Here is a 50718-nt window from a genome sequence, read left to right as displayed (position 1 = left end):
ATGGAGTGTCAGCTACCTTGGCGTCGACTGACCCACCATCGCGAGCAAGCTCGCTCCTACAGAGGCAGAGGCATTGTCGGGTTCAGATTCCCATGTTGGCCAAGGCCTGCCCGATGTTGCGCAGGGTGCCGGCAAGGGTCGGGTGTTCGAGCTCGAAGCGTTCCACGGCCAGGTTGACGCCGTCGGCAAGGCTGGAGTCCTGGGTTTTGGTTTCCAGCTCAAGCTTCAATTCGATCTGCTGCATGAGTTCGTGCAGTTCGGCGCGTTCTGCTTCAGACAATGGAGGATTCTGTTCCAATTGCTCGCGCAGGGCATTGAGCTGTTCTTGCAGTTCGCGGGCAGGCATGGCGTTCTTCCTTCTCTCGATTGGCACTGGCATAGACCGCAGCGGTCCGCCAAAGGTCTATGGCTGACCTTTAGATTAATCCACTCCTGCCTAACCTGCATGATCTCGATCAGGGCTTTTCGCCTTTGAACCGGCGCAACTGGATGTCTGCCAGGCAGGTGTCGAGTTCACCGAGGTGATCGATCACCGAATGCACGCCCAGGCCGAACAGTTGCATCGTGGCCTTGCCGCGCTTGATGTCGCGCTCCTGCTGGGTCAACGCTTGCCATTGCCGGGGCGCCAACCCGCACAGCGAACCGCAGGACGCCAGGCCGATGGTCCACAGCCCGGCATTAAGCCCCGCTTGCAGCAGGCGCGGTTCACCACTCACCAGTACACAGCCGTCGAGTCGGTCAACGTTCAGGTTCATCAAGGCTTGCCAGCAGGCATCCGGGGCGGGCCATGGGCTAATTGTTGCGGGATGTTGCGATGGTTTGATCCATTCCGGCAGCGCAGCGGCCAGGGACTGACTGAGGTCCGGGGGCAGTTCATCAAGCCAGGCACAGGGGATTTGCTGGCGCTGCAAACTGAGCAGGCTGTCCAGTGCGCCAGGTGTGGACTCTGCGTGCTCGGCCGAGTGGCTGCCGTGGCGACGGGTGTGCGCGCCGAAATCCACAAGGCAGCCACTGAGGCCGAACAGGACGGCGGTCAGGCGGGGTGCGGTTTGGGGCAAGGCTTCGGCGAGCGGCATATGGACGTCCCTGAAATAGCTTGAAGGCTAGCGGGCGACGGTGACAGTTGAGTGACATGGATGTGAATCGCTCACAGTTGGCACGATTCCTCCGGCGCGGGATGAGTGCAAAGTGCCTTAAACGGCGTTTACGTCTTATACTTGCCCACTTATTGCCCGGGCCAGGCGCCCGAGCCGGTACAAACCAAGGAGTTTTTTTTCTATGCGCTGGAGCAACCATCTAGCCAGGATTTGTGTATGCGCCAGTGTGATACTGGTTCCGTTCGTTGCCCAGGCAGCCTCGGAAGATGATCCTTGGGAAAGCGTCAACCGCCCGATCTACAAGTTCAACGACGTGATCGACACCTATGCGCTGAAGCCATTGGCCCAGGGCTACCAGTACATAACGCCGCAGTTTGTCGAGGACGGCGTTCACAACTTTTTCCGCAACATCGGCGATGTGCGCAACCTCGCCAACGATATCCTGCAGGCCAAGCCTCATGCCGCGGGCGTTGATACCGCACGCATCATTTTCAACACCACCTTCGGCTTGCTGGGCGTGATTGATGTCGGCACCAAAATGGGCCTGCAGCGCAATGACGAAGATTTTGGCCAGACGCTGGGTTACTGGGGTGTCGGCAGCGGCCCTTATCTGATGCTGCCACTGCTGGGCCCAAGCACCTTGCGCGATGCACCGTCCAAGTACGTCGACAGCTACACGGGCGCCTATCGCTATGTAGACGACGTTCCTGTGCGTAACTCGTTCCGCGCCCTGGACATCATCGATACGCGTGCCAACCTGCTGTCGAGCGAGAAGCTGATCACTGGCGACAAGTACACCTTCATCCGTAATGCGTACTTGCAGAACCGGGAATTCAAGGTGAAAGACGGTCAGGTCGAAGACGATTTCTGATCTCGACCGGTAAACTGAAAAAAAAGGCGGCCATCAATCAAGGTCGCCTTTTTTGTTTGCGAAGACCCGCATGCGGGTAAATCGGGCTTTTTACTGTAGTCCCGACCGGTTTGACTCGCGGGTTCGAACCTTCCATTGGGTTACGGATTTCACTGTTCTTATAACTCTCGGTGATTTGACAAACAAAGACGTCAAGCGACCATCGGCGTGAGCTTGAAACGCCCCGCGGATGGGAGTACCGTCTGCGCCTTAGAAGGGCACCTCTGGTGTACACGTGTGTAGGGCAAATGCCCGAAAGCGGTGCGACAGAGAGGCTAGAAAGCGAATCCAGTAGTGAGTGCCGGGTCAAGTTCCCCGCCTGCTACGCCAACCTAATTCTGGCGCCGTTTGCCCACATGCCAAAAACCAGTGCCACGCTGCTGATAATCGATGATGACGAAGTAGTGCGCGCGAGCCTCGCCGCCTATTTGGAAGACAGTGGTTTCAGCGTCTTGCAGGCCAGCAATGGCCAGCAGGGTCTTCAGGTATTCGAGCAAGACAAGCCCGACTTGGTCATCTGCGATCTGCGCATGCCGCAGATGGGCGGACTCGAACTCATCCGTCAGGTCACCGAGCTGTCGCCGCAAACACCAGTGATCGTGGTGTCGGGTGCCGGCGTGATGAACGACGCGGTCGAGGCCCTGCGCCTGGGCGCGGCGGACTACCTGATCAAGCCTCTCGAAGATCTGGCGGTGCTCGAGCACTCTGTGCGCCGGGCCCTGGATCGCGCGCGCCTGCTGCTGGAAAACCAGCGCTACCGCGAGAAGCTGGAGAAGGCCAACCGCGAGCTCGAAGCCAGCCTGAACCTGCTCCAGGAAGACCAGAATGCCGGTCGCCAGGTGCAGATGAACATGCTGCCGGTCAGCCCATGGACCATCAACGAGTTCAAATTTGCTCACCAGATCATCCCGTCGCTGTACCTGTCGGGTGATTTCGTCGACTACTTTCGCGTCGACGAGCGTCGGGTAGCGTTTTACCTGGCGGACGTTTCCGGGCATGGCGCCTCTTCAGCCTTCGTCACCGTGCTGTTGAAGTTCATGACCACGCGCCTGCTGTTCGAGTCCAAGCGCAGCGGCACCTTGCCGGAATTCAAGCCTTCAGAGGTTCTTGGTCATATCAACCGGGGCCTGATCAGTTGTAAGCTGGGCAAACACGTCACAATGGTCGGTGGAGTCATCGACGAGGAGACCGGTTTGTTGACCTATAGCATCGGCGGTCATTTGCCGTTGCCGGTGTTGTACACGCCAGACAGTGTTCGTTATCTGGAAGGGCGTGGTCTGCCGGTGGGCCTCTTCAACGAAGCCACCTATGAAGACCACGTGCTGGAATTGCCACCGACGTTCAGCCTGACGCTGATGTCTGATGGCATTCTGGACCTTTTGCCAGAACCCACACTCAAAGAAAAAGAAGCGGCATTGCCCCAAAGGGTCAAGGCGGCGGGCGGCACCCTGGATGGGCTGCGGCAGGTTTTTGGATTGGCCACGCTAGGGGAGATGCCGGATGATATCGCCCTGTTGGTGTTGAGCAGGAATCTTTGATGAGTACCGGTAGAATCCAGTTCGCCGAGCAGGACGGCACCTTCGTCCTGAAGTTCGTCGGTGAAGTTCGCCTGACCCTGTGTTCGGCGTTGGATGCGACTATTGAGCGGATCTTCAGCGCATTGAATTTCAACGCGATCGTGATCGATCTGACCGAAACCCGCAGTATCGACAGCACCACGCTTGGCCTGCTGGCCAAGCTGTCGATCCTGTCGCGGCAGAAAGTCGGCCTGCTGCCGACCGTCGTCACCACCCACGAAGACATCACGCGACTGTTGCAGTCCATGGGCTTCGAGCAGGTTTTCAACATCGTCGACAAGCCGGTGCCCTGCCCGGAATGCCTGGATGACCTGCCAGACCAGGATCAGTCCGAAGAAGTGGTGCGGATCAAGGTGCTTGAAGCGCACAAGATCCTCATGGGGCTGAACGACACCAATCGTGAAGCCTTCCATGACCTGGTGAATGCGCTGGAGCGGCACTGATCCCTTGAGGTGATGCGGTCTTGTCTGGCTAAACACAGATTCGCCATTCACCACAATCCACTGTGGGAGCGGGCTTGCTCGCGAAGGCGTCAGTCCGTTCACTGCGATGTTGAATGCGAGGCCTCCTTCGCGAGCAAGTCCGCTCCCACATTGGTTTTGCACTCAGCGCACGATTCGGTTTCAACCCACAATCCCTGTGAGTGCGAGATTGCTGACAAAAAAAGGGCGAACCCACCAGGGTTCACCCTTTTTTTGCATGACACCCGCTCAGATCACAGCTTGGCCTGCAGCAGCGCCTCAAGCTTCTCCTGATCCCGTGCGAACTGACGAATACCTTCAGCCAGCTTCTCGGTCGCCATCGCATCTTCGTTGGACAACCAGCGGAACTGCGATTCGTTGAGGCTCAGGCGCGCTTCACCGGCATGGCCAGGCGTGAGCTTGCGTTCCAGCTTGCCGGTGTCCGCTGCCAGCTTGTCGATCAGGTCCGGGCTGATGGTCAGGCGGTCGCAGCCGGCCAGTTGTTCGATCTGGCCCAGATTGCGGAAGCTCGCCCCCATGACCACGGTCTTGTAGTCGTTGGCCTTGTAGTAGTTGTAGATGCGCGTCACCGACTGCACGCCCGGATCATCCGCGCCGGTGTAATCGTTGCCGTTGGCTTTCTTGTACCAGTCGTAGATACGGCCCACGAACGGCGAAATCAGGAACACCCCGGCATCGGCACAGGCGGCGGCCTGGGCGAAGGAGAACAGCAGGGTCAGGTTGGTCTGGATGCCTTCCTTTTCCAGGATCTCGGCGGCGCGGATGCCTTCCCAGGTGGAGGCGATCTTGATCAGTACGCGGTCGCGGCCAATGCCGGCCTTGTCGTACAGCTCGATCAGGCGATGGGCGCGCTTGAGCATGGCATCGGTATCGAACGAGAGGCGCGCATCCACTTCGGTGGAAATGCGGCCCGGGATCACTTTCAGGATTTCCTGACCCACGGCCACGCCGAAACGGTCGCTGGCCAGGCCCACATCGCCCTTGCAGTCGTTGACGCTGGCGTTCAGCAGCTCGGCATACGCAGGAATGGCCGCGGCCTTGAGCAGCAGGGAAGGGTTGGTGGTGGCGTCCACCGGTTTAACGCGAGCGATCGCTTCGAAGTCGCCGGTGTCGGCAACCACGGTGGTCATTTGTTTGAGTTGTTCCAGCTTGGAAGTCATGGGCGTGCTCTGTCCTATGGGTCTGATGACATTACCCGAGCGCTGACAGCCACTCAAGGGCGTGTACGTGTATAGACGGCCCCTGCGGCAACAACCTGAAAACAATTGTTTGAAGGGCGGGGCGTGGTATCGATGAATACGATGCCCAAACGCCCCACAGGTTCAACGAAACCGACCGTTAACGCCCTTCGAGCAACGCCGCCGCCTGATCCAGCAGCGCCAACGGATCTTTCGCCTTGTGAATATCCACCGACAACAGCTGCCGGAACTTGCGCGCTCCCGGAAACCCGGTGCCCAGGCCCAGCACATGCCGGGTGATGTGGTGCATCGAACCACCGGCATCGATATGCGCCGCAATATAGGGCCGCAGCTGCGCCAGCGCCTCGGCGCGGCTGATCACCGGCGCCGTACTGCCGAACAGCTGCTGATCCACCTCGGCCATCACATAAGGGTTGTGATACGCCTCGCGGCCCAGCATCACGCCGTCGAACGTCTGCAAATGCTCGTGGCAGGCCTCCAGCGTCTTGATCCCGCCGTTGAGAATGATCTCCAGCTCCGGAAAATCCGCCTTCAACCGCGCCGCCACGTCATAACGCAGGGGCGGAATGTCACGATTCTCCTTCGGCGACAACCCCTCCAGAATCGCAATCCGCGCGTGCACGGTAAAACTGGTGCACCCGGCATCCCGCACCGTGCCGACGAAATCACACAGCTCCTCGTAACTGTCCCGGCCATTGATCCCGATACGATGCTTGACCGTCACCGGAATCGACACCGCATCACGCATCGCCTTCACACAATCGGCCACCAACTGCGGATGCCCCATCAGGCACGCGCCGATCATATTGTTCTGCACCCGATCGCTCGGACAGCCGACATTCAGGTTCACCTCGTCGTAACCATGCTCCTGCGCCATGCGCGCGCACGCCGCCAGGTCCAGCGGCACACTGCCGCCAAGCTGCAGGGCCAGCGGATGCTCGGCCTCGTTGTGCCGCAGGAAACGCTCGTGATCGCCGTTGAGCAGGGCACCGGTGGTGACCATTTCGGTGTAGAGCAGGGCGTTTTTCGACATCAGGCGCAGGAAGAAGCGGCAGTGGCGGTCAGTCCAATCCATCATGGGTGCGACGGAGAAACGGCGGGAGAGCGGGGCGGGTGAAGCGTTGGCTGCGGACATTGGGAATCTGGAATCGGTGAGGCTGGGAGGTGGGGGAGTTTATCAGGAATGGGATGACGAGGCTCAGGAGTCCGAATACCGGAAACCAGGCTTGTTTAATTCAGCACGAAAATGTCGGATGTTTCCCTTGTCAACGCGTGGCCTGCTACCGGTGCGAGAGCAGTTTCAAGTGTGTAACGAGATTTAATAAGCCATGACCAGGCACCTTGGCACGCCGTTATTTGCCCTCAGGCACCGCCAGCCACTGCCGTCGAATTTTCTGATAAATGCCCATTGCCTTGGCCAGGTGCAGCCACTGATCGACGTACAGCTTCCAGGTAATGTCGTCACGGGGCAGCAGGTAGGCTTTTTCGCCGTATTGCAGGTAGTGCGTCGGGTTGACGGCGCACAGGCCCGGTTTGAGCTTCTGCTGGTACAGCGCCTCCGACGCATCGGTGATCATCACGTCAGCCTTTTTATCCAGCAGTTCCTGGAAGATGCTCAGGTTATCGCGCAGCTGCAATTGCGCCTGGGGCAGGTAGGTGTGGACGAACGCTTCGTTGGTGCCGCCGGCGGGTTCGACCAGGCGAACCGAGGGTCGGTTGATCTGTTCGACAGTCTGGTACAGCGCCTGGTCTTCGCAACGCACCAGCGGGATTTTGCCGTCGACGTCCAGGATGTTGCTGAAGAAGGCTTTTTTCTGCCGTTCCAGGGTGACCGAGATGCCGCCCATGGCGATGTCGCACTTGCCGGCGAGCATGTCAGGCATCAGGGTTTTCCAGGTGGTGGGCACCCACTCGACCTTGGCGCCCAGGCTGTCGGCCAGGGCGTGGGCCATGGCGATGTCGATGCCGGAATACGCGCCGTCCTCGGCTTTAAGGGTGTAGGGTTTGTAGTCGCCGGTGGTACAAACGCGCAGTTGTCCCCGTTGCATGACGCTGTCCAGATGCGAAGGTTCTGCCTGGGCGCCAAGGGAGAGTGCGAGCAAGCCGCCGAGCATCATTGCTCTATTGATTTTCGTCATTGTTATCGGGCTTTTGTGCTGGAGTGGTTTTGAAAGGGGAGTGTAGTGAAACTTTCACCGGTGTGAAAAATCAACGCCCTGAAGATGGCTCATTCCACTTCCGGGCTCAACGTCCCCAGCCACGCCACCAACCCCACAATCAAAACCGCCGCGGCCATTTCCACCACAACACTGCGCCGAAGTGCATGGGCTGCCACGCGATATTGGCCTTCCCGCAACGACCGCTCCAGCAAGGGGCCAAGATGAAAGCGATTCAGCGCCGCCAAAGCCAGCATTCCGGCAAACAGCAGCACTTTGATCGCCAGCAAAATTCCGTAGTGGCTGAGTAAAACCTCATCCAGTTTCGGCCCGACGATGAACAGGTAGTTCACCACGCCCGTCACGGTGATGATCACGACGACCAGCGCACCGACAAGTTCGAATCGCCTGACGGCGTGAACCAACAACCGTATGTGTGCTTCGGTTTGCACGGCCCGGGGTTGCGCCATCAATGCAAACGCCAGCAATGCGCCGAGCCAGGCGCCCGCTACCAGCAGGTGCAGGATGTCTGTGGTGAAGTGCCAGTAACGACGGCTGCCTTCGTCCATGGCGCCATGCCCGCTCCAGGCCAGGCTGGCGAGGGCGATGCCGCCGGCAGTGCTGGCGATCACCAGGCTGAGGCCGGGGGCGCGTGGGTTGAGCATCACCGCCAGGCCTGCGACCGCCAACGCAATCATCCGCACGGCACAGGCCATCCCGACGTCTGTCTCGAACAGCATCATCTCGAGGTGGGGGCGTAGCTCGGCAACGTCTGACTCGCCGCTCATGGCGCGGACCATCAGCACCATGCCGGCGATGGACAGCAGCGCACCGAGCCCGGCAGTTCCCGTCAGCAATCGGCGAAAGGGCAGCACCGTCCCGGATCGCCGTTCCTGTCCTTTAAAGCTGTAGAGCCCGAACAGCGCCACGCCAAACAACAGCATCAAATCCACATACAACACAAACCGCAGAACGACGTTGGCCGAGTCGCTCATTGATCATTTCACTTTGAACGTGACGCTGCCGGTGATCGGGTGGGTGTCCGAGGACACCGCGCGCCATTCGATCTTGTAGGTGCCGGCAACCAGAGGGGCTGTCGGGGTGATGAGCATGGTTTTCGGATCACTGCCGCCGCTGACCCTGGCCTTGACCGGCATCGGGGCGTGGGCCATGCCGGCCATTTCGGTCATCAGCAGTTTCGCGCCGGAAAACTGGGTGACGAGGTTTTCTGAGAAGTGCAGTTCGATCTTGTCGGGCGGCGCACCTTCTGCGCCTTCCACTGGGGTGGAGGCGAGCAGTTTGGGGTGCGCTTGAGCGAGGGTGCTCATGAGCAGAGCGCTGAGTAACGCGATAACGACGGCGGTGGGTTTGATGATGCGCATGCAAGGTCCTTTACCGCTCGAAGCGGTTGTTGTTGGTTTTGGGTGAGTCTGTTCAGAACCACATCCGAACACCGAGCACGAGGCGGGCTTCGCTGCGGTCCTCGCCTTCGTCGTTGGCGTAGTCGGCGGTGTTGCCGTAGGTGCGGTTCCAGGTCACGCCGAGGTAAGGCGCGAATTCCCGGCGGATTTCGTAGCGCAGGCGCAGGCCGGCTTCGGTGTTGGACAGCCCCGCGCCGATGCCCCGTTGCGGATCGTTTTTGCCGTAGGCGTTGAGTTCGACGGTCGGCTGCAGGATCAGCCGGTTGGTCAGCAGGATGTCGTAGTCGCCCTCCAGCCGCACGGCGCTCTGGCCGCCTTCGCCGATGAAGGCCGTGGCTTGGGCCTCGAAGTTGTACAGCGCCATGCCTTGCACGCCGAAGGCGGCCCAGGTTTGCGGGGCGCCGGGTTTGAAGTCCTGGCGCACGCCGCTGACCACGTCCCACCACGGGGATATGGCGTGGCCCCACAGGGCCTGGATTTCCGCATCCTCGGTCACGCCGTTGGTGCGCTCGCCTTCGGAGCGCAGCCACAGGCGATCGATATCGCCGCCGACCCAGCCGGACAAATCCCAGGCCAGGGTGCTGCCGTCATCGGCGTCCTGCCATTCCAGTTTGTCGGCGAGGAAAAACGAATTGAGTGTGTTGTCGTGCACATGGTGGCCGGCGGGATCGACATACACCGCCGCGCGATCGGCATCGGTCAGCACCGGGATCGGCGTACGGCTTTCGCTGGGGGCGGCGGGCTGCATCTGGCCGTCGTCCATGCTTTGCATCTGACTGTGGTCCATCTGGCTGTGATCCATGCCTTGCATGTCGTCGCTGGCGGCCATCGCTGTCGAGGTCACGAGTGCGAGAAAAACCGGGGTGAATCGAGTCATGGGGTGCGCCTCATTCTTCCACGTGAACTTCACGGAACATGCCCATTTCCATGTGGTACAGGAGATGGCAGTGATAGGCCCAGCGGCCGAGTGCGTCGGCAGTGACCCGATAGCTGCGCCGGGAGCCCGGTGGCATGTCGATGGTGTGCTTGCGCACCATGAACTCGCCGTTCTCGTCTTCGAGGTCGCTCCACATGCCGTGCAGGTGGATGGGGTGCATCATCATCGTGTCGTTGACCAGCACGATCCGCAGCCGTTCGCCGTACTTGAGGCGCAAGGGCTCTGCATCAGAAAACTTCACGCCGTTGAACGACCAGGCGAACTTTTCCATGTGTCCGGTCAGGTGCAGCTCAAGGGTGCGACCAGGCTCGCGGCCGTCCGGGTCTTCGAAGGTGCTGCGCAGGTCGGAGTAGGTGAGCACGCGGCGCCCGTTGTTGCGCAGGCCCATGCCGGGGTCGTCGAGTTTCGGTGAGGTGGACATGGCTTGCATGTCCACCAGCGGGTTGTCGGTTTCCGAGGCGGGATGGGACTGCATGCCGGGCATGTTGCTGTGATCCATGCCCGCCATGCTGCCGTGGTCCATGCCGGCCATGCCCATGTCATCCATGGTCACCAGGGGGCGTGGGTCCAGTGCCGGCAGCGGCGCTACCCGTCCCGCCTGCACCGCCAGGGTGCCGCGTGCGTAGCCAGTGCGATCCATCGCCTGGGCGAACAGGGTGTAGGCCGCTTCGGTCGGTTCGACGATTACGTCGAAGGTTTCCGCCACGGCAATGCGAAACTCGTCGACGGTCACCGGTTTGACATGGAGGCCATCGGCGGCGACCACGGTCATTTTCAGGCCGGGGATGCGCACGTCGAAGTAACTCATGGCCGAGCCGTTGATGAAGCGCAGCCGCAGCTTTTCCCCCGGGCGGAACACCCCGGTCCAGTTCATGTCCGGCGCCTGGCCGTTCAACAGGTAGGTGTAAGTGGCGCCGCCGACGTCCGCGAGGTCAGTGGGGTTCATCTTCATCTCGGCCCACATCTTGCGGTCGGCGACGGTCGACCCCCAGCCTTTTTCGCTGACGTCGTGGATGAAGTCGCCCACGGTGCGCTTGTTGAAGTTGTAGTAATCGGACTGTTTTTTCAGCGCCTTCATCAGGTCGACCGGGTCTTCGTCGGTCCAGTCGCTGAGCATCACCACGTAGTCGCGGTCGTACTGGAACGGCTCCGGGTCCTTGGCGTCGATCACCAGCGGGCCGTAGACGCCGGACTGTTCCTGAAACCCCGAATGGCTGTGATACCAGTAGGTGCCGTTCTGCCGCACGGTGAACTGGTAGACGTACACACCGCCCGGCTCGATGCCCTTGAAACTCAGGCCCGGCACGCCGTCCATGTTGGCCGGCAGCAAGATGCCGTGCCAGTGAATGGAGGTGCTGTCCTTGAGTCTGTTGCGTACCCGCAGCGTCACCGTATCGCCTTCACGCCAACGCAGCAGCGGGCCGGGAATGCCACCGTTGATGGTCAGTGCAGTGCGCGGGGTGCCGCTGAAGTTGACCGGGGATTCGCCGATGAACAGGTCGAAATCATTGCCGGCCAACACCTGCGGTTCGCCGGGACTGCTGATCGCCCAGACCGGCGTGCGCCATAACCCGAGGCCGCCGAAGAGCCCGCCGATGGCCAGCCCTTTGACGAAGGTGCGTCTTGAAGTGTGGGAGTGCATGCCGTGTGTTCCGCTCGTCAGCCTGTTGAACTTGTCGATGAGGCTAGCAGGCGGTGCCTTTCAGCAGGCTGAGGCGAAGATTACAGTTTTGACAGGTTGGACGTCGCTTTCTGGCTTGAAGTGGACTTTTCCCTTGAGGCCACGGTGTCGCCGCAGTTGATGTAGGAGGACGACTTCAACCAGCGCTGGTCCGGGTAGTAGGAAAACAACAACTGGCCGTCCTTCATCGAATCAATCAGCCGATGGGCAATTGCCGGTCTGACAGCCGGGCAACCCAGGCTGCGGCCGATGCGGCCATTGGCGCGGGCCAGCACCGGACTGACGTAGGGAGCGCCGTGAATGACGATGGCCCGGTCAAAGGCGTTGTCGTTGAAACCGGGCTCCAGGCCTTCCATGCGCAGCGAGTATCCGTTCTGGCCGAGATAGCTTTGCCGGGTGCGGAACAGGCCGAGGCTGGTGGCGTGGCTTTCGTTGCGGTTGGAGAACAGCGTGGCCATGTTTTCGCCGCTGTTGCGGCCATGGGCGACCAGTTCGTGAAACAGCAACTTGCGCCGTTTAAGGTCGAAGACCCACAGGCGTTGTTCAGTCGAAGGCAGGGAGTAATCGATCACCGCCAGTCTTTGGGCCGGGGCGACGCCTTGGGCACGGCTGCATTGGGTGGCGCGAACGGCCAGGGCAATCACTTTGGCGTCGGCACCTGGTGCTGCTTTGACCAGCGCGTTTTCAAGCGAATCGGCGTAGGCTGACGTTACTGAAAGGCACGTCAGTAAAATGGCAAATAAAAGGCCAAAGCGGTTTAGCGCCATAGTCGGGTCTCATCATGATAATTTCGAGTCTAGCAGCGAGCGCAAAGCTGGCGCCGTTGAATCAGGGGGATTAAGGATTATCCATGGTGCAATTAACAAGGTCATTCGTCATAAGCCGCATGTTTTTTATGGGCTTTCTGATCAGCGGTGCGGCCTTTGCGCAAACCTCGCCGATTGAGCCGGTATCTGCAGCGAGCAGCACAAGCGATGCCGCGGCGCCTGACGATGCGGTCGGCCAGGCGATTCAGGCAACGCTGGAACCGTTGCGCTCGGCCTTTCCGCCGTTGCTCACTTCAAGGCGCAATCAGCGTGCGGACGTCAGCCGGGTGGTGCTGGATTTCTATATGCATCGCAACTATCGCGCCGCGTGGACGGATGATCGTGATGTGCTGCAGTTGCTCAAGAGCCTCGAAGACACCCGGATCGACGGCCTGACCCCGGCGGATTTCCGTATCACCGAACTGGCCCAGGCCCATGAATCGCTGATGGCCGCCATGCCTTCCACGGCGCAGCGGGCGATGTTCGACATGGCGGCCACCCGCACCTTCATCACTGCGCTGCTGCAACTGCGCCGGGGCAAGGTCGATCCGTCGCGGCTGGACATTCACTGGAATTTCGATCCTGCCGGCGGCAATGCCCGCGAGGACATGAACAACCTGTTCGCCGCCCTTGATGCCCATGACGTGGCACGTGCATTCGCCGAGGCGCCTCCTCAGGAAGAGATTTACCGCAATTTGCGCGAAGGCCTGGCCCGGTTGCGCCAGGTGCGTGATGCGGGTGGCTGGCCGAAAGTCACCGAAGGCCAATCGCTCAAGCCCGGCATGGACGGTGTGGCGGTCGGTCAATTGCGTGCGCGCCTGGTGGCGGGCGGGTACCTGGACCCGCACCTGGCGAAAAAAGCCGCTTACGACGACAAGGTCATCGCCGCGGTGAAGAAGTATCAGACCGAGCAATACCTGGGGGCCGACGGCGTGGCGGGGGCGGCGACGCTGGCGGCGCTGAACGTGCCGGTTGAGGCGCGGATCGATCAGGTGCGGGTCAACATGGAGCGCGCCCGTTGGCTGTTGTACAAACTTCAGGGCACGTTCGTGATCGTCGATATCGCCGGCTACAAGGTGGCGATGTACCGCGACGGTCTGCCGATCTGGCGTTCGCGGGTGCAGGTCGGCAAGCCGGTGCGCAGTACGCCGGTGTTCCAGGCCGAAATCACCTACATCACGTTCAACCCGACCTGGACCGTGCCACCGACCATCCTCAAGCAGGACGTGATTCCAAAAGTCCAGAACGATCCTGGCTATCTGACGGCCAACCGGATTCGCGTGCTTGATCGCGAAGGCAATGTGCTCGATCCGTCGGACGTTGACTGGAGCAACCCGCGAGGCATCCGTCTGCGTCAGGATGCCGGCCCCGACAGTTCGTTGGGGCAGGTGGTGATCCGCTTCCCCAACGACTATGCGATTTACCTGCATGACACGCCGCACCGCGAGCTGTTTGCCAAGACGGTCCGGGCCACCAGCTCGGGCTGCATCCGCGTGGAAAACCCGCTGCAACTGGTCGAATTGTTGTTCAACGACCCGGTGCGCTGGAACAGTGCCGGGATTCAAAAGCAGTTGGCCAATGGCAGGACCGAGAATATCCAGCTGCCGGTGAAGGTGCCGGTGCTGCTCGCCTATTGGACCGTGGACCTGAGCAATGACGGGCGGGTGACGTTCAAGCCGGACATTTATGATTACGATGCCCGGGTGTTGCAGGGCTTGAGTCAGCCGACGAAATTGCCTCCCCTGGACTTGCGTCAGGCAGAGCTCCCGCTGGTGGTGACGGGGCAGAACCAACAGTAATCAAAGACTGAAAAGACGCCTCGGGAGCGCCATTTTTTGGGGTTTCCACTGGTTTGGAGCGCGGGCACGGTCCCTTGTAGGAGCTGGCTTGCCAGCGATGGTCGTTAACGATAACGCGTGTGAACTGGATAAACGCGGCGCATTCGAGTCCATCGCCAGCAAGCTGGCTCCTACAGTTTTAGCGTGGGCATGGCCCTTTGTGGGAGCTGGCTTGCCAGCGATGGTCGTTAACGATAACGCGGGTGAACTGGATGAACGCGGCGCACTGGAGTCCATCGCCAGCAAGCTGGCTCCTACAGTTTCAGCGTGGGCACGGTCCTTTGTGGGAGCTGGCTTGCCAGCGATGGTCGTTAACGATGACGCGGGTGAACTGGATGAACGCGGCGTGCTGGAGTCCATCGCCAGCAGGCTGGCTCCTACAGTTTCAGCGTGGGCATGGTCCCTTGTGGGAGCTGGCTTGCCAGCGATGGTCGTTAACGATAACGCGGGTGAACTGGATGAACGCGGCGCACTGGAGTCCATCGCCAGCAAGCTGGCTCCTACAGTTTCAGCGTGGGCATGGCCCCTTGTGGGAGCTGGCTTGCCAGCGATGGTCGTTAACGATAGCGCGGGTGAACTGGATGAACGCGGCGCATTCGAGTCCATCGCCAGCAGGCTGGCTCCTACAGTTTCCCGAACCCTTAGGCAACCTTACTAAAGCGCCAACCCTTGTTGCACCACTACAAGCAGATCGCTTTCTGTCAGCGCCACCGCATCCTGTTGTGCTGTGGCTTGCTCGATCGTTTGTAGCCACCAGTGTGTTTCGCCGTGTTCGTCCACGGTGCGCAACAGGGCGAGTTCGTTGCCTGTTGTGTGGATTTCGATCCGTCCCTCGCCATCGGTGGTGAAGCGTGCAATCGGGTCAAAGGTAATGCTGTGCCCGTTGCCGGTGATCACCAACTGGTCGATGGCGTAATCGTAGGAGCCACCCTCGGGATGACTTTCGAACACATGGGTGGCATTGCGCCGCAGGACCAGGCCCGCTTCGGTCAAGGGCTGCAGCCAGTGCTCTATCCGTTGATACAGTTCGTAGACCTGGCCCGGCCAGCCATCGATCGCCTGATCTGCGCTGGTCAGCCCTGTCCGTTTCATTTTTGCAGCGAGCTCGTCTGCCTTGCTCATGTCGATTCCTTGTATGGAGGTCAGTCTAATCGTAGCTCGTTGACGCGCAGACAGTACTGCCCAGGGTCATGTTTGCAGCGCCACCGGGCAAGTGGTTGCCCCTTCGTCGTGGATCACCCCGTAAACTACGGCCCACAAAAACTGAGGGCTTTGGGCCGTTGCCCATGTCTTGTCCCTGACAGGATGAACTTTTGCCCACGCGCTTTAACAACCCGGAGCAGGCCCCTGGCGTTGCATTGAAACGCATACCGCTGCGCAAGGCCGCGGTGTTGTTCATTGCCACGGTGTGTCTGTGCCTGTGCGGTTTGCTCTACCTGCAACTGGAACAATCCCGTCGCCATGATCTGAGTCTGGCGCAAGTGGCGTCTTCGAACTTGACGCGGGCCATGGCGCAGCAAGCCGAAGACACCTTCATGAAGGCTGACCTGGTGCTGACCAGCCTGGTGGACTGGATTCAGGTCGACGGTTTCGGCCAGGACATGCGACCCCGCTTGCAGCAGACCTTTGCCCGGCGAATGCTGGCACTGGATCAATTACACGGCATCCTGTTGTTCGACCAGAAGGGCCAGTGGGTGGTGACCTCGTTTGAAAACCTGCCCCGGGGTACCGGGGTCGCGGATCGCGAGTACTTCAAGTATCACCAGCAGAACGTATCGTCGGTCGCGCATATCGGCCCGGCCATCCGCAGCCGGGAAAACGGCGAGTGGATCATCCCTGTTTCCAAGCGGGTCAACGACACCTACGGCCACGTGGTGGGGGATCACTGCCTGGCCGAAGTGGCGCGTGCGCTGAAGAGTTGCTGCCACCGCAAGGCCGATCTGGCGGTGCGTTACGGCGGTGAAGAGTTTGCGGTGCTGCTGCCCGACACCGACATTCACGGCGCCATGACGATTGCCGAGCAGATCCGTCGCAGTGTCATCGACAAGAACATCACTCACACCGGCTCACCCAATGGCTACGTGACGGTCAGCCTGGGCTGCTATTCGTTCGTGCCCTCGGGGCGTGACAGCATGGACGTGTTTGTCGAGCGGGCCGATGCGGCGTTGTATCAAGCCAAACATTCGGGTCGCAACCGCGTGGCCACATTGTCGATGGCCGGTGGTGGCGAGGCATTGATGCGCTCCGATCGTTGAAGTGCTTTTGTTGCCGGTGGACCGTCTTGCTGGCCGGTCAGAATTGATCGTCTAGAGTTCCGTTAGCGCTGTCGAACCCGGCAGGCTCCCCCACGTACGGACGATCGCCAACATGTTGCTACCTCAAACGTTGACAGCCGTTGCTCTGACCGTCGCAGCCGCTGCCACTTTTCCGCTGGCCAGCCAAGCGCAACCGAAAATCACCGCCGAACAAGCGCATGCCATCGGCGTGGATGCCTACATCTATTTTTACCCGCTGCTGAGCATGGACGTCACCCGCAAGCAATTCACCAACATCGAGCCGGGCAAGGAATTCGGCAAGGGCCCGATGAACATGTTTGTCAGTGTGCCGCAGTACCCGCCAGCCGATTTCAAAGGGGTGGTGCGCTCCAACTTCGACACCTTGTATTCGATTGCCTGGCTGGACTTGAGCAAGGAGCCGCTGGTGATCGCCGCGCCGAATACCGATGGACGCTTCTACCTGCTGCCAATGCTCGATATGTGGACCGACGTGTTCGCGTCGCCGGGCTGGCGCACCACGGGTACCGAGGCCGGACAATTCCTCGTGACGCCACCGGGCTGGACGGGCACGGTGCCTGCCGGGATGAGCCATCTGCCGGCGCCAACGCCCTTTGTCTGGGTCATCGGCAGGACCAAGACTGACGGCGCAGAGGATTACGCGGCGGTGCACAAGATCCAGGCCGGCTACACGGTGACGCCGTTGTCGCGCTTAGGAAAGGAGCCTGAAGCCGTCACCGTGAAAGTCGACCCTGCGGTGGACATGAAAACGCCACCGAAGATTCAGGTCGACTCCATGTCGGCTGCCGATTACTTCACTTACGCTGCCGAGTTGCTGAAGGTGAACCCGCCGCACAGCACCGACCAGCCAATGCTGGCGCAGATCAAGCGTCTTGGAATCGAAGTCGGCAAGTCGTTCAACATGGACGCGTTGGACCCGCAAATCCAGGCCGCACTGCAAAAGGTGCCTAAGGATGCGCAGGCCTTGATGAGCTGGAAAGTGCCGACCCTGGCGCGGGAGGTCAATGGCTGGTCGATGAACACCGACACCATGGGCGTCTACGGCAACTACTACCTAAAGCGTGCCATCGTTACGCAGGTGGGGCTCGGCGCCAACCTGCCCGAGGACGCGATTTATCCGTTGAACATCGGCGACAGCAACGGCAAGCCACTCGATGGCGCGAACAAATACGTGTTGCATTTCAGCAAGGGCGAGACACCGCCGGTTAACGCTTTCTGGTCGATCACCCTGTATGACCCGCAAGGTTTCCAGGTCGGCAACTCACTCAACCGTTTTGCAGTCAGTAGCTGGATGCCGTTCAAGCACAACGTCGATGGCTCGCTGGACCTCTATTTCCAGAACGAAAGCCCCGGCAAGGATCTGGAGGCCAACTGGCTGCCGGCGCCCAAAGGCTCATTCAATCTGACCATGCGTTTGTACGGCCCGAAAGCCGAGGCGTTGAATGGCCAATGGAACCCGCCGGCGATCAAGCCGATGTAGGTATCAGCTGACAAAAGGCGGCCAATGGCGGCATGTCATTGGTTGCCTTTGCCTGTCCAGCTGCCCGTGCCGCCGCCAGCGCCGCCGGTTCCGCCTCCGGGCGCACCGGTGCCGCCGCCAGCGCCACTGCCCGGACCATTGACGCCGGTGCTGCCCATTGACGAGCCGGAGCTCTTCCCGCGCCCGTTATTACCCGAGGGATCGCTGGGCCTGTTGCTGTCTGGCAGCATGGTTGAACTGCGGGTGGCGCCGGGTGCCGTACCGGTCGTACCAGGACCCTCGCCGGACGCCGCAAAGGTGGCCACGGACGTAGCCGACAACCATGCGGCCATGAGCAGCGAAGTCATTTTTATGTTCATCATGGTCGTCTCCAGGATGAGTCGTTACCTGAGGTTAGTGTGACAGGGCGCGTGGTGGGTGCCGATCCACTTGACGAGTGGCGCGGGGCCTTGGTGGGCCACCGATCCATGGCCAAGCGAGAACCCTGTGTGGGCTTGCCCGCGAAGACGTCGGCCCATTCAGCATTGATGTTGGCTGACACTGCGCATTCGCGAGCAAGCCCCACAGTTGAGCTGTGTCGGGCGGGAAATTGCGGACACCCTCGAACCCTGTGGGAGCGGGCTTGCCCGCGAAGACGTCGGCCCATTCAGCATTGATGTTGGCTGACACTGCGCATTCGCGAGCAAGCCCGCTCCCACAGTTGATCTGTGTCGGGCGGGGAAATTGCGGACACCCTCGAATCGACCAGCTTGCGCTCAAGGTGCTGCCGCCCCCGGGACCGCGGATGCAACCACCGAAAAGGGCAGGTGTCACAGTTCAGGCACCTCGCCCTCAGGAGTGTCCGGTCATGAAGAAACTGCGGATTGCCACGTTCAACGTCAATGGCCTGCGCGCCCGGCTGCCCAACCTGCGGGCCTGGCTTGAACGGGAAAAACCGGACATCGCCTGCTTGCAGGAATTGAAGGCAGTGGACAGCGCATTCCCGGCTGCCGAGCTTGAAGCGCTCGGCTACGGCGCCATCTGGCAGGGTCAGGCGTCATGGAACGGCGTGGCAATCCTGGCGCGGGATGCGCAGCCGCTGGAAAGCCGGCGCGGGTTGCCCGGCGATGACAGCGACAACCAAAGTCGTTATCTGGAAGCCGCGGTCCACGGGGTTCTGGTGGGATGCCTGTATTTACCTAACGGCAACCCGCAGCCGGGGCCGAAATTCGAGTACAAGCTGGCATGGTTCGAGCGACTGATCCGTCATGCGCAGGCGCTTCAAGGCAGTGAACATCCGGTGGTGCTGGCGGGTGACTACAACGTGGTGCCCACCGACCTGGACATCTATAACCCACGCTCATGGCTCAAGGACGCCTTGCTGCAACCTCAGAGTCGCGAGTGCTACCAGCGGTTGCTGGACCAGGGCTGGACTGATTCATTGCGGCACCTGCATCCGCAGGATCGGCTCTACACGTTCTGGGATTACTTCCGCCAGCACTGGCAGAAAAACTCCGGTCTGCGCATTGATCATCTGCTGCTCAACCCGGCCCTGAGCCCGTACCTGCAAGACGTCGGGGTGGATGCCTGGGTGCGCAATGAACCCCATGCCAGCGACCATGCACCGACCTGGATTCAATTGGGTTCGCGCAAGCGGCGTTGAGTTTTTCATGACGAATGATTGGCTAAATCAATTGTCGGTGGCCGTGCCTGATCCCGTATACATAGCGACCACTGGCGGAGCAATCCGCCGCTTGCGTGCAAAAGGATTGAACGATGAGCGAGCCGCGCCTGACTGACCGTGCTTTGTATCTGCAACGCCTGGGCTTCGATACACCCCCGGCACCGACCCTGGAAACCTTGCGCCAACTGCAACTGCGCCATACCGGGATTTTCCCGTTTGAAAACCTCACCACGTTATCCGGCGAACCGGTGCTGATCGACCTGCCGTCCATCGAGCGCAAGGTCTTGCATGCGGGCCGTGGCGGTTATTGCTACGAACTCAACAAGCTGTTTCTGGCCTTGCTTCAGGAATTGGGTTTCGACGCCCGCGCCATCAGTGGTCGGGTAGTGATGGGGCAACCGGAGGGCGCCTGGACGGCCCGAACCCATCGCCTGAGCCTGGTCATCATCGATGACGTACGCTACATCACCGACGTCGGCTTCGGCGGCATGGTGCCGACCGCGCCACTGTTGCTCGATTCCCGCGCCGAACAACTCACCCCGCACGAATCGTATCGCATCGACCTGCACGTCGACGGTTTTACCCTGCGCGCCAACGTAGCCGGTGAATGGCGATCGATGTACATCTTCGACCTGCAACGCCAGGAAGATATCGATTTTGCTGTGGGCAACTGGTACGTCTCGACCCACCCCGAGTCGACTTTCGTCAGGCAGTTGATGGTGGCGCGCACCGGGGAGGGCTGGCGCCGTACGCTCAATAACGGCAGCTTCGCCATTCACCGGATCGGCCATGACAGCGAGCGGCGGGAGGTGACGGATGTGCAGGAACTGATTGGCCTGCTGGGCAGCGAGTTCGGCATCCGCGTACCGGAACAGGCGCAATTGGCGCGGACGCTGGAGCGATTGATCGCAGCGCCGCAATAGCGGGCTGATCGCAGGCATCACAAAGGGCTGGTCAGATTGATCGGCCCTTTGCGTTTCAGGGCCGGACACCCGGCGCCATCACCCGTTGGATTTCGCGCAAGGCCTCTGCCAGTTTCTGCTCCAGGCCCTTGAGTTCGGCAGGCGTGAGGGTTTGTTTCAGTTTTGCCGTCTTGCCTTCGTTGAGCAGGGCCCGGCGCAACGTATTGTTGATCGCCGTCTGGTAGCCGTACCCCTCGTGTTCTGCCAGGGCCCGGGCGGCTTCGATAACAGCGTCATCGAGCATGATGGTAATGCGGGTCTTGCCTTTGGCGGGCGCCACGGCCCCGCGCCTGGCGTCACTGAAGTCGTATTCGTCTTTCATCGGTCATGTCTCCAGATACTGACGGCGCTCGCTTTTGGTGGCGATGCGCGCGGAAATGATTCGAACAAAATTCGGATCGCGGTAGGTGTGCGCGACGACCAGCAAACGGCCTTTGGCATCCAGCCCCAGGGTGATCCAGCGTTGTTCGTCGTGGTGGTGGTCCTCGATGGTCAGCGCTCGTTCGTCATGGAACACCGGTTCAGTCTCTGCGAGGCTGATGCCTTGGTGCTTGAGTTTGTTGGCTGCGTTCTTTGCCTTGTGGAACTGAATGTCGAATGGCTTCATTATGCATACTTTATATGTATAAGAAAGAGGCGAGTCATACCGATGGTCGCCAGGAATTCGAAAGACTAGTCAGCACTCGGGGGGAGGCAGCGAGGGAAGTATTTCAAGGTTTTTGGCGGGATCAGGAGGGGGGCTATCAGGCGGAAATGGACAAGTATCCATTTTGTGACCGACAAGTTGTATACAACTCTATAGACATTTGTCCTGTGTCTTGCATACAGTGTGCGCATAACAAAAACCAGGGAACCCCCTCCATGAAAACGCCCCATGTTTCACACCAACGGCCCGAGGACGAAAACCTAGGGATCGGCGCGAATATGGCTTATGGCCTGCAACATGTTCTGACCATGTATGGCGGTATCGTTGCGGTGCCATTGATCATCGGCCAGGCGGCCGGGCTCTCGCCAGCGGACATCGGTTTGTTGATTGCTGCTTCATTGTTTGCGGGGGGGCTGGCAACGCTGCTGCAAACCCTGGGTCTACCGTTTTTTGGTTGTCAGTTGCCGCTGGTGCAGGGCGTATCCTTCTCTGGCGTCGCGACCATGGTGGCGATTGTCAGCAGTGGCGGGGAGGGCGGGTTCCAGTCGGTGTTGGGGGCGGTAATAGCGGCGTCCCTGATCGGATTGCTGATAACCCCGGTGTTCTCGCGTATCACCAAGTTCTTCCCGCCGCTGGTGACCGGCATCGTGATTACCACCATCGGCCTGACGCTGATGCCGGTAGCCGCGCGCTGGGCCATGGGCGGCAACAGCCACGCACCGGATTTCGGCAGCATGGCGAATATCGGTCTGGCGGCGGTGACGCTGGTGCTGGTGCTGTTGCTGAGCAAAATCGGCAGTGCGACCATCTCCCGCCTGTCGATCCTGCTGGCCATGGTCGTCGGTACGGTGATCGCGGTGTTCCTCGGCATGGCGGATTTCTCGTCCGTGACCCAGGGGCCGATGTTCGGCTTCCCGACACCCTTCCACTTCGGCATGCCGACCTTCCACTTCGCGGCGATCCTGTCGATGTGCATCGTGGTGATGGTGACGCTGGTGGAAACCTCGGCCGACATTCTGGCGGTCGGTGAGATCATCGACACCAAGGTTGACTCCAAGCGCCTGGGCAACGGCCTGCGCGCCGACATGCTGTCGAGCATGTTCGCGCCGATCTTCGGGTCCTTCACCCAGAGCGCCTTTGCCCAGAACGTCGGGCTGGTGGCGGTCACCGGCATCAAGAGCCGCTACGTGGTGGCCACTGGCGGTTTGTTCCTGGTGCTCCTCGGCCTGCTGCCCTTCATGGGCCGGGTCATCGCCGCCGTGCCGACTTCCGTACTGGGAGGCGCCGGCATCGTACTGTTCGGCACCGTCGCGGCCAGTGGCATTCGGACCTTGTCCAAGGTCGACTACCGCAACAACGTCAATCTGATCATCGTTGCTACCTCCATCGGCTTCGGCATGATCCCGATCGCTGCACCGAGCTTCTACGATCAATTCCCGAGCTGGTTCGCGACCATTTTCCATTCGGGCATCAGCTCGTCGGCGATCATGGCCATCGTGCTGAACCTGACCTTCAACCACCTCACCGCCGGTAACTCCGACCAGCAATCGGTGTTTGCGGCCGGTACCGAGCGGGTGCTGCGTTATCAGGATCTGGCGGCGTTGCGCGAAGGGGACTACTTCAGCGACGGTAAGCTGCACGATTGCGACGGCAAGGAGATTCCGGTGCTGGAATCGGAACACGGTGGGGCAGAACCACGGGCGGTGCACGTCAAAAGCAGTGAGCATGTCTGACGTTCGCGGCGACTGAAGTAAAGGGCCGATCTGTTGAATGGACAGATCGGCTTTTTTTATGGATCAAAAGATCGCAGCCTTTGTAGGAGCTGCCGCAGGCTGCGATCTTTTGATATTTGTATCGGCCACAAAAAAGCCCCTGAATCTTTCGATTCAGGGGCTTTTCAATGTTGCTTGTCTGGCTCCACGACCTGGACTCGAACCAGGGACCCAGTGATTAACAGTCACTTGCTCTACCAACTGAGCTATCGCGGAATGGCGCGTATCTTACTGATTCAAAAAGAGAAGTCAAGCATAGAACAACAATTGGAGAAAATTATCGGGACGGGCGGTGGTTTGGCGGCGATTGGCGGTTACCAGGATCGCCACGGAGGTCTACCATGGTCGCCCGGAAGTGGTGACACGCGCTGCCGGCCATTCGCCGAAAAGGTACGCGCCATGAATCATTTGACCCTCACACCTCGACACCACGGGGTGCACCCATGAGCATCTCTCAGATCAGCCTGCCCAAGGGGGTCGGCCCCCATGCCGAAAAGTTGTTCGACGCCATCACTCAGGCCGGCACCGCTGAAGCATTGAACCGCGCGGGTGGCAAGGCCGAAGGTTTCGTCCTGGGGCTGGAAAGCACCAAGGCGATCAAGAGCCAGGTCGCCGAATTGCTGTATGTCGCCTACGACGACGCTGCCAGCCAGCGTGCGACCGAACTGGCTTAACCGCCGAAGGTAATGGTGGCAACCATCAGTTTGGCGTAGAGCGCTGTGGCACCCAATTGCACCAGCCACAGGGCCAGGCCGCCGAGGAATACACCCGCAGCGACTTGCATTACCAGGTTGTTGCCGCGTTTGGCCGGGGCGCGGGGGATGAAGTGATCCAGGTCATCCAGGTCATCGCGGTCGGCGCGCAGGTCATCGTTTTTCATGTGGGTTCTCATAGGTCATTCAGGTGTACGCAAACCTGTGGGAGCGGGCTTGCTCGCGAATGCGATCTGACTGAGACATCGGTGTTGGAGCTGCTGGCCCTTTCGCGAGCAAGCCCGCTCCCACACGTTGATCTGATTCAGTCTAGGGGAATATCGATGGTCCATAAAAAACGGGAAGCCACAGGCTTCCCGTTTTTCAATTCAAGGCTGAATCAGATGACCTGGACAATCGCGTCCGTCACCACCTCGATGTTGCTCTGGTTCAGTGCGGCCACGCAGATGCGGCCGGTGTCCAGGGCGTAGATGCCGAACTCGTTGCGCAGGCGATGAACTTGCTCAACGCTCAAGCCGGAGTAGGAGAACATGCCGCACTGACGGCCGACGAAGCTGAAATCGCGCTGAGGCGCTTTTTGTGCCAGCAGGTCGACCATCTGGGTACGCATGCCACGAATGCGCAGGCGCATTTCGGCCAGTTCGGCTTCCCACTGGGCGCGCAGTTCCGGGCTGTTCAGCACGGCAGCGACAACGCTGGCACCGTGGGTCGGCGGGTTGGAGTAGTTGGTACGGATCACGCGTTTGACTTGCGACAGCACGCGCGCGCTTTCTTCTTTCGATTCGCTGACGATCGACAGGGCACCCACGCGCTCGCCGTACAGCGAGAACGATTTGGAGAACGAGCTGGAAGCGAAGAACGTCAGGCCCGACTCGGCAAACAGGCGCACGGCAGCGGCGTCTTCGTCGATGCCATCGCCGAAACCTTGATACGCCATGTCGAGGAACGGCACGTGGCCTTTGGCTTTAACGACTTCCAGGACGTTTTTCCAGTCCGCCGGGCTCAGGTCGACGCCGGTCGGGTTGTGGCAGCAGGCGTGCAGCACAATGATCGAGCCGTTCGGCAGCGCGTTCAGGTCTTCCAGCATGCCGGTACGGTTCACGTCGTGGGTCGCGGCATCGTAGTAGCGGTAGTTCTGCACCGGGAAACCGGCGGTTTCGAACAGCGCGCGGTGGTTTTCCCAGCTCGGGTCGCTGATCGCCACGACAGCGTTCGGCAGCAGTTGCTTGAGGAAGTCGGCACCGATTTTCAGAGCGCCAGTACCGCCAACGGCCTGGGTGGTGATGACGCGGCCAGCGGCGAGCAGTGGCGAATCATTGCCGAACAGCAGCTTTTGCACGGCCTGGTCGTAGGCGGCAATGCCGTCGATTGGCAGGTAGCCACGGGAAACGTGTTGAGCGGCGCGAATCGTTTCGGCTTCGACAACGGCGCGCAGGAGTGGAATTCGCCCCTCCTCGTTGCAGTAAACACCGACCCCCAGGTTGACCTTGCTGGTGCGGGTATCGGCGTTGAATGCTTCGTTGAGGCCCAGGATTGGATCGCGTGGTGCCATTTCGACAGCGGAGAACAGGCTCATTATTGCGGCGGCTCTGAATGGAGAGTGGAGGGACGTGTCGCGCTCCAGCCGAATGCACTAGAGCGGTGCACAAACGGGGAGCTAGTATAGAGGCCATCGGCGATGGCTGGCGACAGGCGATTGACCTTTTAAGGCAAGTTTTTCCGATTATTTATCGACCGTCAGTCGAATGGTCTCGGCAAAGGTTTTGCGTGATACAGGACGTTTGCCTTGAAAGCGCTGGCAATCGGCTCCACATTGAGCACAATCCAGTTTTTTCTCCGGGCGACATCGGTCGTTTGCGGTCTTTCTCGTTCGTGCCGGTTTGACCGGCAAGAGTGATCCAGAGGTATTTCATGTCTGAATTCCAGCTAGTCACCCGTTTCGAGCCCGCCGGCGATCAGCCGGAAGCCATCCGCCTGATGGTCGAGGGCATCGAGGCCGGGCTGGCGCACCAGACGCTGCTCGGTGTGACCGGCTCGGGCAAGACTTTCAGCATCGCCAACGTGATCGCCCAGGTGCAGCGCCCGACGCTGGTGCTGGCGCCCAACAAGACCCTGGCGGCGCAGTTGTACGGGGAGTTCAAGGCGTTCTTCCCGAACAACGCGGTGGAGTATTTCGTTTCCTATTACGACTACTACCAACCCGAAGCCTACGTGCCGTCCTCGGACACCTTCATCGAGAAAGATGCCTCGATCAACGACCACATCGAGCAGATGCGGCTGTCGGCGACCAAGGCATTGCTCGAGCGCAAGGACGCGATCATCGTCACCACGGTGTCGTGCATCTACGGCCTGGGCAGCCCGGAAACCTATCTGAAGATGGTGTTGCACGTGGATCGCGGCGACAAGCTCGACCAGCGTGAGTTGCTGCGCCGCCTGGCCGACCTGCAATACACCCGCAACGACATGGAATTCGCCCGTGCGACCTTCCGTGTGCGCGGCGATGTGATCGATATCCACCCGGCGGAATCGGATTTCGAAGCAATCCGCATCGAACTCTTCGACGATGAGGTGGAAAGCCTGTCGGCCTTCGATCCATTGACCGGCGAAGTGATCCGCAAGCTGCCGCGCTTCACCTTCTACCCGAAGAGCCACTACGTCACGCCCCGGGAAACCCTGATGGGCGCGGTCGAAGGCATCAAGGTCGAGTTACAGGAGCGCCTGGAATACCTGCGCTCCAACAACAAGCTGGTGGAAGCCCAGCGCCTGGAGCAGCGCACCCGTTTCGATCTGGAGATGATCCTCGAACTGGGTTACTGCAACGGCATCGAAAACTACTCCCGTTACCTGTCCGGTCGCGAAGCCGGCGCGGCGCCACCCACCCTTTACGATTACCTGCCGGCCGATGCCTTGCTGGTGATCGATGAATCCCACGTCAGCGTTCCGCAGGTGGGCGCCATGTACAAGGGCGACCGCTCGCGCAAGGAAACCCTGGTCGAATACGGTTTCCGCCTGCCCTCGGCCCTGGACAACCGGCCGATGCGTTTCGATGAATGGGAAAGCATCAGCCCGCAGACGATTTTCGTCTCGGCGACGCCAGGCAATTATGAAGCCGAGCACGCCGGGCGCGTGATTGACATGGTGGTGCGCCCGACCGGGCTGGTGGACCCGCAAATCGAGATCCGCCCGGCACTGACCCAGGTCGACGACTTGCTGTCGGAAATCACCAAGCGTGTCGCTCTGGAAGAGCGAGTGCTGGTCACGACGCTGACCAAGCGCATGGCCGAAGACTTGACCGACTATCTGGCGGATCACGGCGTGCGAGTGCGTTATCTGCACTCGGACATCGACACCGTGGAACGGGTCGAAATCATCCGCGACCTGCGTCTCGGCACCTTCGATGTGTTGGTGGGGATCAACCTGTTGCGTGAAGGTCTGGACATGCCGGAAGTGTCGCTGGTGGCGATCCTCGATGCCGACAAGGAAGGCTTCCTGCGTTCCGAGCGCTCGCTGATCCAGACCATCGGCCGCGCGGCGCGTAACCTCAATGGTCGGGCGATTCTGTATGCCGACCGCATTACCGGTTCCATGGAGCGCGCGATCGGCGAAACCGAGCGCCGTCGCGACAAGCAGATCGCCTTCAACCTGGCCAACGGCATCACGCCCAAAGGCGTGTTCAAGGACGTTGCCGACATCATGGAAGGCGCCACCGTGCCCGGTTCGCGCAGCAAGAAGCGCAAAGGCATGGCCAAGGCCGCCGAGGAAAACGCCAGGTACGAAGCCGAATTGCGCTCGCCGGGCGAGATCGCCAAGCGTATCAAGGCCCTGGAAGAGAAGATGTATGCATTGGCGCGTGATCTGGAGTTTGAAGCAGCGGCGCAGATGCGCGACGAGATTGGCAAGTTGCGGGAGCGGTTGATCACTGTTTGAGATTCAGGTGAGTGTGCGGGCCTCTTCGCGAGCAAGCCCGCTCCCACCGTTGATCGGGTTGTCCTGACGGGCGCGGTCCAATGTGGGAGCGGGCTTGCTCGCGAAGGGGCCGGTCTTTGCGCCACAATACTTAACTAGTGCGCTTCCCCAGCCTTCAACCCCGCCGGCAATTTCCGGGTCAGCAACACCGCCAGCATGCTGATCCCCAGCGCAATCCCGACAAAATGAAACGCATCGTTGTAGGCCATGATCGATGCCTGCTGATGCGCGATCTCGCTGAGTTTGCCCAGTGCCGCCGTTTCACTGCCCAGCCGGTCGGTCAGCGAGGCAATGCGCTCGGCGACCTGTGGGTTACTCGGCACGATGGACTCACGCAGGTAATCAAAATAGACCTTGGTCCGCGCATCCAGCAGCGTGGCGAGCAGGGCGATGCCGATGGCCCCGCCGAGGTTGCGCAGGATGTTGAACAGGCTCGATGCCGATCCTGCATCCTGGGGCAGGATGTAGGACGTCGCGATCAGCGAGATGGTGACCATGATCAGCGGCTGGCCCAGGGCGCGGATGATCTGGATCTGATTGAACTGCGGCCCGGCAAAGTCCGGGTTCAGCACGCCCGAAGAGAAGCTCGCCAACCCGAATAGCCCGAAGCCCAATGTGCACAGCCATTTGGGCGAGATGAACTTCATCAGCTTGGGCACCAGCGGGATCAGAAACAGCTGCGGCACACCCATCCACATGATCACTTCACCGATCTGCAGGGCGTTGTAGTTCTGGATTTGCGCCAGGTACAGCGGCAGCAGGTAGATCGAGCCGTACAACCCGACCCCCATCCCGACGCTGGAAATGCTGGACAAGCCGAAGTTGCGGTTGCCGAGGATGCCGAGGTTGATCAGCGGATTGGGTTTGGAAAACTGCACGATGACAAAGGTGATCAGGCTGACCAGCGCGATGCTGCCCAGGGTCACGATCAGGCTGGATTCCAGCCAGTCCTTGCGATGGCCTTCCTCCAGGAATACCTGCAGGCAACCGAGCCCGACGCCGAGGGTGAGAATGCCGGCGTAGTCGGTGCTTTTCAGCAATTCCCAGTGCGCTTCTTTCTTCTCCAGGCCGTACATCAGGCCGGCGATCATGATCAGGCCGGGCGGGATGTTGATGTAGAAGATGTACTCCCAGCCCCAGTTCTCCGTCAGCCAGCCGCCGAGGGTCGGGCCGATGGAGGGCGCGAACGTGGCGGTCATGGCGAACATGGCCATGCCTTTGGCGCGGTGGTGTTCCGGGAGCTTGATCAGGGTCAGGGTGAACGCCAGTGGAATCAGCGCACCGCCGGTAAACCCCTGCAGGGCGCGAAACACGATCATGCTCTCCAGGCTCCAGGCCATGGAGCAGAGCAGGGAGGCCGCGAGAAATCCGAGGGACACCCACACCGCCAGGCGTCGCGCCGACAGCAACTGCACGAGCCAGGCGGTGAGCGGGATCATGATGATCTCCGCCACCAGGTAGGAGGTGGAAATCCACGAGCCTTCCTCCAGGGTCGCCGACAGCGCGCCCTGGATATCCTTGAGCGAGGAATTGGTGATCTGGATGTCCAGCACCGCCATGAAGGCGCCGAGCATCACGCTCATCACCGCGATCCAGTCCCGCCGGGTCGGTTCGCCGACCGGGCGGATCAGTTGATCACCGGCCATCGTCAGGGGCGGCTTTGTGGCTCACTTTGGGGGTGGCGTCTTCAGGGGCATCCTTGATGTTCACCTTGGCGGTCACCGACATGCCCGGACGGATCTTGCCGCGTAACGGATTGTCGGCGGCGAAGGTCAGTTTTACCGGAATCCGTTGCACGACCTTGGTGAAGTTGCCCGTGGCATTGTCCGGCGGCAGCAGGCTGAACTGCGCGCCCGAGGCGGCGAACAGGCTGTCGACACGGGCTTTGATCGGCGTGTCGCTGTAGGCGTCGAAGGTCAGTTCGGCTTCCTGGCCGGGTTGCATGTGGCCGATCTGGGTTTCCTTGAAGTTGGCCTGAATCCAGATGTCTTCGTCAGGCACGATCGACAGCAGGTAAGCGCCGGCCTGCACGTATTGGCCTTCGCGGGCGGCACGCTGGCCGATCAGGCCGCTGATGGGTGCATGGATTTCGCTGCGGGTCAGGTTCAGTTCGGCCTGGGCCAGGTCGGTTTTTGCGTTGGCGATCTGTGCATCGAGGCGTTTGATCTCGGCGGTCAGCGCGTTGACCTGCTGGCGCTGACTTTGCGCATCCGCCTGGGCCTTGGCCACTTGCGAGCGGGCAATGTGGGATTCGGCAGAGAGCGTGGTTACCCGCTCTTCCGACACATAACCGGGTTTGCGCAAGGTTTCGGCGCGGGTCAGGTCGATCTGCGAGCGGTCCAGGCTGGCCTGGCTGGACGCGACTTGCGCTTCGCTGGCGGCAATCAGGCTGGCCTGCTGGGTCAGCTTGCTCTGGGCTTGCAGGCGCTCGGCCTGGCGGGTGGCCAGGGCGGCATTGGCGCGGTCGACAGCGAGACGGAAGTCGTCGCCTTCGAGTTTGATCAGCAACTGGCCTTTCTCGACATGCTGGTTGTCCTGCACCAGCACCTGGTCGATGCGCGCGCCCAACTGGCTCGACACGCGGGTGATCTCGCCCTGGACATAAGCGTTGTCGGTACTTTCATAAAAGCGCCCCTTGAAGAACCACTGGGCAAACAGGCCCCCGGCAATCAACAGGACCATCAGCAGGAATATAAAGAGGCGACGCTTGAGTTGGGCAGGCATGAGGCAAACTGTAGTCGAGAAATTGTAAGGGAAGTTATCAGCAGGCAAATCTGGCATACAGCCGATAAGTGGTAAATGCCGTCGGTGGATATTCGGCCATTCACCGCGTCATAGGGAGGTTACAGACGCAACCTTGGCTTAAATGCCCTGTTCGCTGGAGCCGGGCGGGTGTCGCCTGTTACCATTCGCGCCTAGTTTGAACTTCGCTTTTTTTCTTTTCGAGACATGCCATGACCACCGTCCGCACTCGCATCGCGCCATCGCCTACCGGGGATCCCCACGTAGGTACCGCCTACATCGCCTTGTTCAACTACTGCTTTGCCAAGCAGCACGGCGGTGAGTTCATCCTGCGGATCGAAGACACCGACCAATTGCGTTCGACCCGTGAGTCCGAGCAGCAGATTTTCGACGCCTTGCGCTGGCTGGGGATCGACTGGAGCGAAGGCCCGGACGTCGGCGGCCCGCACGGTCCGTATCGGCAGAGCGAGCGTGGCGATATTTATCAGAAGTATTGCCAGCAACTGGTCGACATGGGGCATGCCTTCCCGTGCTTCTGCACCGCCGAAGAGCTGGACCAGATGCGCGCCGAGCAGATGGCTCGCGGTGAAACCCCGCGTTACGACGGCCGCGCGCTGCTGCTGTCCAAGGAAGAAGTCGCCCGTCGCCTGGCCGCTGGCGAACCCCATGTGATCCGCATGAAGGTGCCGAGCGAAGGCGTCTGCGTGGTGCCGGACATGCTGCGTGGCGACGTCGAGATCCCGTGGGACCGCATGGACATGCAAGTCCTGATGAAGACCGACGGCCTGCCGACGTACTTCCTGGCCAACGTGGTCGACGATCACCTGATGGGCATCACCCATGTATTGCGCGGCGAAGAGTGGCTGCCATCGGCACCGAAGCTGATCCTGCTTTACGAGTACTTCGGCTGGGAACAACCGGAGCTGTGCTACATGCCGCTGCTGCGTAACCCGGACAAGAGCAAGCTGTCCAAGCGCAAGAACCCGACCTCGGTGACGTTCTACGAGCGCATGGGCTTCATGCCGGAAGCGATGCTCAATTACCTGGGCCGCATGGGCTGGTCGATGCCGGACGAGCGCGAGAAGTTCTCGTTGCAGGAAATGGTCGACCACTTCGATCTCAAGCGCGTGTCCCTTGGCGGGCCGATCTTCGACATCGAGAAGCTGTCCTGGCTCAACGGCCAATGGCTGCGTGACCTGCCGGTGGAAGAGTTCGCCGCGCGCGTGCAGAAGTGGGCGTTCAACGCCGAATACATGATGAAGATCGCACCGCACGTGCAGGGCCGGGTCGAAACCTTCAGCCAGGTGGCACCGCTGGCCGGGTTCTTCTTTGCCGGTGGCGTGAATCCGGACGCCAAACTGTTCGAATCCAAGAAACTGTCGGGTGATCAGGTCCGTCAGTTGATGCAGTTGATCCTGTGGAAGCTCGAAAGCCTGCGTCAGTGGGAGAAGGACAGCATCACCTCGACCATTCAGGCCGTAGTCGAATCCCTGGAGCTGAAGCTGCGTGATGCCATGCCGCTGATGTTTGCCGCGATCACCGGCCAGGCCAGTTCGGTGTCGGTGCTCGATGCGATGGAAATCCTCGGACCGGACCTGACCCGATTCCGTCTGCGCCAGGCCATCGACCTGCTGGGCGGTGTGTCGAAGAAAGAAAACAAAGAGTGGGAAAAGCTGTTGGGCGCTATCGCCTAAACGCTTTTGATTCCCTGTAGGAGCTGCCGCAGGCTGCGATCTTTTGATCTTGCTTCCAAAAGCCAACGTCAAAAGATCGCAGCCTTCGGCAGCTCCTACAGGTCTGTGTTGCGTGTAAACCTCCCGAATTTCCGGGGGGAGGGCGGTAAGTGGTTGTTATGCCGACAAAAAATTTTAATTTTTTTGAAAAATAAGTTTGACAGGCTTTCGATACGCCCTTAAGATTCGCCCCGTCCTCAGCGATGACATCAACGATGAGGGGCTATAGCTCAGCTGGGAGAGCGCTTGCATGGCATGCAAGAGGTCGACGGTTCGATCCCGTCTAGCTCCACCAATTTACACTTCAAGGCCTGGCCACACCGGTCTTGAAGCGATCAACACTCAGCGTTGATCAGTTGTATGGAAGGGTTTGCGTCCCCTTCGTCTAGTGGCCTAGGACACCGCCCTTTCACGGCGGTAACAGGGGTTCGAGTCCCCTAGGGGACGCCAGTTTTACAGAAGCGATGTTGCAAGATGTCGCTCCGCCGCGAGGCGAAAAATCCGGGGCTATAGCTCAGCTGGGAGAGCGCCTGCATGGCATGCAGGAGGTCAGCGGTTCGATCCCGCTTAGCTCCACCAATTTTACAGTTCAAGGTCTGGCCACACCGGCCTTGAATCGATCAGCTCTCAGCACTGATCAATTGTATAGAAGGGTTTGTGTCCCCTTCGTCTAGTGGCCTAGGACACCGCCCTTTCACGGCGGTAACAGGGGTTCGAGTCCCCTAGGGGACGCCACGATTACCCGCTCTGCGGGATTTATAAGGGTCATTCAATTATTGAATGGCCCTTTTGTTTGTCTGGCGTTTGGCCAAATTCCTCCATTTCCAAAAAAACTGTTCTTCAGACCAGCGGTCACACCCATGACTTGCTAAAATTTATTATGAGAATAATATTTTAATCGTAATATTCGGAGGCAACGATGAACGATAAAAAAGCTCAAACCCGCGAACGCATCCTCAAGGCTGCCAGCGCAGCGCTGATTCAGCGTGGCCCGGCCGAGCCAAGCGTGGGCGAAGTGATGGGGGCGGCGGGCCTGACGGTCGGCGGCTTCTACGCACACTTCGAAAGCAAGGACGCGATGATGCTCGAGGCGTTCAAGCAGTTGCTCGGTCACCGCCGCGACCTGATTGCCGACATGGACGCCGAGTTGACCGGTGAAGAGCGTCGCGCGCTGGTGGCCGCGTTCTATCTGTCGCGCAAGCACCGTGACTCCTCCGAATCGGCCTGTCCGATCCCGGCATCGGTCGGCGAACTGGGGCGGCTGCCGGAAGCGTTTCGTGTCGCCCTGAATGAACATATGGAATTGATGGTCGCGCAGTTGGCGGCCAGTCCTGAAGAAACCGAAAAAGCCCTGGCTGATTTGGCCTTGATGGTCGGTGGGTTGGCTCTGGCGCGGGCGCTGGGGCCGGGAGAGTTATCAGATCGATTACTGCGCGCCGCCAAATCGGCAGTGCGTTGACCCTGAAGGCTGCGGCCTGAGGAGAATGCGATGAGCGCGTTAAAGTGGGTTCGTGGCGTTAATGGCACCTTGGGCTGGTTTGCCCCGAAACTGGTCGCTAGCAAAATGCGATTGGCCTTCATGACACCGCGGGACCTGCCGCCCCGTGACTGGGAGCTGCCGCTGTTGGCGCGATCCGAGCGCATTACCCTGCGGTTTGGCCTTTCGGCGCTGCGTTGGGGGCAGGGGCCGGCCGTGCTGCTGATGCACGGTTGGGAAGGTCGGCCGACGCAGTTTGCCAGCCTCATCACCGCGCTGGTCGATGCCGGTTACTCGGTCGTCGCCCTGGATGGTCCGGCCCACGGCCGCTCGCCGGGCAGCGAAGCGAATGTGGTGCTGTTCGCTCGCGCCATGCTTGAAGCCGCCTCCGAACTGCCCCCGCTGCAAGCGGTCATCGGCCACTCCATGGGCGGCGCCAGTGCCATGCTCGCGGTCCAGTTGGGTTTGCGCACCGAAACCCTGGTGAGCATTGCCGCCCCGGCGCGGATTCTCGGCGTGCTGCGTGGTTTCGCCCGTTATGTGGGGCTGCCACCGAAGGCTCGCTCGGCGTTCATTCGCCAGGTGGAGAATGATGTCGGCATGCGTGCCGCAATGCTGGATGTCGCGCACTATCAACTCGATATGCCCGGCCTGATCGTTCACGCCGAAGATGACAACTTCGTCCCGGTCAGCGAGTCGCAATTGATCCACGAAGCGTGGTTCGACAGTCGCTTGCTGCGTTTGAAGGAGGGTGGTCATCAGCGTGTATTGGCCGACCCCCGAGTGATTGATGGCGTGTTATCACTGCTGGCCGGTCGCAGTCTGCAATCACGCCAATCCGCTTGAGCTTCCGTTACACTGCGCCGGTCGAAATCATCTGACCGGGAGTGGGGCATGGGCTGGGATCGGGAAACGCCATTTATCATTGATCTGCAAGTGGACGCCGAGGACATCGACGGGTTGGGACACGCGAACAACGCGGTCTACGTGACCTGGCTCGAGCGCTGCGCCTGGCGCCACTCCCAACGCCTTGGCCTGGATCTGGTCGAATACCGGCGGCTGGACCGGGCGATGGCGGTGGTGCGCCACGAGATCGATTACCTGGCAGCGGCCTACGAAGGCGATGAGCTGCAATTGGCGACCTGGATCGTCGATTGGGATCAGCGCCTGAAAATGACCCGACACTTCCAGCTGATCCGCCCCAGCGACAATGCAACGTTGCTGCGTGCGCAAACCACGTTCGTCTGCATCGAGCTGTCCACCGGCAAGCCCAAGCGCATGCCGACGGAGTTCATCGAAGGCTATGGCCCGGCGATTCAGGCGCAGGAGTTGGTGCAACCCTGATTCCCTGTGGGAGCGGGCTTGCTCGCGAATGCAGTGTGTCAGCAAATTAAATGTTGGCTGACACGACGCTTTCGCGAGCAAGCCCGCTCCCACATTGGATTTGCGATGTTCTGCAGATTTTCTCTGAAACCCAGTAAACTGCCCCACGTTTTTCCTCGAGTGTGTTTTTCATGCAAATTGCTTTGGCGCCCATGGAGGGGTTGGTCGACGACATCCTGCGCGATGTACTGACCCGCGTGGGTGGTATTGACTGGTGCGTGACCGAGTTCATTCGGGTCAACGACCAGTTGCTGACGCCTGCCTATTTCCACAAGTTCGGCCCGGAGCTGCTCAACGGTGCCCGGACCGCCTCCGGTGTGCCGCTGCGTGTGCAACTGCTCGGTTCCGATCCGGTGTGCCTGGCGGAAAATGCCGCGCTGGCTTGCGAGCTGGGTTCCGAAGTGATTGACCTGAACTTCGGCTGCCCGGCCAAGACCGTCAACAAATCCCGTGGTGGTGCGGTCCTGCTCAAGGAACCCGAGCTGCTCAACCAGATCGTCGAGCACGTCCGTCGTGCCGTCCCCGCGCACATTCCGGTCACCGCCAAGATGCGCCTGGGCTTCGACAGCCCGGACGGTTCGCTGGTGTGTGCCACGGCCCTGGCCGAAGGCGGTGCGGAACACATCGTGGTGCACGCGCGGACCAAGGTGGATGGCTACAAGCCGCCGGCGCACTGGGAGTGGATTCCACGTGTCCAGGACGTGGTCACGGTGCCGGTGTTCGCCAATGGTGATATCTGGAGCGTCGAAGACTGGCGGCGTTGCCGCGAGATCAGTGGCGTGGAAGACATCATGCTCGGTCGCGGCCTGGTCTCGCGCCCCGATCTGGCCAGGCAGATCGCCGCTGCCCGGGCCGGTGAAGAGGTCGTGGAGATGACCTGGAACGAGCTGCTGCCGCTGATCCAGGACTTCTGGCTGCAAGCCAAGGCGCAGATGACGCCACGCCAATCGCCGGGTCGCCTGAAGCAATGGCTGGCGATGCTGACCCGCAATTATCCCGAGGCGGTAGAGCTGTTCACCGTCCTGCGTCGTGAGACCGAACTGGATAACGTCTCGCGTTTGTTGGGGCTGCCGGTGGCTGAAGCCGCCTGAGGCTGTTTTAAAAAAAAGCAGAAAATAGGCTCTTGAAATGCAATCAGCGGTCCCTATCTAAGGGTTACGCGATGCCGAATTCGGGTCGCGGAGACAAAAAACCTTGCTGATTGTTTTCAGGAGATTTGAATCATGGCTACTACATTTTCCCTGGCCCCACTGTTTCGGTCCTCGGTAGGTTTCGACCGTTTCAACGACTTGTTCGAGACCGCCCTGCGCAACGAACCAGGCAGCAGTTATCCACCCTATAACGTGGAAAAACATGGCGACGACCAGTACCGTATTGTCATCGCAGCGGCTGGTTTCCAGGAAGAAGACCTGGAGCTCGAAGTCGAGAAGGGTGTGCTGACCATCAGTGGCGGTAAACGCGACGCAAACGAAGACGTCACTTATCTGTATCAGGGCATTGCCCAGCGTGCGTTCAAGCTGTCCTTCCGTCTGGCGGATCACATCGAGATCAAGGCGGCCGGCCTGAGCAACGGTCTGTTGAGCATCGACCTGCTGCGGGTGATTCCGGAAGAGGCGAAAGCCAAGCGCATCCCGATCAACGGGGCACAAAAACCGGCTCTGCAACACTGAGTCCGGGCACAAAGAAGGGCGCCTTTGGCGCCCTTCTTTGTGCCTGTACCATTTGTAGGAGCTGCCGCAGGCTGCGATCTTTTGATTTTGAATTTTAAGATCAAAAGATCGCAGCCTTCGGCAGCTCCTACAGGGTTCGCGTCACTTCAGGAGTTTTTGAAATTCTTCCACCGGCAGCGGCGGGCTGTGCAAATACCCTTGGTAGAAATGACACTCCAGCCCCTGCAGGAACTCAAGCTGCTCCGCTGTTTCCACCCCTTCGGCAATCACTTTCAAATCCAGGCTGTGGGCCATGGCGACGATGGCGCGGATGATCTCGGCGTCGTTCGGGTCGCTGGTGGCGTCGCGGATGAACGACTTGTCGATTTTCAGGGTATCGACCGGCAAGCGCTTGAGGTAGGTCAGCGAGGAGTAGCCAGTGCCGAAGTCGTCCATGGCGAAGCTCACACCGAGTTTTTTCAGGCGGCGCATTTTGCCGATGGTGTCTTCCAGGTTCTGGATCACGATGCCTTCGGTGATTTCCAGCTTCAGCAACGTGCAGGGCAGCCCATAGGTGGCGAGGCTGTTTTCAACGCGTTCAACGAAATCGTTCTGGCGGAACTGGCGCGGGCTGATGTTCACGCACAGGCTGAACTTGTACGGGTTCACCAGGCCCCGGTCGATCAATTTCTTGAAGGCCTGGCAGGCTTCGTCGAGGATCCAGGTGCCGACCTCCAGGATCAGTCCGCTGTCTTCCAGCACCTTGATGAACTCGGTGGGTGACTGTGCGCCGAGCTCTGGATGATTCCAGCGTACCAGGGCCTCGGCGCCGACGATGCGGTCGCCCCGGGCGTCGACCTGGGGTTGGTAATGCACGCGAAACTCGCCCCGGGACAGGGCCAGACGCAGGTCGGTTTCCATGCGCAGGCGTTCGCTCGCGGCCTTCTGCATGGTGTTGTGGTACATCTGCGCGGTATTGCGCCCCGAGTCCTTGGCGCGATAGAGCGCAATGTCGGCGCGCTTGAGCAGGTCGGTCGGGGTCGAGCCGTGATCGGGGATCAGCGCAATGCCGATACTGGGCGTCACTTGCAGGCGCTGGCCGTCGAGGAACATCGGTTCGGACAGCAGCTCGCGCAGGGTGTCGGCCAGTTCCCGAACCTGATCGCTGACTTCGCTGCGCGAGCCTTCGAGACCGCTGAGCAGCACCACGAATTCGTCGCCACCCAGGCGTGCAACGGTGTCCTCCATGCGCACGCTGGCCTCCAGGCGCGCGGTGATGATTTTCAGCACGGTATCGCCCACCGGGTGCCCGAGGGAGTCGTTGATGTGCTTGAAATGGTCGAGGTCGAGGAACATCAGCGCGCCGCGCAGGTTATGCCGTTTGAGCAGGGCGATCTGCTGGCTCAGGCGGTCCATCAGCAAGGCACGGTTGGGCAGGTTGGTCAGTGGGTCGTGGTAGGCCAGATGGCGAATCTGTGCTTCGGCGTTTTTCAGCAGGCTCACGTCCCGCGCGGTCAACAGCAGGCAGGCGGTTTCGTTGAGGGTGATCGGCTCCACCGAGACTTCGACGGTGAGCAGTTCGCCGCGCTTGTTGCGCCCGAGCATTTCCTGGTGATGAACCCGGCCCTTGATCTGCAATTCGGCCAGCAGCGCCGAGCGTTGTTTTTCTTCCGCCCAGATCCCGACCTGGTACACCGTGCGCCCCACCACTTCTTCGGCGCGGTAGCCGGTCAGGCGGCAGAAACCGTCGTTGACCTCCAGATAGCGGCCGGTGTCGCGCTCGGTGATGGTGATGGCGTCGGGGCTGGAGTGGAAGGCCTTGGCGAATTTCTCTTCGCTGGCCTTGAGCGCCGCTTCCGAGCGTTGTTGCTGGGTGATGTCGCGCAGCGTGGTGACGATGCAGGCCTGGTCGCCGACGCTGATCTGGCGGCTGGAAATCACGCAGGTCAGGGCCTGTCCGTCCTTGTGCTGGACGAGGATGGCGACGTTGTTCAGGCCTTGTTCGCGGATCACTTGTTCGATCCGTCGCAGGCTTTTCGCTGACGCGTCCCACAGACCGATTTCGTCGGCGCTGCGGCCGATCACATCGGCGGCGCTCCAGCCGAAGGTCTGGGTGAAGCTGGAGTTGATTTCTATGAACTGGCCGCTGTCCTGGTGGGTGACGCAGATCGGATCGGGGCTGACCTGGAACAGCGTGGCGAATTTTTCTTCGGAGGCCACCAGCCGTTGTTCGCGCTCCACCTGGTCAGTGATGTCGAGCAAGGTGCCGGCCATGCGCACCGGTACGCCGTTGTCATCGCGGTAGAGGCGGGCGCGGCTTTCCAGGTAGCGTGAGCTGCCGTCGGGCAATTGCACGCGGTAGGTCAATTGATAGTTGCCGGCCGGGCCTTCGCGCAGGCTGCGGTAGGCGTCGCGCATGGTGTCGCGCTCTTCGCCGGGCACGCCCTCGAAAAACGCGTCGAAGGATTCGTGAAAGGGTTTGGCTTCCAGACCGTGCAGTTGGGCGGCCCGTGCCGATCCGTAGAGCATGCCGCTGGGAATGTGCCAGTCCCAGGTACCGAGTTGCGCCGAATCCAGGGCCAGGTCGAGGCGTTCCTGGCTGTCCTTGAGGGCGTGTTCGGCGGCTTTGCGTTCGGTGGTGTCGAGAAAAGTGCTCAGCAGATAGGGCTGGCCCTCGAGCTCGACTTTTTGCGCACTGAGGATGCCGTCATGGATCTGGCCGTTGCTGGCACGAAACTGCACTTCCATGCTGACCACATCGCCTTTGGCTTTAGTGGCCTTGACCAGATCGGTCCGTTGCTCGGGGTGTACCCACAGCCCCAGTTCCAGGGTGGTGCGCCCGATCGCGTTTTGCACAGGCCAACCGAACAGGCTTTCGAAATACTGGTTGGCTTCGGTAATCAGGCCGTCTTCCTGGCGGGTCAGCAGAACCATGTTCGGGCACAGGTGAAACAGGGTGGCGAAGCGCTTTTCCGAGCTGCTCAAGGCCTGCTCACGCTGGCGCTGGTGAGTGATCTCGCGGATCACGCCAATCATCCGCGGCCGGCCATGCTTGTCCGGCAACAGGCTGCCGCTGATTTCCAGCCAGTGCAGGCTGCCGTCGGGCCAGCGGATGCGGTGGTGCATGGCCTGCTCCAGTGGCGCGCCGCCAATGACCGCATGAAAGGCACGAACGGTTTTGGCGCGATCCTCGGGTGGCAGCAGGTCGAGGTATTCCAGGTCATGGGGCAGCGGTTGCCGTGGATCGAACCCGAACAGCGCCTGCGTGCCCCGGGACCAGCTGATCTGCCCGCGCTCGATGTCCCAATACCAGGCGCCCAGGCGCGCACCGTTGAGCGCGGCCAGCAATTGCGAGGCGCTTTCCCAGCTCTGTTCGGAGCTTTTCGGATCAATTGCCTGGATACGCGGCATCGGCGGAATACGGTCTACAGATTTCGGCATTGGCAAGCCTTGGGCTGGTGTTGGGCGTTTGTTGCAGGCATTCGCGGCTCTATAGGAGTAGCACAAGTTAGCCTTGAGTCCCTGGCAGATCGAGTTAAGCGTCCAGCAAGGCCATGAAGGCCCGCGCAGCATTCGACAGCGTCCTTTCCGTGTGCAGGATATAGCCTAGCTGGCGAGTGAGCTGTATGCCCGGCAAAGGTATGCGCGCCACCTGGTCATCGAGCATGGTGCGCGGCAGGACACTCCAGGCCAGGCCGATCGAAACCATCATCTTGATGGTTTCCAGGTAGTTGGTACTCATGGCGATGTTGGGTGTCAGGCCCTGGGCTTCGAACAGTCGTTGCACGATGTGGTGGGTAAAGGTGTTGCCGCCGGGGAATACCGCCGGGTGTCGGGCGATGTCCGCCAGGCTGACCTTGCCGTTGTTGAGCAGTGAATGCTCCGGGGCGACCACGAAATCCAGCGGGTCGTCCCACACAGGCGTGGCCTTGACCAGTGTGTGGGGCTCCGGTGCGAGGGTGATGACCGCCAGTTCGGCGCGGCCATGGAGAATTTCCTCGTAGGCCACTTCCGAATCGAGAAACTGAATATCCAGCGCCACTTGCGGGTAGCGTCGGGTGAATTCCCTTAATAAAGGCGGCAAGCGGTGCAGGCCGATGTGGTGACTGGTGGCCAGGGTCAGACGGCCGGTCACTTCGCCAGTGAGGTTGGTCAGGGCGCGGCGCGTATCATCCAGCACATTGAGAATCTGATAAGCCCGTGGCAGCAGGGCGCGCCCGGCCTCGGTCAAGCCCACTTCACGGCCCAGGCGATCGAACAGCCGCACCTTCAATTGCTGCTCCAGTCCGGCGATGCGCTTGCTGATGGCCGGCTGGGTCAGGTGCAGCCGTTCACCTGCGCCGGAGAAACTTCCGGTCTCGGCAATGGCAATAAAAGCATTGAGGTTGGCCAGGTCCATGTTCGCATTCCAGTTGGTTATCCAAAGCATAAAAAATATGAATTTGAGTTATTTAATGTAACCCCATAGGATCGACCTCACAAGCCAAGGGGTTATTGAGTCATTCAAAATCCGGGGCATAGAAACAAGCTGATGAGGAAACCGTCTGATGGCCGGCAAAACGCTCTACGACAAGCTCTGGGATTCGCATTTGGTCAAGCAGCGCGACGATGGCTCTGCGCTGATCTACATCGACCGTCACATCATCCACGAAGTGACTTCGCCGCAAGCCTTTGAAGGCCTGCGTCTGGCCGGGCGCAAGCCATGGCGCATCGATGCCAACATCGCGACCCCGGACCACAACGTACCGACCACCCCGGAGCGCAAGGGTGGCATCGACGCCATCGTTGACCAGGTCTCGCGCCTGCAAGTCCAGACCCTCGATGACAACTGCGATGAATACGGCATTGTCGAATTCAAGATGAACGACGTTCGCCAGGGCATCGTCCACGTCATCGGCCCGGAGCAGGGCGCCACCTTGCCGGGCATGACCGTGGTCTGCGGCGACTCCCATACCTCGACCCACGGCGCATTCGGCGCATTGGCCCACGGTATCGGCACTTCCGAGGTCGAGCATGTGCTCGCTACCCAGTGCCTGGTCGCCAAGAAAATGAAAAACATGCTGGTGCGCGTCGAAGGCCAATTGCCGTTCGGCGTGACCGCCAAGGACATCGTGCTCGCCGTGATCGGCAAGATCGGCACCGCCGGCGGTAACGGCCACGCCATCGAGTTCGCCGGCAGTGCGATTCGCGACCTGTCCGTGGAAGGCCGCATGACCATCTGCAACATGTCCATCGAAGCCGGCGCTCGCGTAGGCCTGGTGGCTGCAGACGAAAAGACTGTGGAATACGTCAAGGGTCGTCCGTTCGCTCCGAAAGGCGCGGAGTGGGACCTGGCCGTCGAAGCCTGGAAAGACCTGGTGTCCGACGCCGACGCCAGATTCGACACCGTGGTCGAGCTCGACGCAACGCAAATCAAGCCGCAGGTCAGCTGGGGCACCTCGCCGGAAATGGTACTGGCAGTCGACCAGAACGTGCCGGATCCTGCGAAGGAAATGGACCTGGTCAAGCGTGATTCCATCGTCCGTGCCTTGAAATACATGGGTTTGACCGCCAATCAGGCGATTACCGACATCCAGCTCGACCGCGTGTTCATCGGTTCCTGCACCAACTCGCGAATCGAAGACCTGCGCGCCGCCGCGGTGATCGCCAAGGGCCGCAAAGTGGCCTCGACCATCAAGCAGGCCATCGTCGTTCCAGGCTCGGGCCTGGTGAAGGCTCAGGCTGAATCGGAAGGCCTGGACAAGATTTTCCTCGAAGCCGGTTTCGAATGGCGTGAGCCGGGTTGCTCGATGTGCCTGGCGATGAACCCGGACCGTTTGGAAAGTGGCGAGCATTGCGCCTCGACCTCCAACCGTAACTTCGAAGGCCGTCAGGGCGCCGGTGGCCGTACCCACCTCGTCAGCCCGGCCATGGCCGCGGCCGCTGCCGTAAACGGTCGTTTCGTCGACGTCCGTGAATTGATTTAAGGAGCGCAGCATGAAAGCTTTTACCCAGCACACTGGACTTGTCGCGCCTTTGGATCGTGCCAACGTCGACACCGACCAGATCATTCCGAAGCAGTTCTTGAAGTCGATCAAGCGCACCGGTTTTGGCCCGAACCTGTTCGATGAATGGCGTTACCTGGATGTGGGGCAGCCGTACCAGGACAACTCCAAGCGTCCGCTGAACAAAGACTTCGTCCTCAATGCCGAGCGTTACCAGGGCGCCAGCGTGTTGCTGGCCCGTGAGAACTTCGGTTGCGGGTCCAGTCGTGAACACGCGCCGTGGGCGCTGGAAGAGTACGGTTTCCGCAGCATCATCGCGCCGAGCTATGCCGACATCTTCTTCAACAACAGCTTCAAGAACGGCTTGCTGCCGATCATCCTGAGCGATGCGGAAGTCGACGAACTGTTCCAGCAAGTGGAGGCCAATCCGGGGTATCAGTTGCAGGTCGATCTGCAAGCCCAGACCGTGACCCGCCCTGACGGCAAGGTGTTGAGCTTTGAAATCGATGCGTTCCGCAAGCATTGCCTGCTCAACGGCCTGGACGATATCGGCCTGACCTTGCAGGACGGTGATGCGATTGCAGCGTTTGAGGCCAAGCACCGGGCGAGCCAGCCCTGGTTGTTTCGCGACGCGTGATTGATCTGAATTTGATGTAGGCAGGGCCGGCCTCTTCGCGAGCAAGCCCGCTCCCACATTTTGAAATGCGTTCCAATGTGGGAGCGGGCTTGCTCGCGAAGACGGCCGACCAGACAACGCAAGGCTCACCCCAAAAAGGAAGTCCCCATGACCAGCACCGCCCAGCACAGTCAGGTAGTCCAAAAGCAATTCGGTGAACAGGCAGCCGCCTACCTGAGCAGCGCCGTCCACGCTCAAGGCACCGAATTCACGCTGCTACAGGCCGAACTGGCGGGACAGGGCGATGCCCGGGTCCTGGACCTGGGTTGCGGCGCCGGTCACGTGAGTTTCCACGTAGCGCCGCTGGTCAAGGAAGTCGTGGCCTACGACCTGTCGCAACAGATGCTCGATGTGGTGACGGTTGCCGCTGCCGAGCGGGGTTTGAGCAATGTGTCCACGGTCAACGGTGCCGCCGAGCGCCTGCCGTTCGCCGATGGCGAATTCGATTTCGTCTTCAGCCGCTATTCGGCGCACCATTGGAGCGACCTGGGCGTGGCCCTGCGGGAAGTGCGCCGGGTGTTGAAACCGGGTGGCGTGGCGGCATTTGTCGACGTGTTGTCACCGGGCAGTCCGTTGTTCGACACTTACCTGCAAAGCGTCGAAGTGCTGCGTGACACCAGCCATGTGCGCGATTATTCCGCCGGAGAGTGGTTGCGTCAGGTCAGTGAGGCGGGGTTGCACACCCGCAGTACCACCCGTCAGCGCTTGCGCCTGGAGTACAACAGCTGGGTCGAGCGCATGCGCACCCCTGAAGTGATGCGCGCGGCGATCCGCCAGTTGCAGCAGTCCATGGGCAACGAAGTGCGCGAATATTTTGAGATTGAGGCCGATGGTTCGTTCAGTACCGATGTACTGGTGCTGTTTGTAGAACGATAGGTATCGAGCGATAGAATTTTTCCGGGAGCGCCCCAGGGTGCACCGACTGATGACATGAGGAAAGCATGAGCAAGCAGATTCTGATTCTCCCAGGTGACGGTATTGGCCCGGAAATCATGGCCGAAGCGGTCAAGGTGCTGGAACTGGCCAGTGACAAGTTCTCTCTGGGCTTCGAGCTGAGCCACGACGTGATCGGTGGCGCGGCCATCGACAAACACGGCGTGCCTTTGGCCGATGAAACCCTGGAGCGTGCCCGCGCGGCCGATGCTGTGTTGTTGGGCGCGGTTGGTGGCCCGAAATGGGACACTATCGAGCGTGACATCCGCCCTGAGCGCGGCCTGTTGAAAATCCGTGCGCAACTGGGCCTGTTCGGCAACCTGCGTCCGGCGATTCTGTACCCGCAACTGGCCGAGGCTTCCAGCCTGAAGCCGGAAATCGTTGCCGGGCTGGACATCCTGATCGTTCGCGAACTGACCGGCGGCATCTATTTCGGTGCACCGCGTGGCACCCGTACCCTGGAAAACGGCGAGCGTCAGTCCTACGACACCCTGCCGTACAGCGAAAGCGAAATCCGTCGTATCGCCCGTGTCGGCTTCGACATGGCCATGGTGCGCGGCAAGAAGCTGTGCTCGGTGGACAAGGCCAACGTACTGGCTTCCAGCCAGCTGTGGCGTGAAGTGGTCGAGCAGGTGGCCAAGGATTATCCTGAAGTCGAACTGAGCCACATGTACGTCGACAACGCCGCCATGCAGCTGGTGCGTGCACCGAAGCAGTTCGACGTGATCGTCACCGACAACATGTTCGGCGACATCCTGTCCGACCAGGCTTCGATGCTCACCGGTTCCATCGGCATGCTGCCGTCGGCGTCCCTGGACACCAACAACAAGGGCATGTACGAGCCGTGCCACGGTTCGGCACCGGACATCGCGGGCAAGGGCATTGCCAACCCGCTGGCGACCATTTTGTCGGTGTCGATGATGCTGCGTTACAGCTTCAATCAGCAGGCTGCCGCCGACGCCATCGAGAAAGCCGTGAGCCTGGTGCTCGATCAGGGCTTGCGCACGGGTGACATCTGGTCGGTCGGTTGCACTAAAGTCGGTACGCAGGAAATGGGTGACGCAGTAGTCGCCGCGCTGCGGAATCTGTAATCTCTCGGGCCCGCTGCCAAATTCAAGACAAGGCAGCGGCCCACATTTCAAGAAGGTGTAGTTGCGATGAAACGTGTAGGTCTGATCGGTTGGCGCGGTATGGTCGGTTCCGTGCTCATGCAGCGGATGCTGGAAGAGCAGGATTTCGATCTTATCGAGCCGGTGTTTTTCACCACTTCCAATGTCGGTGGCCAAGGCCCGTCCGTGGGCAAGGACATTGCTCCGCTCAAGGACGCTTACAGCATTGAAGAGCTGAAAACCCTCGACGTGATTCTGACCTGCCAGGGTGGCGACTACACCAGCGAAGTCTTCCCCAAGCTGCGCGAAGCCGGCTGGCAGGGCTACTGGATCGACGCCGCTTCGAGCCTGCGCATGCAGGATGACGCGGTGATCGTGCTGGACCCGGTGAACCGCAAGGTCATCGACCAGCAGCTCGATGCGGGCACCAAGAACTACATCGGCGGCAACTGCACCGTCAGCCTGATGCTGATGGGCCTCGGTGGCCTGTTCGAAGCCGGTTTGGTCGAGTGGATGAGCGCCATGACCTATCAGGCGGCCTCCGGTGCCGGCGCGCAGAACATGCGTGAACTGATCAAGCAGATGGGCGCGACCCACGCCGCTGTCGCCGATCAACTGGCCGATCCGGCCAGCGCGATCCTCGACATCGACCGTCGTGTGGCCGAAGCCATGCGCAGCGACGCGTACCCGACCGAAAACTTCGGCGTACCGCTGGCCGGCAGCCTGATCCCGTGGATCGACAAGGAACTGCCGAACGGCCAGAGCCGTGAAGAGTGGAAGGCCCAGGCCGAGACCAACAAGATCCTCGGTCGCTTCAAGAGCCCGATCCCGGTCGATGGCATCTGCGTGCGCATCGGCGCCATGCGCTGCCACAGCCAGGCGCTGACCATCAAGCTGAACAAAGACGTGCCGATCGCCGATATCGAAGGGTTGATCAGCCAGCACAACCCTTGGGTCAAGCTGGTGCCGAACAGCCGTGAGACCAGCATTCAGGAGCTGAGCCCGAACAAGGTCACCGGCACCCTGAACATCCCGGTTGGCCGTCTGCGCAAGCTGAACATGGGCTCGCAGTTCGTCGGCGCGTTCACCGTCGGCGACCAGTTGCTGTGGGGCGCGGCCGAACCGCTGCGTCGCATGCTGCGGATCCTGCTCGAGCGTTGATCGACTGATGCAATGAAAGAACCCGCGCCTTGAAAGAGGTGCGGGTTTTTTTATCCCTGACTGTCTGACGTTTATGGGTTGCCCGAACCGGCCTCTTCGCGGGCAAGCCCGCTCCCACAGGTTTCAGTGGTGTACACAAACCTTGTGCTCGACACCGAACACTGTGGGAGCGGGCTTGCCCGCGAAGGGGCCGGTACAGCCAGCGTAAATATCCGGCAGAATTGCCTGCATCCCCACCACCCGGTAAAGTGCCGCTCCCCCCGTTTCGCCAGAGGTAAAACCATGAGCCAGACCATTGATATTGCCGTGATCGGCGCCACCGGTACTGTCGGCGAAACACTCGTGCAGATTCTCGAAGAGCGCGATTTCCCGATCGGCACCCTGCACCTGTTGGCCAGCAGCGAGTCGGCCGGCAGTTCCGTACCCTTTCGTGGCAAGAACGTGCGGGTGCGTGAAGTCGATGAGTTCGACTTCAGCAAGGTGCAGTTGGCATTTTTTGCCGCCGGCCCGGCGGTTTCCTTGAGTTTTGCTTCCCGTGCGAACGATGCCGGTTGCTCGGTGATCGATCTGTCCGGTGCCTTGCCGGCGGATAAGGCACCGCAGGTCGTGCCTGAGGCCAACGCTCAGGTGCTGGCGGGCTTGAAAAAGCCGTTTCTGGTCAGCAGTCCAAGTCCTTCGGCTACCACGCTGGCGGTGGTGCTCGCGCCGCTGATGGATGTGCTCGATTTGCAGCGCGTCAGCCTGACCGCCAGCCTGGCGGTATCGGCCCAGGGCCGTGAAGCCGTGAGTGAGCTCGCCCGGCAAACCGCCGAGCTGCTGAATGTGCGGCCGCTGGAACCGAAATTCTTTGACCGGCAGATGGCCTTCAACCTGTTGGCCCAGGTCGGCAAGCCGGATGAACAAGGTCATACGCTGCTGGAAAAACGCCTGGTGCGTGAGCTGCGTCAGGTCATGGCGCTGCCTTCATTGAAGATTTCCGTCACTTGCATTCAAGCCCCCGTGTTTTTTGGCGATAGCTATAGCGTGACCCTGCAGTGCGCAAAGGACATTGATTTGGCCAAAGTCAATGCTGCGTTGGAAGACGCGCCCGGTATCGAGCTGGTCGAGGCGGGCGATTACCCGACGCCGGTAGGTGACGCGGTAGGCCAGGATGTGGTCTACGTGGGGCGGGTTCGCCACGGTATCGACGACCTGTCGGAACTTAATTTGTGGCTGACGTCAGATAACGTACGCAAAGGCGCCGCGCTCAACGCTGTGCAGTTGGCTGAGTTGTTGATTAAAGACCTGCTGTAAAAGATACTTTGCAACAATTTGTCGATTGATTCCGCACGAGCCTATGCTTGCCGGAGTGTTGAAGGCGAGCCACTCCGCGGGGCTTTGCGGGGCATCAATCAAATGATCGCGCGCGACGACCTTCGTCGTTGCACGCAATGCCTTACGGTGGCGGCTATCAATATCTTCTCGCTGGCCGAGGAATGTTCAAACTAAGGATGAGCTAATGGTTCAAGTTCGCAAACTGGTGTTAGCAATAGCGGCCGCCTCGGCGCTGTCCTCCGGTATGGCGCATGCCCTCGGGCTCGGGGAACTGACCCTGAAATCGACGCTCAACCAGCCGCTGGTGGCGGAAATCGAGCTGCTCGATGTCAAGGACCTCACCGCTGCCGAATTGGTGCCGAGCCTGGCTTCGCCGGAAGATTTCGCCAAGGCCGGCGTCGACCGCCAGGCGTTTCTGAATGACTTGACCTTCACCCCTGTGCTTAACGCCAACGGCAAAAGCATCCTGCGCGTGACCTCCAGCAAGCCGCTCTCCGAACCGATGGTGAAATTCCTGGTTCAGGTGATGTGGCCGAATGGCCGTTTGCTGCGCGACTACAGTGTGCTGCTCGATCCATCGAAATTCTCGCCGCAAGCCGCTGATGCGGCTGCGCAGCCCGCACCGACTTCAACCGTCGCTGCGCCGGTCACCGGCGCGACCAAACCGTCGCAATACACCACTACGCGGCGCGATACCCTGTGGGAAATCGCCGCGAAAGCGCGTAATGGCGGTTCGATCCAGCAAACCATGCTGGCCATTCAGGCGCTGAACCCGGACGCCTTCATTGACGGCAACATCAACCGCTTGAAAACCGGCCAGGTGCTGCGTATGCCGGATCAGGCGCAGAGCACCAACCTGCCGCAATCCAAGGCCATTGCCGAAGTGGCCGCGCAGAACAAGGCCTGGCGTCAGGGGCGCCGTTATGTCGCCAAGCCCGGGGCAGGGCAGCAGCAACTGGACGCCACCAATCGCGCTCGCACCGATGTTGCTCCGACTCAAGCGGCCGGCGACAAACTGAGCCTGGTGTCTGCCGAGTCCGGCAAGAATCGTGGCAAAGGACCTGCCGGCGATGCTGCGGCCCTTAGCAACAAGCTGGCGGTGACTCAGGAAAGCCTCGACTCCAGTCGTCGTGATAACGCCGAACTGAAAAGCCGCATGGCCGACCTGCAAAGCCAGGTGGACAAGCTGCAGCGCCTGATCGAGCTGAAGAACAATCAACTGGCCAAGTTACAGGCCGAGGGCGCGGCTGGCGCGCCAGGCACCGCAACGGCTCCGGCAATGTCGGCCGAGCTGGCGCCCAACCCGGCTGCACCTGCGCCGGCAGACACTGCGCCTGTGGCCGCGGCGCCCGAGGCAGCTGCGGCGCCGGTCGGGCAACCTGTCGAGACGACGCCGGCCGCATCCGACGATCAGAAATTCAATGAGTTGCTGAGCAATCCGGTGCTGCTGGGCCTGGTGGGTGGCGGTGCTGTCGTTCTGCTGCTGTTGCTGCTGTTGCTGGCGCGCCGCCGCAAAGCCCAGCAAGCAGCCGAGAAGCATCAGCGCATGGCGCGTGCCCTGGCCGAAGAACAGCCATTCTCGGCCGATCTCGACTTGCCGGAAAGCAGCTTCGAAGGCCTGGAAGTTCCGTCGCCAAGCGTGAAGCTGGCGACTGCACCGACGCCAGCTCCCGCGCCTGCGCCGGTCATTGCCCCGGTCGTGATGACCACGCCGATCGCCGCGCCATTGGTGTCGCCGGCTGCCGAGCGTTCCGACGATGTACTGGGCCAGGCTCAGTCGCACATCGATGCCGGTCGCCTGAACCAGGCGGCTGCGTTGCTGGAGGACGGCGTCAAGCGAGAGCCGCAGCGCAGCGATTTGCGCTTGAAGCTGATGGAAGTCTACGGCCAGCAAGGCGACCGCGATGCGTTCGTCAGCCAGGAGCGCAAGCTGGTGGCCAATGGCGACAACTTCGCCCAGGTGGAAAAGCTCAAAAGCCGCTTCCCGGCCATGGCGCTGGTGGCTGCCGGTGGCATCGCCGCCGCCGCCGCCGTTGCGGCCGAACTGGACGCGCAGTACGTCAAGGACCTGTTGCTCGATGAGCCGCAAGCACCCGCGCCGGAACCGACGTCGTTCGAGGATGACCTCGACAGCGCCTTCGACCTGAGCCTGGATGATCTGGACACGATCCAGCCAGTGGCGCCTGCACCGGCACCTGTACCGGAGCCTGAAGTGGCGGCTTTGGCGGATCTGGACGAATTCCCGCTGGATGACGATCTGAGTTTTGAGTCGGTGTTGCAGCAACAGACTGAAATCAAGGAAAACCTCGACGATCTGTCGGACTTCGACCTTGACCTGGATCTCGGTGCGCAACCCTCGCCGGCGATGCTGGCTGAAGATGATTTCCTGCTGGATCTGGATGAGGGCGTGAAGGATTTTCCCGTCGCCGAAACTCCGGCTGTTCCTGACGTTGCGCTGGATGATCTGGATTTGCCTGCCGACTTCGACCTGTCGCTGGCCGACGAAATGAGCACGCCGGATGCGTTCGCCGCCGAGCTGGATGATGTCAATGCCGAGCTGGAAAGCCTGTCCAACAGCATCGGTGAGCCGACCTTTACCGAAGCCGATGCCGCACTGGATGGCGATGACGAGTTCGACTTCCTCTCGGGTACCGATGAAGCCGCTACCAAGCTCGATCTGGCCCAGGCCTATATCGACATGGGAGACAGCGACGGTGCCCGCGACATCCTCAATGAGGTCGTGAGCGAAGGCAGTGACGAGCAGAAGAGCGAAGCCAGGGAGATGCTTTCGCGCCTGGCTTGAGTGATCGGTACGTTGTAAACAAAGCGGCAGCCCGGTGAGGCTGCCGTTTTTGTTTGGGCGATGAATTGATGTCGTCTGCTGTGGCCTCTTCGCGGGCAAGCCCGCTCCCACAAGGTTCTGTGGCGTTCACAATACCTGTGGGAGCGGGCTTGCC

The 50718-nt window shown here is 60.6% G+C and carries 45 protein-coding genes and 5 tRNA genes; 29 read left to right on the top strand and 21 right to left on the bottom strand.

Annotated elements, in window-relative coordinates; all coding sequences use genetic code 11:
- Nucleotides 1-82: 82 nt before the first annotated feature.
- Nucleotides 83-346: a DUF4404 family protein gene (locus AC3WN7_RS01300; protein ID WP_008053327.1), complete on the bottom strand. Its 264-nt coding sequence runs from the start codon at nucleotides 344-346 to the stop codon at nucleotides 83-85.
- 109 nt (nucleotides 347-455) lie between these two features.
- A complete protein-coding gene (pcrP, locus tag AC3WN7_RS01295) occupies nucleotides 456-1076 on the bottom strand; it encodes an HAD superfamily inactivated hydrolase PcrP (RefSeq protein WP_102675322.1) in 621 nt (206 codons plus the stop codon).
- 202 nt (nucleotides 1077-1278) lie between these two features.
- Between pcrP and AC3WN7_RS01290 the strand changes: the two genes are divergently transcribed.
- The 3 genes from AC3WN7_RS01290 (at nucleotide 1279) to rssC (ending at nucleotide 4027) form a co-directional block, all read left to right on the top strand.
- Nucleotides 1279-1968, top strand: coding sequence for an MlaA family lipoprotein (locus tag AC3WN7_RS01290; RefSeq protein WP_095965257.1), 690 nt, complete (start codon nucleotides 1279-1281; stop codon nucleotides 1966-1968).
- A 395-nt stretch (nucleotides 1969-2363) separates the two neighbouring features.
- Nucleotides 2364-3545, top strand: coding sequence for a two-component system response regulator RssB (rssB, locus tag AC3WN7_RS01285; protein WP_033048238.1), 1182 nt, complete (start codon nucleotides 2364-2366; stop codon nucleotides 3543-3545).
- Nucleotides 3545-4027 carry an anti-sigma factor antagonist RssC gene (gene rssC, locus AC3WN7_RS01280; protein ID WP_007978612.1) on the top strand — a complete coding sequence of 161 codons (483 nt, stop codon included), beginning with the start codon at nucleotides 3545-3547 and terminating at the stop codon, nucleotides 4025-4027. Before rssB ends, rssC begins: the two co-directional genes overlap by 1 nt.
- Before the next feature lie 272 nt (nucleotides 4028-4299).
- On the opposite strand, the gene tal is transcribed toward rssC, so the two are convergent.
- The 8 genes from tal to AC3WN7_RS01240 all read right to left on the bottom strand — a co-directional run bounded on the left by tal (nucleotide 4300) and on the right by AC3WN7_RS01240 (nucleotide 12227).
- Nucleotides 4300-5226, bottom strand: coding sequence for a transaldolase (gene tal, locus AC3WN7_RS01275; protein WP_095965258.1), 927 nt, complete (start codon nucleotides 5224-5226; stop codon nucleotides 4300-4302).
- 178 nt (nucleotides 5227-5404) lie between these two features.
- Nucleotides 5405-6400 (bottom strand): tRNA dihydrouridine(20/20a) synthase DusA, encoded by a 996-nt coding sequence (gene dusA / locus AC3WN7_RS01270; protein WP_102675323.1) that lies wholly within the window; start codon nucleotides 6398-6400, stop codon nucleotides 5405-5407.
- Nucleotides 6401-6617: 217 nt separating this feature from the next.
- A complete protein-coding gene (locus tag AC3WN7_RS01265) occupies nucleotides 6618-7379 on the bottom strand; it encodes a transporter substrate-binding domain-containing protein (RefSeq protein WP_102675324.1) in 762 nt (253 codons plus the stop codon).
- Between the two features lie 113 nt (nucleotides 7380-7492).
- On the bottom strand, nucleotides 7493-8416 hold the full coding sequence (copD, locus tag AC3WN7_RS01260) for a copper homeostasis membrane protein CopD (protein WP_102675325.1): 924 nt from the start codon (nucleotides 8414-8416) through the stop codon (nucleotides 7493-7495).
- Nucleotides 8417-8419: 3 nt separating this feature from the next.
- Entirely contained in the window at nucleotides 8420-8803 is a 384-nt protein-coding gene (gene copC / locus AC3WN7_RS01255; RefSeq protein WP_095965262.1) for a copper homeostasis periplasmic binding protein CopC, read from the bottom strand.
- A 52-nt stretch (nucleotides 8804-8855) separates the two neighbouring features.
- The gene (locus tag AC3WN7_RS01250) at nucleotides 8856-9719 is read right to left on the bottom strand and encodes a copper resistance protein B (protein ID WP_095965263.1); all 864 of its coding nucleotides are present in this window, start codon (nucleotides 9717-9719) and stop codon (nucleotides 8856-8858) included.
- Nucleotides 9720-9729: 10 nt separating this feature from the next.
- Nucleotides 9730-11421 (bottom strand): copper resistance system multicopper oxidase, encoded by a 1692-nt coding sequence (locus AC3WN7_RS01245; protein ID WP_102675326.1) that lies wholly within the window; start codon nucleotides 11419-11421, stop codon nucleotides 9730-9732.
- An 80-nt stretch (nucleotides 11422-11501) separates the two neighbouring features.
- On the bottom strand, nucleotides 11502-12227 hold the full coding sequence (locus AC3WN7_RS01240) for a murein L,D-transpeptidase catalytic domain family protein (protein ID WP_095965265.1): 726 nt from the start codon (nucleotides 12225-12227) through the stop codon (nucleotides 11502-11504).
- An 83-nt stretch (nucleotides 12228-12310) separates the two neighbouring features.
- Between AC3WN7_RS01240 and AC3WN7_RS01235 the strand changes: the two genes are divergently transcribed.
- The gene (locus tag AC3WN7_RS01235) at nucleotides 12311-14065 is read left to right on the top strand and encodes a L,D-transpeptidase family protein (protein WP_102675327.1); all 1755 of its coding nucleotides are present in this window, start codon (nucleotides 12311-12313) and stop codon (nucleotides 14063-14065) included.
- Between the two features lie 97 nt (nucleotides 14066-14162).
- On the top strand, nucleotides 14163-14762 hold the full coding sequence (locus tag AC3WN7_RS01230) for a hypothetical protein (RefSeq protein ID WP_492575196.1): 600 nt from the start codon (nucleotides 14163-14165) through the stop codon (nucleotides 14760-14762).
- Here AC3WN7_RS01230 and AC3WN7_RS01225 read toward each other — a convergent pair.
- Complete coding sequence (locus tag AC3WN7_RS01225; RefSeq protein WP_095965268.1) at nucleotides 14759-15226, bottom strand: hypothetical protein; 468 nt, start codon at nucleotides 15224-15226, stop codon at nucleotides 14759-14761. The genes AC3WN7_RS01230 and AC3WN7_RS01225 overlap by 4 nt on opposite strands.
- Before the next feature lie 191 nt (nucleotides 15227-15417).
- Between AC3WN7_RS01225 and AC3WN7_RS01220 the strand changes: the two genes are divergently transcribed.
- The gene (locus AC3WN7_RS01220) at nucleotides 15418-16359 is read left to right on the top strand and encodes a diguanylate cyclase (RefSeq protein WP_102675329.1); all 942 of its coding nucleotides are present in this window, start codon (nucleotides 15418-15420) and stop codon (nucleotides 16357-16359) included.
- 112 nt (nucleotides 16360-16471) lie between these two features.
- A complete protein-coding gene (locus AC3WN7_RS01215; protein WP_102675330.1) occupies nucleotides 16472-17878 on the top strand; it encodes a DUF1254 domain-containing protein in 1407 nt (468 codons plus the stop codon).
- 35 nt (nucleotides 17879-17913) lie between these two features.
- Here AC3WN7_RS01215 and AC3WN7_RS01210 read toward each other — a convergent pair whose 3' ends face one another.
- Complete coding sequence (locus AC3WN7_RS01210) at nucleotides 17914-18240, bottom strand: hypothetical protein (protein WP_095965270.1); 327 nt, start codon at nucleotides 18238-18240, stop codon at nucleotides 17914-17916.
- 485 nt (nucleotides 18241-18725) lie between these two features.
- Between AC3WN7_RS01210 and AC3WN7_RS01205 the strand changes: the two genes are divergently transcribed.
- Nucleotides 18726-19520, top strand: a complete 795-nt coding sequence (locus tag AC3WN7_RS01205) for an exodeoxyribonuclease III (RefSeq protein ID WP_102675331.1) — start codon at nucleotides 18726-18728, stop codon at nucleotides 19518-19520.
- Nucleotides 19521-19633: 113 nt separating this feature from the next.
- Nucleotides 19634-20464 (top strand): arylamine N-acetyltransferase family protein, encoded by an 831-nt coding sequence (locus AC3WN7_RS01200; protein ID WP_102675332.1) that lies wholly within the window; start codon nucleotides 19634-19636, stop codon nucleotides 20462-20464.
- Nucleotides 20465-20519: 55 nt separating this feature from the next.
- On the opposite strand, the gene AC3WN7_RS01195 is transcribed toward AC3WN7_RS01200, so the two are convergent.
- Together AC3WN7_RS01195 and AC3WN7_RS01190 are read right to left on the bottom strand one after the other, a co-directional pair.
- Entirely contained in the window at nucleotides 20520-20825 is a 306-nt protein-coding gene (locus AC3WN7_RS01195) for a BrnA antitoxin family protein (protein ID WP_007978654.1), read from the bottom strand.
- 3 nt (nucleotides 20826-20828) lie between these two features.
- On the bottom strand, nucleotides 20829-21110 hold the full coding sequence (locus AC3WN7_RS01190; RefSeq protein WP_102675333.1) for a BrnT family toxin: 282 nt from the start codon (nucleotides 21108-21110) through the stop codon (nucleotides 20829-20831).
- 254 nt (nucleotides 21111-21364) lie between these two features.
- Here AC3WN7_RS01190 and AC3WN7_RS01185 point away from each other — a divergent pair, with 254 nt between their 5' ends.
- Complete coding sequence (locus AC3WN7_RS01185) at nucleotides 21365-22882, top strand: nucleobase:cation symporter-2 family protein (RefSeq protein ID WP_095965275.1); 1518 nt, start codon at nucleotides 21365-21367, stop codon at nucleotides 22880-22882.
- A gap of 179 nt (nucleotides 22883-23061) precedes the next feature.
- Here the strand turns inward: AC3WN7_RS01185 and AC3WN7_RS01180 are convergent.
- Nucleotides 23062-23137: transfer RNA gene (locus tag AC3WN7_RS01180), tRNA-Asn, on the bottom strand.
- A 227-nt stretch (nucleotides 23138-23364) separates the two neighbouring features.
- On the opposite strand from AC3WN7_RS01180, the gene AC3WN7_RS01175 reads away from it, so the two are divergent.
- The gene (locus tag AC3WN7_RS01175) at nucleotides 23365-23595 is read left to right on the top strand and encodes a hypothetical protein (protein WP_102675334.1); all 231 of its coding nucleotides are present in this window, start codon (nucleotides 23365-23367) and stop codon (nucleotides 23593-23595) included.
- Here AC3WN7_RS01175 and AC3WN7_RS01170 read toward each other — a convergent pair.
- Both AC3WN7_RS01170 and AC3WN7_RS01165 read right to left on the bottom strand, forming a co-directional pair.
- The gene (locus AC3WN7_RS01170; RefSeq protein WP_007986927.1) at nucleotides 23592-23801 is read right to left on the bottom strand and encodes a hypothetical protein; all 210 of its coding nucleotides are present in this window, start codon (nucleotides 23799-23801) and stop codon (nucleotides 23592-23594) included. The genes AC3WN7_RS01175 and AC3WN7_RS01170 overlap by 4 nt on opposite strands.
- A gap of 212 nt (nucleotides 23802-24013) precedes the next feature.
- On the bottom strand, nucleotides 24014-25210 hold the full coding sequence (locus tag AC3WN7_RS01165) for an amino acid aminotransferase (RefSeq protein WP_102675335.1): 1197 nt from the start codon (nucleotides 25208-25210) through the stop codon (nucleotides 24014-24016).
- Between the two features lie 335 nt (nucleotides 25211-25545).
- Between AC3WN7_RS01165 and uvrB the strand changes: the two genes are divergently transcribed.
- Nucleotides 25546-27561, top strand: a complete 2016-nt coding sequence (uvrB, locus tag AC3WN7_RS01160) for an excinuclease ABC subunit UvrB (protein WP_007978666.1) — start codon at nucleotides 25546-25548, stop codon at nucleotides 27559-27561.
- Between the two features lie 134 nt (nucleotides 27562-27695).
- Here the strand turns inward: uvrB and AC3WN7_RS01155 are convergent, their stop codons facing one another.
- Both AC3WN7_RS01155 and AC3WN7_RS01150 read right to left on the bottom strand, forming a co-directional pair.
- Nucleotides 27696-29246: an MDR family MFS transporter gene (locus AC3WN7_RS01155; RefSeq protein WP_102675336.1), complete on the bottom strand. Its 1551-nt coding sequence runs from the start codon at nucleotides 29244-29246 to the stop codon at nucleotides 27696-27698.
- On the bottom strand, nucleotides 29236-30324 hold the full coding sequence (locus AC3WN7_RS01150; protein ID WP_102675337.1) for an HlyD family secretion protein: 1089 nt from the start codon (nucleotides 30322-30324) through the stop codon (nucleotides 29236-29238). Before AC3WN7_RS01150 ends, AC3WN7_RS01155 begins: the two co-directional genes overlap by 11 nt.
- A 230-nt stretch (nucleotides 30325-30554) precedes the next feature.
- On the opposite strand from AC3WN7_RS01150, the gene gltX reads away from it, so the two are divergent.
- The 10 genes from gltX (at nucleotide 30555) to AC3WN7_RS01100 (ending at nucleotide 36605) form a co-directional block, all read left to right on the top strand.
- Entirely contained in the window at nucleotides 30555-32036 is a 1482-nt protein-coding gene (gene gltX / locus AC3WN7_RS01145; protein WP_095965281.1) for a glutamate--tRNA ligase, read from the top strand.
- A 258-nt stretch (nucleotides 32037-32294) separates the two neighbouring features.
- Nucleotides 32295-32370, top strand: a tRNA-Ala gene (locus AC3WN7_RS01140).
- A gap of 79 nt (nucleotides 32371-32449) precedes the next feature.
- A tRNA-Glu gene (locus AC3WN7_RS01135) sits at nucleotides 32450-32525 on the top strand.
- 53 nt (nucleotides 32526-32578) lie between these two features.
- A tRNA-Ala gene (locus AC3WN7_RS01130) sits at nucleotides 32579-32654 on the top strand.
- 80 nt (nucleotides 32655-32734) lie between these two features.
- A tRNA-Glu gene (locus tag AC3WN7_RS01125) sits at nucleotides 32735-32810 on the top strand.
- Nucleotides 32811-32994: 184 nt separating this feature from the next.
- On the top strand, nucleotides 32995-33534 hold the full coding sequence (locus tag AC3WN7_RS01120) for a TetR/AcrR family transcriptional regulator (protein ID WP_095965282.1): 540 nt from the start codon (nucleotides 32995-32997) through the stop codon (nucleotides 33532-33534).
- A gap of 30 nt (nucleotides 33535-33564) precedes the next feature.
- The gene (locus AC3WN7_RS01115) at nucleotides 33565-34398 is read left to right on the top strand and encodes an alpha/beta fold hydrolase (protein WP_102675338.1); all 834 of its coding nucleotides are present in this window, start codon (nucleotides 33565-33567) and stop codon (nucleotides 34396-34398) included.
- Between the two features lie 48 nt (nucleotides 34399-34446).
- A complete protein-coding gene (locus AC3WN7_RS01110) occupies nucleotides 34447-34896 on the top strand; it encodes an acyl-CoA thioesterase (protein ID WP_102675339.1) in 450 nt (149 codons plus the stop codon).
- A 170-nt stretch (nucleotides 34897-35066) separates the two neighbouring features.
- A complete protein-coding gene (locus AC3WN7_RS01105; protein WP_095965285.1) occupies nucleotides 35067-36026 on the top strand; it encodes a tRNA dihydrouridine synthase in 960 nt (319 codons plus the stop codon).
- Nucleotides 36027-36158: 132 nt separating this feature from the next.
- Nucleotides 36159-36605 (top strand): Hsp20 family protein, encoded by a 447-nt coding sequence (locus AC3WN7_RS01100; protein ID WP_095965286.1) that lies wholly within the window; start codon nucleotides 36159-36161, stop codon nucleotides 36603-36605.
- A 141-nt stretch (nucleotides 36606-36746) separates the two neighbouring features.
- On the opposite strand, the gene AC3WN7_RS01095 is transcribed toward AC3WN7_RS01100, so the two are convergent.
- Together AC3WN7_RS01095 and AC3WN7_RS01090 are read right to left on the bottom strand one after the other, a co-directional pair.
- Nucleotides 36747-40025 (bottom strand): PAS domain S-box protein, encoded by a 3279-nt coding sequence (locus tag AC3WN7_RS01095; RefSeq protein WP_102675340.1) that lies wholly within the window; start codon nucleotides 40023-40025, stop codon nucleotides 36747-36749.
- A gap of 94 nt (nucleotides 40026-40119) precedes the next feature.
- Complete coding sequence (locus tag AC3WN7_RS01090) at nucleotides 40120-40983, bottom strand: LysR family transcriptional regulator (RefSeq protein WP_102675341.1); 864 nt, start codon at nucleotides 40981-40983, stop codon at nucleotides 40120-40122.
- Between the two features lie 148 nt (nucleotides 40984-41131).
- On the opposite strand from AC3WN7_RS01090, the gene leuC reads away from it, so the two are divergent.
- From leuC to AC3WN7_RS01055, 7 genes are all read left to right on the top strand, one after another.
- Nucleotides 41132-42550, top strand: a complete 1419-nt coding sequence (gene leuC, locus AC3WN7_RS01085) for a 3-isopropylmalate dehydratase large subunit (RefSeq protein WP_008047334.1) — start codon at nucleotides 41132-41134, stop codon at nucleotides 42548-42550.
- A gap of 10 nt (nucleotides 42551-42560) precedes the next feature.
- Nucleotides 42561-43205, top strand: a complete 645-nt coding sequence (leuD, locus tag AC3WN7_RS01080; protein WP_015095895.1) for a 3-isopropylmalate dehydratase small subunit — start codon at nucleotides 42561-42563, stop codon at nucleotides 43203-43205.
- A 147-nt stretch (nucleotides 43206-43352) separates the two neighbouring features.
- A complete protein-coding gene (locus tag AC3WN7_RS01075; protein ID WP_102675342.1) occupies nucleotides 43353-44120 on the top strand; it encodes a class I SAM-dependent methyltransferase in 768 nt (255 codons plus the stop codon).
- A gap of 65 nt (nucleotides 44121-44185) precedes the next feature.
- On the top strand, nucleotides 44186-45268 hold the full coding sequence (gene leuB / locus AC3WN7_RS01070; RefSeq protein ID WP_095965296.1) for a 3-isopropylmalate dehydrogenase: 1083 nt from the start codon (nucleotides 44186-44188) through the stop codon (nucleotides 45266-45268).
- 66 nt (nucleotides 45269-45334) lie between these two features.
- Nucleotides 45335-46447, top strand: a complete 1113-nt coding sequence (asd, locus tag AC3WN7_RS01065; protein ID WP_007975660.1) for an aspartate-semialdehyde dehydrogenase — start codon at nucleotides 45335-45337, stop codon at nucleotides 46445-46447.
- A 282-nt stretch (nucleotides 46448-46729) separates the two neighbouring features.
- Complete coding sequence (locus AC3WN7_RS01060) at nucleotides 46730-47740, top strand: aspartate-semialdehyde dehydrogenase (RefSeq protein ID WP_095965297.1); 1011 nt, start codon at nucleotides 46730-46732, stop codon at nucleotides 47738-47740.
- 205 nt (nucleotides 47741-47945) lie between these two features.
- On the top strand, nucleotides 47946-50564 hold the full coding sequence (locus AC3WN7_RS01055; RefSeq protein ID WP_102675343.1) for a FimV/HubP family polar landmark protein: 2619 nt from the start codon (nucleotides 47946-47948) through the stop codon (nucleotides 50562-50564).
- The last annotated feature ends 154 nt before the right edge of the window (nucleotides 50565-50718 follow it).

The sequence above is a fragment of the Pseudomonas sp. FW305-70 genome, from assembly GCF_058783925.1.
Note: the sequence above shows the minus strand (reverse complement) of the source record. Positions and strands in the feature narration are given on the sequence as shown.

Coding starts and splice junctions, on each gene's coding strand:
- AC3WN7_RS01115 (WP_102675338.1), top strand. CDS start 33,565: ATGAGCGCGTTAAAGTGGGTTCGTGGCGTTAATGGCACCTTGGGCTGG.
- asd (WP_007975660.1), top strand. CDS start 45,335: ATGAAACGTGTAGGTCTGATCGGTTGGCGCGGTATGGTCGGTTCCGTG.
- uvrB (WP_007978666.1), top strand. CDS start 25,546: ATGTCTGAATTCCAGCTAGTCACCCGTTTCGAGCCCGCCGGCGATCAG.
- AC3WN7_RS01170 (WP_007986927.1), bottom strand. CDS start 23,801: ATGAAAAACGATGACCTGCGCGCCGACCGCGATGACCTGGATGACCTG.
- tal (WP_095965258.1), bottom strand. CDS start 5,226: ATGACTTCCAAGCTGGAACAACTCAAACAAATGACCACCGTGGTTGCC.
- copC (WP_095965262.1), bottom strand. CDS start 8,803: ATGCGCATCATCAAACCCACCGCCGTCGTTATCGCGTTACTCAGCGCT.
- AC3WN7_RS01215 (WP_102675330.1), top strand. CDS start 16,472: ATGTTGCTACCTCAAACGTTGACAGCCGTTGCTCTGACCGTCGCAGCC.
- leuC (WP_008047334.1), top strand. CDS start 41,132: ATGGCCGGCAAAACGCTCTACGACAAGCTCTGGGATTCGCATTTGGTC.
- AC3WN7_RS01100 (WP_095965286.1), top strand. CDS start 36,159: ATGGCTACTACATTTTCCCTGGCCCCACTGTTTCGGTCCTCGGTAGGT.
- AC3WN7_RS01165 (WP_102675335.1), bottom strand. CDS start 25,210: ATGAGCCTGTTCTCCGCTGTCGAAATGGCACCACGCGATCCAATCCTG.
- AC3WN7_RS01230 (WP_492575196.1), top strand. CDS start 14,163: ATGGTCGTTAACGATAACGCGTGTGAACTGGATAAACGCGGCGCATTC.
- AC3WN7_RS01120 (WP_095965282.1), top strand. CDS start 32,995: ATGAACGATAAAAAAGCTCAAACCCGCGAACGCATCCTCAAGGCTGCC.
- leuB (WP_095965296.1), top strand. CDS start 44,186: ATGAGCAAGCAGATTCTGATTCTCCCAGGTGACGGTATTGGCCCGGAA.
- AC3WN7_RS01290 (WP_095965257.1), top strand. CDS start 1,279: ATGCGCTGGAGCAACCATCTAGCCAGGATTTGTGTATGCGCCAGTGTG.
- AC3WN7_RS01090 (WP_102675341.1), bottom strand. CDS start 40,983: ATGGACCTGGCCAACCTCAATGCTTTTATTGCCATTGCCGAGACCGGA.
- AC3WN7_RS01195 (WP_007978654.1), bottom strand. CDS start 20,825: ATGAAAGACGAATACGACTTCAGTGACGCCAGGCGCGGGGCCGTGGCG.
- AC3WN7_RS01105 (WP_095965285.1), top strand. CDS start 35,067: ATGCAAATTGCTTTGGCGCCCATGGAGGGGTTGGTCGACGACATCCTG.
- AC3WN7_RS01300 (WP_008053327.1), bottom strand. CDS start 346: ATGCCTGCCCGCGAACTGCAAGAACAGCTCAATGCCCTGCGCGAGCAA.
- AC3WN7_RS01205 (WP_102675331.1), top strand. CDS start 18,726: ATGAAGAAACTGCGGATTGCCACGTTCAACGTCAATGGCCTGCGCGCC.
- AC3WN7_RS01250 (WP_095965263.1), bottom strand. CDS start 9,719: ATGACTCGATTCACCCCGGTTTTTCTCGCACTCGTGACCTCGACAGCG.
- pcrP (WP_102675322.1), bottom strand. CDS start 1,076: ATGCCGCTCGCCGAAGCCTTGCCCCAAACCGCACCCCGCCTGACCGCC.
- AC3WN7_RS01240 (WP_095965265.1), bottom strand. CDS start 12,227: ATGGCGCTAAACCGCTTTGGCCTTTTATTTGCCATTTTACTGACGTGC.
- AC3WN7_RS01245 (WP_102675326.1), bottom strand. CDS start 11,421: ATGCACTCCCACACTTCAAGACGCACCTTCGTCAAAGGGCTGGCCATC.
- AC3WN7_RS01190 (WP_102675333.1), bottom strand. CDS start 21,110: ATGAAGCCATTCGACATTCAGTTCCACAAGGCAAAGAACGCAGCCAAC.
- AC3WN7_RS01175 (WP_102675334.1), top strand. CDS start 23,365: ATGAGCATCTCTCAGATCAGCCTGCCCAAGGGGGTCGGCCCCCATGCC.
- AC3WN7_RS01110 (WP_102675339.1), top strand. CDS start 34,447: ATGGGCTGGGATCGGGAAACGCCATTTATCATTGATCTGCAAGTGGAC.
- AC3WN7_RS01210 (WP_095965270.1), bottom strand. CDS start 18,240: ATGATGAACATAAAAATGACTTCGCTGCTCATGGCCGCATGGTTGTCG.
- copD (WP_102675325.1), bottom strand. CDS start 8,416: ATGAGCGACTCGGCCAACGTCGTTCTGCGGTTTGTGTTGTATGTGGAT.
- AC3WN7_RS01075 (WP_102675342.1), top strand. CDS start 43,353: ATGACCAGCACCGCCCAGCACAGTCAGGTAGTCCAAAAGCAATTCGGT.
- AC3WN7_RS01225 (WP_095965268.1), bottom strand. CDS start 15,226: ATGAGCAAGGCAGACGAGCTCGCTGCAAAAATGAAACGGACAGGGCTG.
- AC3WN7_RS01265 (WP_102675324.1), bottom strand. CDS start 7,379: ATGCTCGGCGGCTTGCTCGCACTCTCCCTTGGCGCCCAGGCAGAACCT.
- dusA (WP_102675323.1), bottom strand. CDS start 6,400: ATGTCCGCAGCCAACGCTTCACCCGCCCCGCTCTCCCGCCGTTTCTCC.
- AC3WN7_RS01235 (WP_102675327.1), top strand. CDS start 12,311: ATGGTGCAATTAACAAGGTCATTCGTCATAAGCCGCATGTTTTTTATG.
- AC3WN7_RS01185 (WP_095965275.1), top strand. CDS start 21,365: ATGAAAACGCCCCATGTTTCACACCAACGGCCCGAGGACGAAAACCTA.
- AC3WN7_RS01200 (WP_102675332.1), top strand. CDS start 19,634: ATGAGCGAGCCGCGCCTGACTGACCGTGCTTTGTATCTGCAACGCCTG.
- rssC (WP_007978612.1), top strand. CDS start 3,545: ATGAGTACCGGTAGAATCCAGTTCGCCGAGCAGGACGGCACCTTCGTC.
- leuD (WP_015095895.1), top strand. CDS start 42,561: ATGAAAGCTTTTACCCAGCACACTGGACTTGTCGCGCCTTTGGATCGT.
- AC3WN7_RS01095 (WP_102675340.1), bottom strand. CDS start 40,025: ATGCCGAAATCTGTAGACCGTATTCCGCCGATGCCGCGTATCCAGGCA.
- AC3WN7_RS01150 (WP_102675337.1), bottom strand. CDS start 30,324: ATGCCTGCCCAACTCAAGCGTCGCCTCTTTATATTCCTGCTGATGGTC.
- AC3WN7_RS01055 (WP_102675343.1), top strand. CDS start 47,946: ATGGTTCAAGTTCGCAAACTGGTGTTAGCAATAGCGGCCGCCTCGGCG.
- AC3WN7_RS01155 (WP_102675336.1), bottom strand. CDS start 29,246: ATGGCCGGTGATCAACTGATCCGCCCGGTCGGCGAACCGACCCGGCGG.
- gltX (WP_095965281.1), top strand. CDS start 30,555: ATGACCACCGTCCGCACTCGCATCGCGCCATCGCCTACCGGGGATCCC.
- AC3WN7_RS01060 (WP_095965297.1), top strand. CDS start 46,730: ATGAGCCAGACCATTGATATTGCCGTGATCGGCGCCACCGGTACTGTC.
- rssB (WP_033048238.1), top strand. CDS start 2,364: ATGCCAAAAACCAGTGCCACGCTGCTGATAATCGATGATGACGAAGTA.